This window comes from Mycobacterium sp. ITM-2016-00317, assembly GCF_002968295.1.
GTDB lineage: Bacteria > Actinomycetota > Actinomycetes > Mycobacteriales > Mycobacteriaceae > Mycobacterium.
Window position 1 is genome coordinate 3,828,312 of sequence record NZ_CP134399.1, and the last position, 57,044, is coordinate 3,885,355.

General features: G+C 68.0%; 54 protein-coding genes and 2 pseudogenes (2 of these 56 cut by a window edge). 34 read left to right on the top strand and 22 right to left on the bottom strand.

Going from position 1 to position 57,044, the window contains the following annotated elements; translation table 11 throughout:
* Positions 1-1,010, bottom strand: the 5' portion of a protein-coding gene (locus C6A87_RS18190) for a trans-acting enoyl reductase family protein (RefSeq protein WP_311113565.1). 253 nt of this gene lie to the left of the window's left edge; only the first 1,010 of its 1,263 coding nucleotides appear in the window; it begins with the start codon at positions 1,008-1,010; its stop codon lies beyond the left edge, outside the window.
* Positions 1,011-1,134: 124 nt separating this feature from the next.
* The gene (locus C6A87_RS18195) at positions 1,135-2,358 is read right to left on the bottom strand and encodes a cytochrome P450 (RefSeq protein ID WP_311113566.1); all 1,224 of its coding nucleotides are present in this window, start codon (positions 2,356-2,358) and stop codon (positions 1,135-1,137) included.
* 267 nt (positions 2,359-2,625) lie between these two features.
* Here C6A87_RS18195 and C6A87_RS18200 point away from each other — a divergent pair, with 267 nt between their 5' ends.
* Together C6A87_RS18200 and C6A87_RS18205 are read left to right on the top strand one after the other, a co-directional pair.
* Positions 2,626-3,954 (top strand): ammonium transporter, encoded by a 1,329-nt coding sequence (locus tag C6A87_RS18200; RefSeq protein ID WP_311113567.1) that lies wholly within the window; start codon positions 2,626-2,628, stop codon positions 3,952-3,954.
* Positions 3,955-4,173, top strand: coding sequence for a hypothetical protein (locus tag C6A87_RS18205; RefSeq protein WP_311113568.1), 219 nt, complete (start codon positions 3,955-3,957; stop codon positions 4,171-4,173).
* A gap of 56 nt (positions 4,174-4,229) precedes the next feature.
* Here the strand turns inward: C6A87_RS18205 and C6A87_RS18210 are convergent, their stop codons facing one another.
* Genes C6A87_RS18210 through C6A87_RS18220 form a run of 3 tightly spaced genes read right to left on the bottom strand, consistent with a single transcriptional unit; the run spans position 4,230 to position 6,696 of the window.
* Positions 4,230-5,207 (bottom strand): DUF3445 domain-containing protein, encoded by a 978-nt coding sequence (locus C6A87_RS18210; protein WP_311113569.1) that lies wholly within the window; start codon positions 5,205-5,207, stop codon positions 4,230-4,232.
* Positions 5,204-6,154: a PDR/VanB family oxidoreductase gene (locus C6A87_RS18215; protein WP_311113570.1), complete on the bottom strand. Its 951-nt coding sequence runs from the start codon at positions 6,152-6,154 to the stop codon at positions 5,204-5,206. The genes C6A87_RS18210 and C6A87_RS18215 overlap by 4 nt, the downstream gene beginning before the upstream one ends.
* The gene (locus C6A87_RS18220) at positions 6,154-6,696 is read right to left on the bottom strand and encodes a dimethylamine monooxygenase subunit DmmA family protein (protein WP_311113571.1); all 543 of its coding nucleotides are present in this window, start codon (positions 6,694-6,696) and stop codon (positions 6,154-6,156) included. Before C6A87_RS18220 ends, C6A87_RS18215 begins: the two co-directional genes overlap by 1 nt.
* A gap of 117 nt (positions 6,697-6,813) precedes the next feature.
* Between C6A87_RS18220 and C6A87_RS18225 the strand changes: the two genes are divergently transcribed.
* Positions 6,814-7,977 (top strand): FAD-dependent oxidoreductase, encoded by a 1,164-nt coding sequence (locus C6A87_RS18225; protein ID WP_311113572.1) that lies wholly within the window; start codon positions 6,814-6,816, stop codon positions 7,975-7,977.
* 6 nt (positions 7,978-7,983) lie between these two features.
* Here the strand turns inward: C6A87_RS18225 and C6A87_RS18230 are convergent, their stop codons facing one another.
* The 5 genes and pseudogenes from C6A87_RS18230 to C6A87_RS18250 all read right to left on the bottom strand — a co-directional run bounded on the left by C6A87_RS18230 (position 7,984) and on the right by C6A87_RS18250 (position 13,815).
* Positions 7,984-8,490 (bottom strand): transglycosylase family protein, encoded by a 507-nt coding sequence (locus C6A87_RS18230; protein ID WP_311113573.1) that lies wholly within the window; start codon positions 8,488-8,490, stop codon positions 7,984-7,986.
* Positions 8,491-8,758: 268 nt separating this feature from the next.
* A pseudogene (locus C6A87_RS18235) lies at positions 8,759-8,992 on the bottom strand (transglycosylase family protein); the annotation flags it as partial.
* Between the two features lie 1,083 nt (positions 8,993-10,075).
* Positions 10,076-10,678 carry a molybdenum cofactor guanylyltransferase gene (gene mobA / locus C6A87_RS18240; RefSeq protein ID WP_311113574.1) on the bottom strand — a complete coding sequence of 201 codons (603 nt, stop codon included), beginning with the start codon at positions 10,676-10,678 and terminating at the stop codon, positions 10,076-10,078.
* A 55-nt stretch (positions 10,679-10,733) separates the two neighbouring features.
* On the bottom strand, positions 10,734-11,819 hold the full coding sequence (locus C6A87_RS18245) for a 2-oxoacid:ferredoxin oxidoreductase subunit beta (RefSeq protein ID WP_311113575.1): 1,086 nt from the start codon (positions 11,817-11,819) through the stop codon (positions 10,734-10,736).
* Between the two features lie 28 nt (positions 11,820-11,847).
* Positions 11,848-13,815 (bottom strand): 2-oxoacid:acceptor oxidoreductase subunit alpha, encoded by a 1,968-nt coding sequence (locus C6A87_RS18250; protein ID WP_311113576.1) that lies wholly within the window; start codon positions 13,813-13,815, stop codon positions 11,848-11,850.
* Between the two features lie 452 nt (positions 13,816-14,267).
* Between C6A87_RS18250 and C6A87_RS18255 the strand changes: the two genes are divergently transcribed.
* The 15 genes from C6A87_RS18255 (at position 14,268) to C6A87_RS18325 (ending at position 26,778) form a co-directional block, all read left to right on the top strand.
* Positions 14,268-15,281 (top strand): LacI family DNA-binding transcriptional regulator, encoded by a 1,014-nt coding sequence (locus C6A87_RS18255; RefSeq protein WP_311113577.1) that lies wholly within the window; start codon positions 14,268-14,270, stop codon positions 15,279-15,281.
* Between the two features lie 353 nt (positions 15,282-15,634).
* On the top strand, positions 15,635-16,471 hold the full coding sequence (locus C6A87_RS18260) for a carbon-nitrogen hydrolase family protein (protein WP_311113578.1): 837 nt from the start codon (positions 15,635-15,637) through the stop codon (positions 16,469-16,471).
* Positions 16,472-16,482: 11 nt separating this feature from the next.
* Positions 16,483-16,962, top strand: coding sequence for a hypothetical protein (locus tag C6A87_RS18265; protein ID WP_311113579.1), 480 nt, complete (start codon positions 16,483-16,485; stop codon positions 16,960-16,962).
* Positions 16,959-17,531: a hypothetical protein gene (locus tag C6A87_RS18270; protein WP_311113580.1), complete on the top strand. Its 573-nt coding sequence runs from the start codon at positions 16,959-16,961 to the stop codon at positions 17,529-17,531. Before C6A87_RS18265 ends, C6A87_RS18270 begins: the two co-directional genes overlap by 4 nt.
* Positions 17,528-18,808 carry an FAD-dependent monooxygenase gene (locus C6A87_RS18275; RefSeq protein WP_311113581.1) on the top strand — a complete coding sequence of 427 codons (1,281 nt, stop codon included), beginning with the start codon at positions 17,528-17,530 and terminating at the stop codon, positions 18,806-18,808. The genes C6A87_RS18270 and C6A87_RS18275 overlap by 4 nt, the downstream gene beginning before the upstream one ends.
* Complete coding sequence (locus C6A87_RS18280) at positions 18,805-19,635, top strand: ABC transporter ATP-binding protein (protein ID WP_311113582.1); 831 nt, start codon at positions 18,805-18,807, stop codon at positions 19,633-19,635. The genes C6A87_RS18275 and C6A87_RS18280 overlap by 4 nt, the downstream gene beginning before the upstream one ends.
* A complete protein-coding gene (locus C6A87_RS18285) occupies positions 19,632-20,474 on the top strand; it encodes an ABC transporter permease subunit (protein WP_311113583.1) in 843 nt (280 codons plus the stop codon). Before C6A87_RS18280 ends, C6A87_RS18285 begins: the two co-directional genes overlap by 4 nt.
* A complete protein-coding gene (locus C6A87_RS18290) occupies positions 20,474-21,232 on the top strand; it encodes an ABC transporter permease (RefSeq protein ID WP_311113584.1) in 759 nt (252 codons plus the stop codon). The genes C6A87_RS18285 and C6A87_RS18290 overlap by 1 nt, the downstream gene beginning before the upstream one ends.
* Before the next feature lie 70 nt (positions 21,233-21,302).
* Positions 21,303-22,382: an ABC transporter substrate-binding protein gene (locus C6A87_RS18295; RefSeq protein ID WP_311113585.1), complete on the top strand. Its 1,080-nt coding sequence runs from the start codon at positions 21,303-21,305 to the stop codon at positions 22,380-22,382.
* Positions 22,383-22,445: 63 nt separating this feature from the next.
* Positions 22,446-23,852 (top strand): UbiD family decarboxylase, encoded by a 1,407-nt coding sequence (locus tag C6A87_RS18300; protein ID WP_311113586.1) that lies wholly within the window; start codon positions 22,446-22,448, stop codon positions 23,850-23,852.
* Complete coding sequence (locus C6A87_RS18305; protein ID WP_311113587.1) at positions 23,852-24,001, top strand: hypothetical protein; 150 nt, start codon at positions 23,852-23,854, stop codon at positions 23,999-24,001. Before C6A87_RS18300 ends, C6A87_RS18305 begins: the two co-directional genes overlap by 1 nt.
* Positions 23,998-24,498, top strand: coding sequence for a flavin reductase family protein (locus C6A87_RS18310; RefSeq protein WP_311113588.1), 501 nt, complete (start codon positions 23,998-24,000; stop codon positions 24,496-24,498). The genes C6A87_RS18305 and C6A87_RS18310 overlap by 4 nt, the downstream gene beginning before the upstream one ends.
* Positions 24,495-25,112 carry a UbiX family flavin prenyltransferase gene (locus C6A87_RS18315; protein WP_311113589.1) on the top strand — a complete coding sequence of 206 codons (618 nt, stop codon included), beginning with the start codon at positions 24,495-24,497 and terminating at the stop codon, positions 25,110-25,112. The genes C6A87_RS18310 and C6A87_RS18315 overlap by 4 nt, the downstream gene beginning before the upstream one ends.
* Complete coding sequence (locus C6A87_RS18320) at positions 25,109-25,738, top strand: flavin reductase family protein (protein ID WP_311113590.1); 630 nt, start codon at positions 25,109-25,111, stop codon at positions 25,736-25,738. The genes C6A87_RS18315 and C6A87_RS18320 overlap by 4 nt, the downstream gene beginning before the upstream one ends.
* Positions 25,735-26,778 (top strand): formamidase, encoded by a 1,044-nt coding sequence (locus C6A87_RS18325; RefSeq protein WP_311113591.1) that lies wholly within the window; start codon positions 25,735-25,737, stop codon positions 26,776-26,778. The genes C6A87_RS18320 and C6A87_RS18325 overlap by 4 nt, the downstream gene beginning before the upstream one ends.
* A 19-nt stretch (positions 26,779-26,797) precedes the next feature.
* On the opposite strand, the gene C6A87_RS18330 is transcribed toward C6A87_RS18325, so the two are convergent.
* On the bottom strand, positions 26,798-27,808 hold the full coding sequence (locus C6A87_RS18330; RefSeq protein WP_311113592.1) for a LacI family DNA-binding transcriptional regulator: 1,011 nt from the start codon (positions 27,806-27,808) through the stop codon (positions 26,798-26,800).
* Between the two features lie 87 nt (positions 27,809-27,895).
* On the opposite strand from C6A87_RS18330, the pseudogene C6A87_RS18335 reads away from it, so the two are divergent.
* From C6A87_RS18335 to C6A87_RS18350, 4 genes and pseudogenes are all read left to right on the top strand, one after another.
* Positions 27,896-29,061: pseudogene (locus tag C6A87_RS18335) on the top strand (phytanoyl-CoA dioxygenase family protein).
* Complete coding sequence (locus C6A87_RS18340) at positions 29,058-30,086, top strand: Gfo/Idh/MocA family oxidoreductase (protein WP_311113593.1); 1,029 nt, start codon at positions 29,058-29,060, stop codon at positions 30,084-30,086. Before C6A87_RS18335 ends, C6A87_RS18340 begins: the two are co-directional and overlap by 4 nt.
* Positions 30,083-30,955 carry a sugar phosphate isomerase/epimerase gene (locus C6A87_RS18345; protein ID WP_311113594.1) on the top strand — a complete coding sequence of 291 codons (873 nt, stop codon included), beginning with the start codon at positions 30,083-30,085 and terminating at the stop codon, positions 30,953-30,955. The genes C6A87_RS18340 and C6A87_RS18345 overlap by 4 nt, the downstream gene beginning before the upstream one ends.
* A complete protein-coding gene (locus tag C6A87_RS18350; protein WP_311113595.1) occupies positions 30,952-31,914 on the top strand; it encodes a Gfo/Idh/MocA family protein in 963 nt (320 codons plus the stop codon). The genes C6A87_RS18345 and C6A87_RS18350 overlap by 4 nt, the downstream gene beginning before the upstream one ends.
* A gap of 7 nt (positions 31,915-31,921) precedes the next feature.
* On the opposite strand, the gene C6A87_RS18355 is transcribed toward C6A87_RS18350, so the two are convergent.
* Positions 31,922-32,065, bottom strand: coding sequence for a hypothetical protein (locus C6A87_RS18355; RefSeq protein WP_311113596.1), 144 nt, complete (start codon positions 32,063-32,065; stop codon positions 31,922-31,924).
* A 135-nt stretch (positions 32,066-32,200) separates the two neighbouring features.
* Here C6A87_RS18355 and C6A87_RS18360 point away from each other — a divergent pair, with 135 nt between their 5' ends.
* Positions 32,201-33,115, top strand: coding sequence for a zinc-binding dehydrogenase (locus C6A87_RS18360; protein ID WP_311113597.1), 915 nt, complete (start codon positions 32,201-32,203; stop codon positions 33,113-33,115).
* Between the two features lie 11 nt (positions 33,116-33,126).
* Here the strand turns inward: C6A87_RS18360 and C6A87_RS18365 are convergent, their stop codons facing one another.
* The 4 genes from C6A87_RS18365 to C6A87_RS18380 form a co-directional block, all read right to left on the bottom strand.
* On the bottom strand, positions 33,127-33,951 hold the full coding sequence (locus C6A87_RS18365) for an ATP-binding cassette domain-containing protein (protein WP_311113598.1): 825 nt from the start codon (positions 33,949-33,951) through the stop codon (positions 33,127-33,129).
* A 4-nt stretch (positions 33,952-33,955) separates the two neighbouring features.
* A complete protein-coding gene (locus C6A87_RS18370) occupies positions 33,956-35,014 on the bottom strand; it encodes an ABC transporter permease (protein WP_311113599.1) in 1,059 nt (352 codons plus the stop codon).
* 61 nt (positions 35,015-35,075) lie between these two features.
* Positions 35,076-36,092, bottom strand: coding sequence for a substrate-binding domain-containing protein (locus C6A87_RS18375; protein WP_311113600.1), 1,017 nt, complete (start codon positions 36,090-36,092; stop codon positions 35,076-35,078).
* Between the two features lie 166 nt (positions 36,093-36,258).
* On the bottom strand, positions 36,259-37,251 hold the full coding sequence (locus tag C6A87_RS18380; protein ID WP_311113601.1) for a LacI family DNA-binding transcriptional regulator: 993 nt from the start codon (positions 37,249-37,251) through the stop codon (positions 36,259-36,261).
* 225 nt (positions 37,252-37,476) lie between these two features.
* On the opposite strand from C6A87_RS18380, the gene C6A87_RS18385 reads away from it, so the two are divergent.
* Complete coding sequence (locus C6A87_RS18385; protein WP_311113602.1) at positions 37,477-38,259, top strand: TIM barrel protein; 783 nt, start codon at positions 37,477-37,479, stop codon at positions 38,257-38,259.
* An 86-nt stretch (positions 38,260-38,345) separates the two neighbouring features.
* Here the strand turns inward: C6A87_RS18385 and C6A87_RS18390 are convergent, their stop codons facing one another.
* Positions 38,346-39,077 carry a GntR family transcriptional regulator gene (locus C6A87_RS18390; protein WP_311113603.1) on the bottom strand — a complete coding sequence of 244 codons (732 nt, stop codon included), beginning with the start codon at positions 39,075-39,077 and terminating at the stop codon, positions 38,346-38,348.
* A 158-nt stretch (positions 39,078-39,235) separates the two neighbouring features.
* Here C6A87_RS18390 and iolC point away from each other — a divergent pair, with 158 nt between their 5' ends.
* From iolC to C6A87_RS18420, 6 genes are all read left to right on the top strand, one after another.
* Complete coding sequence (iolC, locus tag C6A87_RS18395) at positions 39,236-40,204, top strand: 5-dehydro-2-deoxygluconokinase (protein ID WP_311113604.1); 969 nt, start codon at positions 39,236-39,238, stop codon at positions 40,202-40,204.
* Positions 40,197-41,081 (top strand): aldolase, encoded by an 885-nt coding sequence (locus C6A87_RS18400; RefSeq protein WP_311113605.1) that lies wholly within the window; start codon positions 40,197-40,199, stop codon positions 41,079-41,081. Before iolC ends, C6A87_RS18400 begins: the two co-directional genes overlap by 8 nt.
* Complete coding sequence (gene iolB / locus C6A87_RS18405) at positions 41,078-41,968, top strand: 5-deoxy-glucuronate isomerase (RefSeq protein ID WP_311113606.1); 891 nt, start codon at positions 41,078-41,080, stop codon at positions 41,966-41,968. Before C6A87_RS18400 ends, iolB begins: the two co-directional genes overlap by 4 nt.
* Before the next feature lie 2 nt (positions 41,969-41,970).
* Positions 41,971-43,920: a 3D-(3,5/4)-trihydroxycyclohexane-1,2-dione acylhydrolase (decyclizing) gene (iolD, locus tag C6A87_RS18410; RefSeq protein ID WP_311117984.1), complete on the top strand. Its 1,950-nt coding sequence runs from the start codon at positions 41,971-41,973 to the stop codon at positions 43,918-43,920.
* A 10-nt stretch (positions 43,921-43,930) separates the two neighbouring features.
* The gene (locus tag C6A87_RS18415; RefSeq protein WP_311113607.1) at positions 43,931-44,947 is read left to right on the top strand and encodes a Gfo/Idh/MocA family oxidoreductase; all 1,017 of its coding nucleotides are present in this window, start codon (positions 43,931-43,933) and stop codon (positions 44,945-44,947) included.
* Between the two features lie 166 nt (positions 44,948-45,113).
* Positions 45,114-45,914 carry a sugar phosphate isomerase/epimerase gene (locus C6A87_RS18420; protein ID WP_311113608.1) on the top strand — a complete coding sequence of 267 codons (801 nt, stop codon included), beginning with the start codon at positions 45,114-45,116 and terminating at the stop codon, positions 45,912-45,914.
* A gap of 20 nt (positions 45,915-45,934) precedes the next feature.
* Here the strand turns inward: C6A87_RS18420 and C6A87_RS18425 are convergent, their stop codons facing one another.
* Both C6A87_RS18425 and C6A87_RS18430 read right to left on the bottom strand, forming a co-directional pair.
* A complete protein-coding gene (locus C6A87_RS18425; RefSeq protein WP_311113609.1) occupies positions 45,935-47,497 on the bottom strand; it encodes a Na+/H+ antiporter in 1,563 nt (520 codons plus the stop codon).
* 58 nt (positions 47,498-47,555) lie between these two features.
* Complete coding sequence (locus C6A87_RS18430) at positions 47,556-48,491, bottom strand: LysR family transcriptional regulator (protein ID WP_311113610.1); 936 nt, start codon at positions 48,489-48,491, stop codon at positions 47,556-47,558.
* Positions 48,492-48,622: 131 nt separating this feature from the next.
* Here C6A87_RS18430 and C6A87_RS18435 point away from each other — a divergent pair, with 131 nt between their 5' ends.
* The 3 genes from C6A87_RS18435 (at position 48,623) to C6A87_RS18445 (ending at position 53,167) form a co-directional block, all read left to right on the top strand.
* Positions 48,623-50,935, top strand: coding sequence for an FdhF/YdeP family oxidoreductase (locus tag C6A87_RS18435; RefSeq protein WP_311113611.1), 2,313 nt, complete (start codon positions 48,623-48,625; stop codon positions 50,933-50,935).
* A complete protein-coding gene (fdhD, locus tag C6A87_RS18440) occupies positions 50,936-51,772 on the top strand; it encodes a formate dehydrogenase accessory sulfurtransferase FdhD (protein WP_311113612.1) in 837 nt (278 codons plus the stop codon).
* Between the two features lie 78 nt (positions 51,773-51,850).
* The gene (locus C6A87_RS18445) at positions 51,851-53,167 is read left to right on the top strand and encodes a glycosyltransferase (protein WP_311113613.1); all 1,317 of its coding nucleotides are present in this window, start codon (positions 51,851-51,853) and stop codon (positions 53,165-53,167) included.
* Positions 53,168-53,330: 163 nt separating this feature from the next.
* Here C6A87_RS18445 and clpX read toward each other — a convergent pair whose 3' ends face one another.
* Both clpX and C6A87_RS18455 read right to left on the bottom strand, forming a co-directional pair.
* Positions 53,331-54,611 carry an ATP-dependent Clp protease ATP-binding subunit ClpX gene (gene clpX / locus C6A87_RS18450; protein ID WP_311113614.1) on the bottom strand — a complete coding sequence of 427 codons (1,281 nt, stop codon included), beginning with the start codon at positions 54,609-54,611 and terminating at the stop codon, positions 53,331-53,333.
* A gap of 382 nt (positions 54,612-54,993) precedes the next feature.
* Positions 54,994-55,275 (bottom strand): hypothetical protein, encoded by a 282-nt coding sequence (locus tag C6A87_RS18455; protein WP_311113615.1) that lies wholly within the window; start codon positions 55,273-55,275, stop codon positions 54,994-54,996.
* Between the two features lie 80 nt (positions 55,276-55,355).
* Here C6A87_RS18455 and C6A87_RS18460 point away from each other — a divergent pair, with 80 nt between their 5' ends.
* On the top strand, positions 55,356-55,799 hold the full coding sequence (locus C6A87_RS18460) for a TIGR03618 family F420-dependent PPOX class oxidoreductase (RefSeq protein ID WP_311113616.1): 444 nt from the start codon (positions 55,356-55,358) through the stop codon (positions 55,797-55,799).
* 12 nt (positions 55,800-55,811) lie between these two features.
* Here the strand turns inward: C6A87_RS18460 and C6A87_RS18465 are convergent, their stop codons facing one another.
* Positions 55,812-57,044, bottom strand: partial view of a phosphatase PAP2 family protein gene (locus C6A87_RS18465; protein ID WP_311113617.1) — the 3' portion only. 147 nt of this gene lie beyond the right edge of the window; only the last 1,233 of its 1,380 coding nucleotides appear in the window; its start codon lies off the right edge, out of view; its stop codon occupies positions 55,812-55,814.

Consider the following 57,044-nt stretch of genomic DNA (forward strand, 5'->3'; position numbering starts at 1 on the left):
CCGCGTTCCCGGGTCTGCTCGCTGGGGCCGGTGCCCGGTTTGGGCAGCACTCGCTCCAGCGCCCCGCGCGGCACCCGGTTGAGGAACCGACTGCCCAGGCCCATGGTCGCGACGTTGCCGGCGGTGGCCATCGCGGCGATCAGCGGCGCGCCGATCGAGCGGCCCGTGCTCATCTGCTCGGCGTACTCGAACCGCCGGCCGTAGGCGTACTCCAGCAGCGCGTTGCTGCGCCGGACGATCCGGGTGTTGGGCAGCGCCATCGGGAACGCGCCGACCCAGTAGCCGTCGAGTTCAGGGGCGATCTCCCGGCCGCGCCGCCACCGCGCGTCGGGCTGCGCGCCGAGTTCGGGCTCGGCGGCGCGGTCCGGGCTCAGCGTGTACGGGTCGTTGAGCAGCCGCCGCGCCTCGGGGTCCAGCGAGGCCTCGCGGGCGAGTTCGGTCATCGACGCCACGGTGCCGCCGGACACCCCGCCGGCGAACGAACGCACGACGAAGTTGGTGTCCCCGAGATCGCCGGCGCCGTCGCGCTGTGCAGCGCGGTACGCCGCGAACACCGTCAGGTCCGACGGGATGGAGTCGAAGCCGCAGGCGTGCACGATCCGGGCGCCGTTGTCGGCGGCCTGCGCGTGGTACTGGTCGATGCACTGGCGCACGAACAACGTCTCGCCGGTCAGGTCGGCGTAGTCGGTGCCTGCCGCCGCGCACGCCGCGACCAGCGGCAGGCCGTACCGCAGATAGGGGCCGACCGTCGTGACCACAACCCGGGTGCCGGCCGCCACCTCGTTCAGCGTGGAGGGCTGCGACGCATCGGCGACGATCAACGGCCAGTCCTGCGCGGCCTCACCCAGCGAGTCCCGCACCGCCATCAGCCGGTCCGCGGAGCGGCCCGCCAGCGCGATGCGGGCATCCGTTCCCGTTTCGGCGAGGTACTTCGCGGTCAGCCTCCCGACGAATCCGGTGGCTCCGTACACCACGAGGTCGTGTTCTCGGTCGCGGGTGTCTGCGCTCATGGCAACCGACGCTACCCGAGGATTTCGGGCGGCTCGACGCCCTCGCCGGGCTACACCTGACCCCGGGTCTCGGCCGATCGGAAGAAGGGGATCCGATGGTTCTCCGGCGGCCGCGTCGGCAGCGTCACCGCGCCCCGATGCGCACCGGAAGGTGTACCAGGCCACGCATCAACATGCTCGACCGATACGGCAAGGGTCCGCCTTCGACCAGTTCGATGCGGTCGAACCGCGACAGCAGCCGGTCGAGGGCGATCTGGGCTTCCATCCGCGCCAGTGGCGCGCCGATGCAGTGGTGGATGCCGTGGCCGAAGGCGAGATTGCGGTTGTCGTTACGGAAGATGTCGAACTGGTCGGCATTGCGGAACTGCCGTTCGTCGTGATTGGCCCCCAGCAGCGCGATCATCACCAGTTCGCCCGCCGGTATCTGCGTACCGTCGACGGTGACCGGCGTGCTGGTGAAGCGCACGGTCGCGGTGTTGAGCGGACTCTCGCACCGCAGCGTCTCCTCCACCGCGGCGGGCAACAGTGACCTGTCGGCACGCAGGGCCGCCAGCTGGTCCGGATGGCGCAGCAGCGCCAGCACGGCATTGGCGATCAGGTTCACCGTCGTCTCGTAACCGGCGGTGATCAACAGGAACGCCGTTCCCAGCAGTTCCTTCTCGCTCAGTTGATCACCGTCGTCCCGCAGATGGACGAGGTGACCGAGCACGTCGTCGGAGTGCTGTTCGCGCTTGGCGGCGATGATCGTCTGCAGCAGTTCTGTGAGTTCCGCCTGCGCGCCGGCCTTGGCCTCGGGACTGCTGGTGTTGAACACCGGCATGACCAGCGTGGAGAACCGGGTGCTCGCGACCGCCGGGACGCCGAGCAGTTCACCGATCACGCGAATCGGCAACGGCAGCGCCAGCGACTGCATCAGATCGACGCGCCCCGGGGACTTTTCGGCCATCGAGTCCAGCAGTTCGTCCGCGATCTCCACAATGGTGGAACGCAGTCTGCGCACGGACCGCGCGGTGAACGCCGCGCTGACGAACCGACGCAACCTCGTGTGGTCCGGTGGGTCCCGAAACAGCATGTTGTCGCCCAGCACCGAACCGACGGTGGTCGCCCCCGGCGGGAAGAGACGGCTTGCGGCGGCACCGTTCTTCTTCAGCCGCGGATCATTGAGCAGACTTCGGGCCTCGGCGTAACGAGTGACCAGCCAGGCCTCGGCACCGCTCGCCATGCGTACCCGATGCACCGCGCCCTGCCGGCGCAACTGGGCGTAGGTCGCGTGCGGGTTCTGGATGAACGACTCCCCCAGCGTCACCACGGCCTGCTCGCATCGATCAACTTTCGGCTGCACGCTCATGGTCTCGATCGTGGCGGCGTCGCACCTGCCTGCCCAGGCAGACTTGTTCCTAGCACCGCCAGGGCTACTGTCGCAGGTGCCGTCGGCTGCGGCGGCTTCCGTAACACACTGCCGGACACGACTTCATGCCGAATTAACACGCCTTGACCGGGGGGACACATTCCCCGCATTAGCGTCAAGGCGTCGTACACCGTCAGTACCTCGAGAACACTGTGGTTAAACCGTGTTCCCGGGAACCCCACCCCAACAAGCTCGGCGGAGGTCCCTTTGACACCTGAAGTCGAGGACGCATTGTCGTCCATGGCCGCAGTCAACAACGAGTTCTTCTATTGGATGTCGATCGCGTTGATGATGCTGATCCACGCGGGCTTCCTGGCCTACGAGATCGGCGCTTCGCGGTCGAAGAACGTGCTCGCCACAGCGATGAAGAACCTGCTGGCGCTGGCGACCATCATCGCGTCGTTCTACTTCGTCGGCTGGTTCCTGTACAACGCCATGCCGACCGGTTTCATCGAAATGACCGATGCCGCCAAGGCTGCGTTGCCGTGGAGCGACAACATGGGTCCCAACGTCCAGGACCCCGCCAGCGGCATCTTCTGGGGCGCCTTCGCGTTGTTCGCCGCGACCACCGGTTCGATCATGTCCGGCGCTGTGCTGGAACGGATCCGGACCAGCGGCTTCCTGGTGCTGACGGTGTTCGTGGGTTCGGTGGTCTGGATCGTCGGCGCCGCCTGGGGTTGGCATGGTGCGGGCTGGATGCTCACCGAACTGGGCTTCCACGATGTCGGGGCCGCCGGGTGTGTGCACATGATCGCCGGTTTCGGCGCCCTGGGCATTTTGATCAACCTCGGTCCGCGCATCGGCCGTTTCCTGCCCGACGGCACTGCGGTCACCATCCGGCCGCACAACCTCCCGCTGACCATGCTCGGCCTGATGCTGATCTTCACCGGGTTCTTCGGCTTCCTGATGGGGTGTGTGATCTACGGCGCCAACGGTTTCGCCACCATCTACGCCAGTCCGACCACCCTGTCGGCCTTCGCCTTCAACACCCTGATGGGCCTGGCCGGCGGCATCATCGGCGCATACATGACGTCCCGAGGTGAACCGTTCTGGACCATCTCCGGCGGCCTGGCCGGGGTCATCGGCGTCGCGTCCGGCATGGACCTGTACCACCCCGCACTCGGCTTCATCATCGCCCTGGGCGCCGGCGCGCTCATTCCCTACATGGGCAAGCTGCTGGAGAAGTTCAGGATCGACGACGTGGTCGGCGCGGTGGCCGTGCACGGCGGCGTCGGGCTGTACTCGATCCTGATGGTGGGCATCTTCCTGCACGGCTACCCCAACACCGACGGCAATCCGTCCGTCTCGTTCTGGGGGCAGGCCGTCGGGGCGCTGACCTTCGCGGCACTGGGCTTCATCCCCACCTTCCTGCTGTCGCTTGGGCTCAAGAAGGTTGGGCTGCTGCGGATTCCGCCCGAGGTCGAGGAGCAGGGTCTCGACCTGAGCGAGGTCCCGGCCACGCCGTACCCCGAAGGCACACCGGTGACGGTGATGGCCAGCAACGGCAAGATTCTCGTCGTCGAGGAGGCGAAGTAGATGTTCAGTCCCATCGTTAGCTATGACGATGCCGGCGTGGTGTTCACCTTCGGCGGCTATTCACTCGGCGTGTGGATCGTGTTCCTGCTCGCCGTGGCGCTGTTCATCGGATTCTTCGTCCGGATGATCCAGCACGAGAACAACGCGTACAAGGCGATCATCGAGCACAAGCCGGTCGAGCCGGGTCCCGCTGCCGAAGGGGAGCCGACGGCCTACTGACGCGGACCCACGAAATCGCCCGGATCCGTGCAGGATCCGGGCGATTTTGTCTGAGCTCAGCCGGCGTTGCGCAGCCAGGACACCGCGCGGTCCCGGTAGGCGATGATGCCCTTGTAATCGGCCATGTCGTCGGGCAGATCGGCCAGCACCGCCGCGGTGCGCTGCCGCCACGGCGCATAGGTGGCCAGGTCGGCCAGCGGCAGCAGGTAGGTCCGGATCAGGAAGCAGATCGACCCGGATTCGGGCAGCCGGATCAGGTGCTGCACCTCGACGCGCAGGTGCACCAGGCGGCCGAACTGCTCGTCCGGGACGGTCTGGATCGTCGTCCGGTCCGGTCCCCACTCGGGGTAGCGCTCGGTCGAGACGTCCAGGCGGCGGCCGACCGTCAGCGTCCAGTTGGTACGCCGGTAGGTCTCCCCCGGCTGCAGCCGCATCAGGAACTCGCGGGCGCGGGTGATCACCCCCGTCTCGCGTAGCCGCGGCACTGGCCCGTGGATCTCCAGAAACGTCATGCCCACGTCGAACCCGAACGACCAGTCGGCGGCGAACGTCACCACGCCGGCATCACCGAACAGATCGCCGTCGCGCTGGTCGAGCAGCACGATGTCCTCCTGCACCTGGCCGGCGATGTAGGCCAGCGGTTCGGCGGGCAGGGACGCGTCGTCACCGACGACGAAGTCCTGGAGCACGTCGAGCCGGTCGTTGCGCCAGCGCCAGCCCCCGCCGTGCCGGTGCAACGACATGGTGTCCGGGTAGCTCGCGGCCATCTCCCGCATCAACGTCAGCATCGCGTCCCAGCATGCGGGCCTCATGTGCGGCAACACCGTGTACCGGCTGGGATCCGCGGCGAGAATCGTTGCGCGCTCGCCGAGTTCGTCCTCGTACTGGCTGTCGATGTCGACGACCCGCTCCCCCCAGCGTCCGGCCGGGGTGGGCACGGCTGCGCCGGCCGGTTCCACGTTGGTGCTGTACCGGTACTGGTCGGTGGCGAAGGGGAACGGAAACGTCTCGATCAGGTCGGTCGCCGAAATCACAGTGCCAACTCCAGAGTCTCGCCGTGGGCCCGCGACACGCAGGCCATCATCGAATCGCCCGAACGTTTCTCGTCGTCGGACAGGTACAAATCGCGGTGGGTGACCACGCCGCGCGCCACCGGGATCCGGCACTCGCCGCACACCCCCCGGCGGCACAGGTTGGGCACGTCGACGCCTCGGCTTTCCAGCGCGTCGAGCAACGAGACCCCGGCATCGACGGTGAACTCCTCGGCGCTGGACGACAGCCGCACGGTGAACGGCTCGCCCGGGTCGAGCGCGTCGGCCCCGAAGTGTTCGGCGTGCACTCGGCTGGCCGGCCAGCCGAGTTCTGCCGCAGCTGTCGTGACGAACTCGATGAACGAGCGCGGACCGCAGATGTAGAGGTGCGTCCCCAGCGGCTGATCGGCCAGCGCAGAGGACAATTCGGTGACGAACGCCGCGCGCCGGGTGTGGATCGAGGCGCGCGCGGCGAGCTCCCGGACGGTGTCGACGTAGGCGCCCCGTCCGGGCCGATGGATGTAGAGCAACCGGGTGTCGCGCCCCCACCGCCTGGCGCTGCGCAGATGCGACACCATCGGGGTGATGCCGATACCGGCCGCCACCAGCAGGTGTCGGCGCGCTCGCAACACCGGGGCGAACGCGCTGCGCGGTGGCGTGGCAGCCACCGTGTCCCCGACGCCGATTTCCTCGTGGATCCACCGGGAGCCGCTCGGTGCGCCGTCGGTGCCCGCGCGCAGCACCGAGATCACATAGGCGTCCGGGCTGATCCCGTCGCCGGTCAGCGAATACGCGTTGGCCGGCGCACCCCGTCCGCCGCACTCGATCACGACGTGGCTGCCGGGAGTGAACGACGGCAGCGGCGCGTCGTCCGGGTGGCGCAGTGTCAGGGTCCGGATGTCGGCGATCGTGTCGTCGACATCCGCGACCACGAGCTTCATTGTGGTCATCACACCACCTGCTTCTCGGCGTCGACCATGTACCCGAGGTGCGCGCCCTGACGTCGCGAAACGTGGTAGTGCACAAGCAGATTCCGCTGGCAGCCGGAACAGACCACAACGTCTTCCAGCTCCACCGCTGCGACGGTGACGGTCCGGCAGTGCACGCACTGCACCGCGCGCCGGGTCACGTCGGTGGAGGCCACCGTCATCTCGTCGTCGGCGACACCGGCCGCGACGGCCGCAGCCCGCAGCCGCAGGCAGGACACCGCCGGCCCGGCCATCATCAGCCGCCAGCCGACCTGGGCCGTGGCGAGATCGGCGCGCAACGCGTCGCCGGCCGGACCGTCGGCGGGCCCGTCGGGTACCTCGTGCAGCCGGACGTTGAATTCGCCTCCGGCGGCGGCGATCTCCTCGCACCACCGCTGAGCGGCCTGCTGTCCGGCGGCGCCGAACGCGATGATCGTCCAGGCGCGTCCGGTGAGATCGGCGCCCGGAAGGGTCTCGCCGGTCGCCCAGACGGGAACGCTGGTCAGTTCCAGCGCAGGTCTCATGCCACCTCCAGTAAACCGACAGTCGATAGTGTTGCCCTTCAGGAAACCAGCGGTGCGTTTCGCGGATGTGACCGTGCTGTCTCGTCCACTTGACGGCAGCGTGGTTAAGGTCGGTGCATGCCGGCGCACACCCTCGTGATCGGCGCGGGCATCGCCGGGCTGGCCACGGCGGTGGCGCTGCGCCGCAGCGGGCACGACGTGAGCGTGATCGAACAACGCACCGACATCAGTTCGGGTGCGGGGATCAGCATCTGGCCGAACGCGCTCGCCGCACTCGACCGGATCGGGCTGGGCGACGGCGTGCGGCAGGCCGGTGGGCAGGTGACCGCCGGGGCGATCCGATGGCGGGACGGCTCGTGGCTGCGGCGCCCCTACGCGGAACGCATGGTGCACGCACTCGGCGAACCGTTGGTGGTGGTGCGCCGGTCGGCGCTCACCGACATTCTTCTGGGCGCGCTCCCGCCGGGCGCCGTGCGGACCGGGACGGCGGTGACCGGCCTGTCCGTCGGCGAGGCCGCCCCGCGCGTCACGCTGTCGGACGGGACCGTCGCCGAGGCCGATGCCGTCGTCGGTGCCGACGGGGTGAACTCGTTGATCGCGCGCACCCTCAACGGGCGGCTGCCCGGCCGCTATGTCGGCTACACCGCCTGGCGCGGCATCGCGGCCTACTCGCTGGATCCGGACCTGGCAGGAGAGACCATCGCCGCGGGCACACAGGTCGGCCATGTCCCGCTCGGTCCGGACCACACCTATTGGTTCGCCACCGAACGCACGCCCGAGGGCGGCAGGGCGCCCGGTGGCGAGCACGCCTACCTGACCGCGAAGTTCTCCGGATGGGCCGACCCGATCCCCGCGTTACTGGCCGCGACGGACCCCGACGAGGTGCTGCGCAACGATCTGTACGACCGCGCTCAGCCCCGCCGCTGGTCCACCGGGCGCGCGGTCCTCGTCGGCGATGCCGCGCATCCCATGCGCCCCCACCTGGGCCAGGGTGGGTGTCAGGCGCTGGAGGACGCGGCGATCCTGGCGAGGTTCGTCGAACTGTGCCCGGATCTCGCGACCGCCTTCGACAGGTTCGGGGTGTTCCGGCGTCGGCGGGTGCGCCCGCTGGTGCGCGAGGCCGCGGCGATCGGCCGTGTGGTCAACATGCGGCCGACGGTGCTCAGCGGCGTCGCCGGCCGGGCGACCGCGGTCATCCCGGAAAAGTTGATGACCCGTCACCTGGCCTCGATCGCGGCCGGTTCCGCGTTCGTCCTGCCAACAGCTGCGAACGTGCGCTGAGGCGGTTCAGCGGGCCGAGCGCGGGGTGAACAGCGCCGTGCACATCTTGCGGAGGTCCAGCACGCCACCGAAGACCGACGTGGGCATCGTGGCGCAGCCGTTGGCCTTGCCGGGCGCCGAGACGGGGACCGCGGCCGGGGCCGTCGTGGCCGGGTTGCCCCACACCTGTGCGGCCAGGCCCTTCGCGCCGCACTTCGGCCAGGCCTTCAGGCCCTGGGTGCGCAGCACGTTCTCGGCCACGCGGATCTGCTCGTGCCGCGGCGCCCGGGCGGGGTCGCCGACGCCGCCGTTGGCCGACCAGGTGGCCGGCTTGAACTGCAGCCCGCCGGCGTGCCCGTTGCCGGTGTTGATCGCCCAGTTGCCGCCCGACTCGCACTGCGCGATCGCGTCCCAGTTGACGGTGTCGGCGTGCGCTGTCGCGGTGGCGCCTCCCAGGGCCATCGGCACGACAGCCAGGGCTCCGGAGATCGCGGCGGCCAGAAGGCCCTTGTTGACTGCGGTACGAACGTTCATCTCTGCGGTCCTTCCCCGACCGTTTGTGACGCAAGGCCCGCGGTGAACGCCGTGCTCTTCACAATGCGGTTATCTGCACTGTCGAGTGACCCGCATCACTCGTTACCGAAGAGGTGAAAGTTTTAGCAGTTGCTTATCTGACGTAAGAGGCCTCTGAGAAGAACGTGTCTATTGGGGTTCCCAGCACGACAGATCGTGACAAACCCCGGTTCACAAACGACAGGGGCGGCGCCGATTTCTCGGCACCGCCCCGGTAGGTCGTCTGCGATCAGCCGCGCTTACCGCATGTCGGCCATGCGCCGATGCCCTGCGTCTGCAGGACGTTGTTCGCGACCCGGATCTGCTCCTCACGGCTTGCATGGTGCGGGGAACCCGAACCGCCGTTGGAGCGCCAGGTGCCCATCGTGAACTGCAGGCCGCCGTAGTACCCGTTACCGGTGTTGATCGACCAGTTGCCGCCCGATTCACACGCGGCCACAGCGTCCCAGTTGACGCCGTCCGCATTCGCGGTGCCGGTCGCCAGGGCCATGGGTGCGAGCGCGAGCGCCCCGGCGAAGGTGGCCAGCCCAAACGTCTTGCGGATCTTCTTCAACTTCTGTCCTTTCGCCAAGCGCGCGCCGAAGACACCCACACGGGCACGTCGTGCCCTACGGGGTGCGATGCCTGCCATGCAGGCGGTGGATGGGCTGTGCCGTCTCGGTCTGGCACAACAGGGGAGGCCACCTCAGACCTCGCCGGATCAGAGTCCGGCGGCTCGACGACCGATCAGACCGCCGCAGCCCCACTCACACGCTGGTTCGTGGTTTTGAATTATTTGCTCTTCAAGAGCTGATTGGGACCGTACAAACCGATCCGCCCAAAGTCATATCGGCGGAAAACGCATTGCGATCAGATAACGGAATGATCACAACCCCGGATCTGCCATAGTCGCCGCAGGTCAGGGCCATAATCGACGCATCCGCTGATTCAAACCGAAAGCACGCCGAAAGTGAGCCAACTCACCACCGGATTGTGAGCTGGACCACCGGGCGCCACCGCCGGCCAGCCCGCCGCGCACGGCAAAACGGGTCGCGGGGACCGCGATCGGCGTTCAGCGCAATGCCAGTCGGTGCCATGGGTTCGCTGACCGCAGGAGGTCGGCATCTCGCTAATACCATTGGGCTGCACCGCTTTACACCGACATACCGGGTGGCCACGAAACTTCGTCGCCCGTCGCCCGCGGCGTGAACACACCAGCGGTCCAGCGTTTTTCGACAGGTGTCGACCGACGTTCACCACGCGACGGCGCTCGACCGGCGCCGGATCCTCCTCACGAGGAATGAATTCGCGTCCACTCTCCAATTCCGCCCGGAGGGTCCCGTCGAGTTGGACGGTGCCGAAAGTGCTCGAATTGCGCTCATTTCGAATACCTATTCCACGAAATCCACTGGGAACAGCGCGATCTGAGAGCCCAACAACCCGGACTTCCCCCGCACTGAATTTATCTGACAGGTGTCAAGTATTACGGAGGTAACCCGGCGAATTCAGACGCAATTAGCGGTGCAATATAAAAACAATTGCCCACGACTGATTTCAGAGCAGTTTGCTAGCCCAAACGCGGGGGTTGGATCGCGGCGAGCTCGTCGGTCGTGTTGACGTTCGCGAGCGCAGGCTGCTCGGGCAGCACGATCCGCTGGGTGTCGACCGCGTTCACCAGAGCACGCATGCTGCGCTCCCCTGCGCTCAGCAGGTCGGCGACGACGGTGTGCAGAGAGGTGCGGTAGATACCCGCGAGGTAGTGGTCGCGTCCGTCCCACGGCAGCACGACATCGGCGCCCGATCGCTCGGCGGGACCGGTGAGGGCGTCGATCACCGCGGTGGTCAGCGCGGGCATGTCCACGGCGCTGACGAAGGCGTGACCGTGGCCGGCCTCGGCCGCAGCGCGCAGTCCCCGCCCGGTGGCCAGCAGCGGCCCGACACCGAGGATCTCGTCGCGCAGTACGACCGCATCCAGGTCGGGTAACGCCTGACCTGGTGCGGCGACGACGAAAACGGGGTCACACCGCTGACAAACCACGGACACCGCGCGTTCGACCAGCGTGGTAGGGCCGGAGGGGCCGTCGACGGACAGAGTGGCCTTGTCCCGGCCCATCCGCCGTGACGCGCCACCGGCGAGGACAACGGCGGCCAGTGGCAGCGAGGACGTCACCCCGGTGACGTTAGCGCAGCTACCTACGCCGGGTCAGGAAGTCGACGCAGTCGACTCAGCCGACGGTCCAGGTGTCCTTGCCGCGCAGCAACGACTGCAGGGCTGCGGTGTCGTGAGGCTTGGCTTCCTGTGCGGCGGTCAGCTGAGCGCGGGCGGCGTCGTCGTAGGTCGGCTTGCTGACCTGTCGGAAGATGCCCATCACCATGTGGTCGAGGTTCTGCTCGCTCAACCGCGACAGCGCGAACGCGTATGCCGGATCGTCGATGGTGGCGTCGTGCACCACGATCTGGTCAGCAGGCACGTCGGCGGTCTTGGCGATCTCCAGGCCGAACCCGGACTTGACCACGGCGTACTCACCGTCGGCGCCGAACGTGATCGGCTCACCGTGGGCGATGTTGATCAGCCGGTCCTCGGCGCCTTCCTTACGCAGCGCGTCGAACGAGCCGTCGTTGAAGATCGGGCAGTCCTGCATGATCTCCACCAGCGCCGCACCGCGATGCTGTGCGGCACCGCGCAACACCTCGGTCAGGCCCTTGCGGTCGGAGTCCAGCGCACGCCCGACGAAGGTCGCCTCGGCGCCCAGCGCCAGGGAGACCGGGTTGAACGGGTAGTCCAGCGAGCCCATCGGCGTCGACTTGGTGACCTTGCCGGTCTCCGACGTCGGCGAGTACTGCCCCTTGGTCAGACCGTAGATCCGGTTGTTGAACAGCAGGATCGTGATGTTGATGTTGCGGCGCAGCGCGTGGATCAGGTGGTTGCCGCCGATCGACAGCGCGTCGCCGTCACCGGTGACGACCCACACCGAGAGGTCCTCGCGCGCCAGCGCGAGACCGGTGGCGATGGTCGGCGCACGGCCGTGGATCGAGTGGAACCCGTAGGTCTCCAGGTAGTACGGGAACCGGCTGGAGCAGCCGATGCCGCTGACGAACGCGATGTTCTCGCGCCGCAGACCCAGCTCGGGCAGGAAGTTGCGGATCGTGTTGAGGATGACGTAGTCACCGCAGCCGGGGCACCAGCGGACCTCTTGGTCGGTGGTGAAGTCCTTGGACTTCTGCGGCTGGTCGGTCGTCGGGACCAGGCCGGTCTTCGTCAGAGCCGTCAAGCCGAGGTCTCGATGGTCGCTGCCGATCAGGTCGGTCATTTCGACTCCTCACGCAAACGTTGGTAGGTCATGCGTTCGCTCCCACACCAGTCGCGTCGCCTGCCGGGGCCTCGATGGTGGCCGCGGCCAGTCGTGCGAACTTGGCCTTCTCGATTTCCTTGTCGCCGAGCGTTCCCTCGAGCGCGGCGTCGATGATGCCCTCCACCTCGTCGGCGAGGAACGCCATACCTTCCACCTTGGTCACCGACTGTACGTCCACGAGGTAGCGCCCCCGCAGCAACAGGGCCAGCTGACCGAGGTTCATCTCCGGCAGGACCACCTTGGGGTACTTGCGCAGCACCTCGCCGAGGTTGGCCGGGAACGGGTTCAGGTACTGCAGCTGTGCGTGCGCGACCTTGATGCCGTTGCGGCGCGCACGCCGGCAGGCCTCACCGATCGGGCCGTAGCTGCTGCCCCACCCGAGCATCAGCAGTTCGGCGTCCCCGGTGGGGTCGTCGACCGCGAGATCCGGTACCGCGATCCCGGCGATCTTCTCGTTGCGCAGCCGGACCATCAGGTCGTGGTTCTTGGGCTCGTAGGAGATGTTGCCCGAACCGTTGGCCGACTCCAGACCGCCGATGCGGTGCGCGAGGCCCGGGGTGCCCGGGATCGCGAACTGGCGGGCCAGCGTCTCGGGATCACGCGCGTAGGGCTGGAACGGCTCACCTTCCTTGGCGAAGGTGTGCTTGATCGGCTCATAGGTGGAGATGTCCGGGATCGCCCACGGCTCCGAGCCGTTGGCGATCGCGCCGTCGGACAGGATCATCACCGGCGTGCGGTAGTCGACAGCGATCCGGACGGCCTCCACGGCAATGTCGAAGCAGTCGGACGGGGACCGCGGCGCCAGCACCGCGACCGGCGATTCACCGTTGCGTCCGAACAGCGCCTGCAGCAGATCGGCCTGCTCGGTCTTGGTGGGCAGACCGGTCGAGGGTCCGCCGCGCTGCACGTCGATGACGATCAGCGGCAGCTCGGTCATCACGGCCAGGCCGATCGCTTCGGATTTCAGCGAGATGCCCGGACCCGACGTGCTGGTCACGCCGAGCGCGCCACCGTAGGACGCGCCGATGGCGGCACCGATGCCGGCGATCTCGTCCTCGGCCTGGAACGTCAGCACGTTGAAGTTCTTGTGCTTGGACAGTTCGTGGAGGATGTCCGACGCCGGCGTGATCGGGTAGGTGCCCAGCACCACCTGCAGGTCTGACAGGCGGCCGGCGGCCACAATGCCGTAGGCCAGCGCGGTGTTGCCCGAGATCTGGCGGTACTCGCCGGTCTTCAGCTTCGCCGGCGCGACCTCGTAGGTGGTCGCGAACGCCTCGGTGGTCTCACCGAAGTTCCAGCCCGCCTTCAGCGCCAGCACGTTGGCTTCGGCGACCTCGGGCTTGCGGGCGAACTTCTCGCGGATGAACGTCTCGCTGTGCTCGAGCTCGCGTCCGTACATCCAGGACAGCAGCCCGAGGGCGAACATGTTCTTGGCGCGCTGGCCGTCCTTCTTGGTCGCGCCGATGGATTCGACGGCGCCGAGGGTCAGCGTGGTCATCGGGACGGCCTGCACGACGTAGTCGGACAGCTCGTCGCTCTCCAGCGGATTGCTGTCGTAGCCGACCTTGGCGAGGTTGCGCTTGGTGAACTCGTCGGAGTTCGCGATGATCAGGCCGCCGTGCGGCAGATCGGAGACGTTGGCCTTGAGCGCGGCGGGGTTCATCGCCACCAGCACGTCGGGGCGGTCACCGGCGGTGAGGATGTCGTAGTCGGCGATCTGGATCTGGAACGACGACACCCCCGGCAGGGTGCCCTGTGGCGCCCGGATCTCGGCCGGGTAGTTCGGCTGGGTGGCGAGGTCGTTGCCGAACAGCGCCGCCTCGGTGGTGAAGCGATCGCCGGTCAGCTGCATGCCGTCGCCGGAGTCGCCGGCGAACCGGATGACGACCTTCTCGAGCTTCTGCCGAGGCGTTGCGGCCGCGTTGCCGTTCTCTCCCACTCGCCTGCCTTCCATGAGTTGCCCCGTGCTGCCAGGGCCGCATCTGGCGAACCCCCACCGAGTCGCAGTCGACGCGACGCGCCGTCAGTAGGTGCCCACCACAGTTTGGTGTCACTGTCGGTACCGATTATTGCACTTCTCTTAGGCGTGCCTATACCAGGCGGGGCGGCCGTGTCCCGGGGACGTCGCGGCGAACGCACTGGTCGACGCTCCGACCGCGGTCACGGTGAGACAAAATTGTGGTGTTCGTCACGTCCACGAGACACAACCGGCCGCCCCCGAATTCTTAAAAAAGGTTACCGACCGGTAGCTCAGAGCTAGCACTCCTTCCGGCCTGCGCCCACAGGCCGCCGACTCGCACTGCGAAGAGGGTGTGATGTAGCGCACTGGTTTTGGCGCGCACACGTTTGCATCGAGTGCTACCTTGGCCGTTGAGCAGCAGTACGGCAGCGGCGGGGAGGGCGTACATGCAGGCCGATCGGGTGACGCTGAAGGTGGTCGCGGAGGCCGCCGGGGTGCACCCGTCGACGGTGTCGCGAGCGCTGAGAAAAACGACCGGCAAAGGTGCCGACGACCCCAGCAGCCTGCGGATCCGAGAGATCGCCAAAAGCCTCGGATACGTGCCGAACGCCAACGCCGCGAGCCTGAAGACCCACCGCTCCACCGCATTTGGGGTGATCGTGCCCCGCCTCACCGACGTCGTGCTGTCCGGCACCTACGACGCGATCGAGCACACGGCCAACGCCGCAGGCTTCGACACCTTCGTGGCCAACTCGCATGACGATCCCGCCGAGCAGTTACGCCGGATCGAATTGCTGCTCGGACGCAACGTCGACGGCCTGATCATCGGCGACGCCCGCCTCGACAACGACAACGTGGCCGGCCTCGACCGGCGCGGGGTGAAGTTCGTGCTGGTCAATCGACGGAAGCCCGGCCAACTGTCCGTGACTTGCGACGATTACCGCGGGGGCTGGCTCATCGGTGAACACCTCGCCGACCTGGGGCACCAGCGGGTGGGGATCATCACCGGTCCGCGGTGGGCGAGCACCGCGACGGACCGCCTCTCCGGATGCGTGGACGCGCTGGAGAGCCGAGGTGTGGTGGTCCATCCCGACATGCGTCTCTACCAGGGCTTCGACGCCGCCGACGGGGCCGCGGGCGCTCGCATACTGCTCACCAGCGAGCATCGTCCGACCGCCATTTTCGCCGCCAACGACGCCAGCGCGATCGGGGTGATGGGCGTGCTCCGCGATTTCGGCATGCGGGTCCGTGACGACGTGGCGGTGATCGGCTACAACGACATCGATCTCTGCGCGTCGCTGCCTGTGCCCCTCACCACGGTGCGCAGTCCCTTCCGGGAGATGGGGACGCTTGCCAGTCAGACCCTCTTGTCCCTGGTGGAAGGGCGTTCCGTGTCCTCGGCGATGCTGCAGCCTCAGTTGATCGTGCGGGAGTCGACGAGCGCCGCACCGCCGCACTGAGCCTCCGCCCTCGTTCCGAAACCGATTGCGCTATTTCGCAGAAAGGCGCGCGGATCTCCGTTACGGTTTTCCCACCACCTGAGTTCGGGACCTCTGTCGCCCAGCCCCGCGCGGACTGGATGCGGCCGCCGGCGTGCGCCTGGCCACTCTAGCCATTCATCGGTATCACGTTGCGCCAGAGGATTATTCGCGTTGTGTTACGAACATGTGGCCGCGCGTTACCTGGACGCTAAAGCCTTGGCTACCTGTTGACGAACTCATCGCCGGATGGCAACCTCACTCGGCGAGACGCTTGCAAACGATTGCACCAATTCAGAGGACATGACACCTTGCACCCTTCGAGGCCACACCTGGTGAAAATTGGGGCGGTTCAGCTCAATGCCGTACCCGGACGTCGGGACCACAACCTCGCCCGAGCCGAGCGCGCAGTGCGTGAACTCGCGGGGCAGGGCGCGGCGTTGGTGGTGTTGCCCGAACTCTTCAGTAACGGGTACGCCTTTGAACCGGAGTTTGCCGAGCCGATCTCGGGCACCACGGTGCAGGCGTTGGTCCAGCTCGCGCGGTCGTGCCGCATCACCATCGTCACCGCGCTGCATATCCGCGACGAGGCGGGGGTTTACCGCGACCGGGCGCTGATCATCGGTCCCGACGGTCCGCTCGCCGAAGCCGACAAGTCCTATCTCTGGGGTCAGGAAGTAGGTTCGCTGGTCCCAGGCGATTGGAAGGGCGCCATCGCCGACACACCTGCGGGGGTGGTCGGTGTCGCCGTCTGCTATGAGGCCGGCTTCCCCGAGATGGTGCGCGATCTCGCGGTACGTGGCGCACAGATCATCGCGGTGCCGGCGGCCTTCGGGCGACCCCGTTTACACGCATGGGAACTGATGACGCGGTCCCGCGCTCTGGAAAACGGTTGCATCCTGGTCGCCGCCGGCCTCACCGGCGACAACGGCCGCGGCAACGAATTCGCCGGACACAGCCGTGTCGTCGGTCCGCGCGGCGAAGTGCTGTCGGGGATCGACCACGGAGAAGGCGTCGTGCTCTGCGAGGTGGACCTCGACGACATCGAGCAGGCGCGCACCGAGATCCCCTACCTGCGATCACTGGAGTTGCGCAGCACCCACGACGGCGGGGCGCGCGTCCCGCGCCCGTCCATCGACCGCACCCACGCACACGAACCGACGAGGAGCTGAGGAACACCCCCATGATCGACTTCGAAGGTGTCGACCTGATCGAGCCGTTCCGCAAGGAACTCGAGCTGTGCAAGGTGAGGGCCGGCGAGCACGTCGTGATCCTCTCCGAACCCAGCAGTCGCTCCGACTACGTGGCAGCGTCCTTCGCGGCGGCCAAATCCCTGGGTGCGCATGTGATTTCCGCCGTCGTTCCCGGCGGCTCGGCGGCACCGACCCCGTCCACCCACACCGGCGCAGGACCGGGCCTGGTGTCGGTGTTGGAGGACACCGTCGCCCAAGAACTGTTGAAGAACGCCGACCTGGTCGTCGACCTCACCAGGGAGGGATTCATCCACGCCCCCGCCCAGCAGTCGATCCTCGACTGCGGAACGCGCATCATCTTCATCTGCGACGCACCCGAGGTGCTGATCCGCAACCTCCGGCCGAGGGAGACAAGGCCAGGGCGCTCTCCGCCGTCGACGCGGCGCGAGCGGCGACCACGATGCTCGTGACATCGGCTGCGGGCACCAACCTCACCGTCGACATGGCCGACTGCCATCCCGGCTTCCAGACCGGGTTCGCCGACGACCCCGGGCGCTGGGACCACTGGCCGTCGACCATGATGCTGTGCTGGCCGCAGATCAGCGAGGGCACGATCGTGCTCACCCCCGGTGACATCCTGCTGCCGTTCAAGGAGTACATCCGCACCGAAATCCATCTCACCGTGGTGGCCGGTCACATCGAGAAGGTCTCCGGCGCAGGTGATGCCGCCATGCTCGAGCAGTACTTCATCGACTCGAACGACAAATGGGCCCGCTACCTCAGTCACATGGGCTGGGGTCTGATGAAATCCGCCGACTGGTTCGCCACCGCCATGTACTCCAAACACGAGATCATGGGGATGGACGCCCGCGCCTACGCGGGCAACTTCCTCTGGTCCACCGGCCCGCATCCCTTCCTGGGCCGTGACTCCTACGCCCACCTCGACATCGCGATGCGCGGATGCACGATCGAGCTCGACGGCCGCGCCGTCGTGGTCGACGGCCACCTCGTCGACGACGACATCGAGGTCTCCGCGTGACCCGCGCAACGGACCGCCCGATGCAGGCACTGGTCGTCGGCGCCGGTATCGGCGGCCTGAGCGCGGCCTGCACACTGCGCGCCGCGGGACTGCAGGTGACCGTGCTCGAGCAGGCACCGGAGCTCGGTGAGGTGGGAACCGGGCTGCAGATCGGGCCGAACGCGTCGCGAATCATCCTGCGGCTGGGCCTCGCCGACGCGATCAACCCGCACGTGCTCGTCACCCAAGAGTCCATCCGGCGGCGGTGGGAGGACGGCAGTCTGCTCGCCCGCACCGAGCTCGGCGACTCCGCGATCGCAGACTTCGGCGCGCCCTACTGGCATCTGCACCGGGCCGACCTGCACGCCGTGCTCCACCGCGCTGCCACCGACCCGGACCGCGCCGGCAGACCCGTCACGGTGCACACCGACTCCCGGGTGACCGAGGTCGACGACTCCGATCCCTCGCGGCCGGCGGTGATCACCGCCGACGGCCGGCGTTTCGACGCCGATGTCGTCATCGGGGCCGACGGCATCAAATCGTGCTTCCGCGACGCCGTCGACGCGCCCACCGAGATCCTCGGCAGCGGCGACATGGCCTACCGGACACTCATCCGGGGTGACCGCGTCGGCGCCGACCCGCGAACAGCCTGGCTGCTCGACCGGCCCGCCGCGAACTTCTGGCTCGGCCACGATCATCACCTCGTCGTCTACCCGATCCGCGATTTCACCGCGCTCAACATCGTCGCCGTCGTGCCGGTGACACCCGAGGTCGATGCCGCCGGCCGGACCGAGGAACCAGCCGAATCGATGCGAAGCGCCTACACCGGCTGGCACGAGACCGTCGGCGCGTTGCTCGCCAAGTCCGAGGACACCGTCATCGGCTGGGCACTGAATTACCAGACACCTCATACGAATTGGGTGAGGGGCTCGATCGCGCTGCTGGGCGACGCCTGCCATGCGATGCTCCCCTACTTCTCGCAGGGCGCCTCACAGGCCATCGAGGACGCCGCCGTGCTGGCTGAGGAACTCGGGGGCACCGACAGGGACGGGATACCCGCAGCCCTGCTGCGCTATCAGGACCGCCGCGCCGAACACGCGGGCGTGGTGCAGAAGGGCGCGTTGGGCAACCGCGATCTGTTCCACCTGCCCGACGGCCCCGACCAGCGAGCCAGAGACGAACGGTTCAAGGCCAAGCACGCCGAATCCGATGTGACCTTCGACTGGATCTACCGAGGGACGCCGTTGGCAAGTGACCCGAAATCGACCGCCCAACCCCTTGCGAAAGGCCGCTCATGACAACACAACTCGATCCCCCATTGTCCGGGGGTACCGTGAACCAGGCTGCCCGGGTCGATATCGAGCACGTCAGCCTGGCGTTCGAGACCAAACGGTCGGGACGGGTCCAGGCGCTCGAAGACTTCAGTCTGACCATCGAACCCGGAACGTTCTGCTGCATCGTCGGACCGAGCGGCTGCGGCAAGTCGACGCTTCTGCGGATCATCGACGGACTGCAGAAGCCCGACGACGGCCGGGTTTTGATCAACGACAAGGTCGTCGAGAAACCCACCCTGGACGTCGGTTTCGTCTTCCAGAAGTACAACCTGCTGCCCTGGCGCTCCGTGTTGGCCAACGTCGAGTTCGGTCTGGAGAACCTCGGTGTGCCCAAGGACAAGCGCAGGCAGATCGCCCAGCGATGGATGAAGATCGTGGGCTTGCAGGGTTTCGAGGAGCACTACCCGGCCCAACTCTCCGGGGGCATGCAGCAGCGGGTGGGGCTGATCCGGGCCCTCGCCATCGACCCCAAGATCCTGCTGATGGACGAACCCTTCGGCGCCGTCGACGACCTGACCCGGATGAAGCTGCAGGAAGAGCTGCTGAACCTCTGGGAACGCGACAACAAGACCGTCGTGTTCGTCACCCACGACATCGAGGAGGCGCTCTACCTCGCCGACCGCGTCATCGTGATGAGTGCCCGCCCGGGCCGGATCAGTGAGATCTTCGACGTCGATCTCCCGCGGCCCCGTAATCCGGAGATCCGCGCACTGCCCGAGTTCGCCAAGCTCAAGGGCGAAGTGCTCAAGTGCCTGCACATGACCGGCGCGATCGGCCAGGACGGCGAATGACCGCAACCGAGATCGCGGAGGCGCCGCAACCGCCGGGCGCGGACGGCACCGGCACCGGCCACGCGCGTGAACGTAAACCGATGTCGAAGCGACGCAAACACTTCTGGCTGCGGGTGGTGGCCTACGGAGCACTTCTGGGCGCCTGGCAGGTAACCGCCATGATCAAGGGGCCGTTCTTTCTGCCGACGATCCCGGAAGTCTTCGCGGCGATGCCCAAGCTGTTCGAACAGGGCTACATCACCACGTTGGGCATCAGCATCCAGCAGTTGGTCATCGGCTTCACGTTGTCGTTGGTGATCGCGATCCCGCTCGGCGCGTTGATGGGCGCCTCGAAGACCATAGACGCCGCTCTGACCCCGTTCGTGAACGCGCTGTACGTCACGAGCAAAGAATCGCTGCTACCGCTGCTGATCATCATCTTCGGCGCGCAGCTCGGTTACCTTGTCGCGGTAGTGGTGTTCTTCGCCGTGTTCTTCCCGATCATGAACACTGCGGCCGGGGTGCGCTACGTCGAAGGCTCCCTGTCGGAGATGGCCAACGCGTTCTGCACCAGCCGATGGCGGATGTACACGCGGATCTATCTGCCCGCCGCGGCACCGTTCGTGGTCGCCGGTGTCCGGCTGGGACTCGGGATGGCCATCAAAGGGATGGTCATCGCCGAGCTGTGGATCTCCATCGGCACCGGACATCTGCTGCGCCAGTTCGGCGCACTGCGCGAACTTGACCTGTACTTCGCGCTCGCGATCCTGGTGATCGCCGTCGCCCTGCTCGCCGACAAGGCGCTGTACCTGGTCGAAACCAGACTCATGCACGGCACGACCAAAGCGGGAGGGCTGTGATGAATTTCGACACCAAGACCGGACGGATGACGATCTCGTGCGGAGCGGTCGCCGTGGCCCTGATCGTCTGGCAGCTCGCCGGCACCTTCGGCGGCATGTTCTGGCTGCTTCCACCGTCAGAGATCCTGGCGGCCACCTGGCACGAGACCATCAACGGCGCGCTGCCACGAGCGGCGGGTCAGACCTTGCTGATCGCCTTCGTCGGCGTCGTGGTCGGTTCTGCCCTCGGCGTTTTCATCGGCGCGCTGATGGGTCACTACGAGGCCTGGAACGCCGTGCTGGACCCGCTGGTCAAGATCGGGTTCGCCGCCCCGCTGGTGATGCTGGTGCCCGTTATCTCCATCTACTTCGGTATGGGCACCGGCGCCAAGATCGCCTTCACGGTCTTGTTCTGCATCTTCATCGTCATCATCAACACCGCCGCCGGCCTGCGTGAGGTGCCCGACGAGGTCCTGGAGATGGCGCGCGCCTTCGAAGTCACACCACGAGCGATGATGGTCCGGATTCTCATCCCCTGGTCCGGCCCTTACATCCTGACCGGGATGCGGATGTCGGTGGGCCGCAGCATCCAGGGCGCACTTATCGCCGACCTGTTCCTCCGGGCCGAAGGCATGGGCCTGTACATGATCTCCGCAGGCAGCAGCTTCCAGCTGGACAACCTGTACGCCGCCGTCCTGGTCCTGACCGTGCTGGGCGCCGCGGTGATGTCGCTCGCCAAGGCCGGGGAGGTACGGCTGCTGGCCTGGAGAGCCGCTTGAGGACCGCAGGCGTACACCGGTGTCCGCCCCCGCATCGAAACTCTGCTACTACCAACCAGTTAGGAAGACCATGACCGTGTCCTCGAACCGATCTGCCCGCATCAAACCGTGGGTGGTCACCAGCGGTGCGGTGGCCCTTGCCGCCACCCTCGTCGCCTGCTCGGGCGGTGAGCCCCAGGGCCAGTCCGACGACAGCGGCAAGCTCCGCTCGGTCAAGGTGGCCTGGAGCACCTCAGGCGATGCGTATGTGCCGCAATCCCAGGGCCCCTGGCGATTCGGTGAGATGTTCGGGCTCGACCAGAAGAGGGACGACATCACCGAGCTGTCCTCCCATGCGACAGCGGTGCAGCTGCTGCTGTCCAATCGCGCCGAGGTCGTCACAGGTTCCTTCACCGCGTTCGTCAAGACCATCCAGGAAGGCCACGACATCCGGCTCTTCTGCCCCATCCAGGGCGTACTCACCGATGAGGTCGTCGGCACCGGCGACGTCACCACGATCGAGCAGGTGACCGACCCGAATGTGTCGGTGGCTGTGGACAGCCCGGGCGGACTGGTCGACCACGTCTTCAACCACGTCTTCGCCTCCAAGGGTCTCGACATCGTGGTGGCGGACCTGCCCAACGTGCAGATCCTGGAGGACGGCGGCCTGCGTCTGGCCGCGCTGGCCTCCGGCGAGGCACAGGTCGCGGTGCTCGACCCGTTCGAGCTCGCGCAGTTGCAGAAGCAGCGCGACGATGTCCACACCCTCAGCGTCGTGGCCGAGGACATGGACTCGGTCGGCTTCGTCTACGCCGCCACCAAGGAGTGGCTGGACAACAACCAGGACCGCGCGGCGGCGTTCTGCGCGTCGGTGCTGGAGGCCAACGAGGTGGCCATCGACGACATCGCCGCGTACACCGAGTGGTCCAACGAGGCGATGGATCCGGACCCCGCGGCCGAGACTCTCGAGGTGAACTGGTCGCGCGCCAAGGAATTCGGTGTCTGGCCGGTGGACATCGAGACGTTGTCGGAGCCCACGGTGGAGACCGATCTGGCGATCGCCGTCAAGGCCGGACAGCTCAATGAGTCGGCACTGGAGCTCAAGTACGAGGACATCGTCGACATCCGGCCCGCCGAGAAGGCGATCGAGCTCGTCAACGCCCAGCAGTGACCGGTCACGGTGGCCGGCCCCCTCGCCGGCCACCGTGACCCCCGAACCCCGAGGAGAAGCACCGTGGCCAAAGGCCCGAAAGATCTACGACAGTTCATCGCCCAGCTCGAGGCCGACGGCGACGGCGACCTGGTGCGGGTCACCAAGCCGGTGAGCCCCCAGAACTTCGACTGCACCGCGATATTGGAGAAGCTGGACCGTCGCGGCATACGCCCGATGGCGCTGTTCGAGTCCACCGAGGACGTCGAGGGCAGACCGTGCACGATCCCTGTCGCGATGAACGTGTTCGCCACCCGGGAACGCTGCGCGAAGGCACTCGGGTTCGACCCGAAGCAGGCGCAGATGCCGCTGTCGATGTTCTTCGCCGAGCGCAGTCGCGGCGGGATCGACCCACTGGTGATCGACCCGGCCGAGGCCCCGGTCCGCGAGGTCGTGCTGACCGGGGACGACATCGACACGCGGAAGTTGCCGATCGTCTCGCACTCCGACGGGGACTACGGCCCCTGCCTGACGATGACACTTGCGGTGCGCGACCCCGACTCCGGGGCTTACAACGTCGCCTTCATCAAGGCGTTCTACGACTTCGAGTCCAAGTCGCGCCTGCGGATCACCATCCATTCCACCGATTCGCTGCGTGCGCTCAAGATCTACGAGGACCGCGACGAACCGATGCCGATCGTCGCGATCCTGGGCCACCACCCGGCGTTCTACCTCGGCAGCATGGGGCTCACCCCGTACCGCAACGACGACTACCGCACCATCGGTGCGTTTCTCGACGAACCCCTGCGGGTCGTGCCGTCCCAGACCTGGGGTGAGGATTTCATGATCCCCGCCGACGCCGAGATCGTGATCGAAGGTGTGGTGCCACCGGGGGTCAGGATGATCTGCGACCCGTTCGGCGACATCACCCGTCAGTACCAGGCGCAGACACTGCGGCCGGTCATGGACATCACCGCGATCACCCACCGGGCAGCGCCGATCCTGCAGGACGTGTTCGCCGGACATCGCGACCACATGACGGTGGGTCAGATCCCGAAGGAAGGCTCGCTGTTCAACACGCTCACCGACCGTTTCGGCCCGATCATCAAGGCCGTGCACATGCCGTACTCGGGATGCGGACGGCTGGCGTGTTACGTCTCGATCGACAAGTCCTCTGAGGGCCAGGCCAAAGCGGTTGCGCTGGCGGCACTGCAGGAGTCGTGGACATTCCAGTTCGTCGTGATCGTCGACGCCAACATCGACGTCTTCAACGAGGAAGACGTCCTCTGGGCGGCGATGGTCTACACCGACCCGGACCGCGACATCGACATGATCAAGAACATCCCCACCGTGTTCACCACCGCGATGGGCTACCGCAAGGTGATCATCGACGCGACTCGGCCGCTGGACCGGGCCATGCCGGAACAGAACCGGGTGCCCGCCGATGCGCTGGACCGTATCCGGCTCGAAGATTATGTGGAAGGAATCTGATGGAACGGATCTTCTGGGTCAACTGCCCCACCTGTGACTGCCGGTACCCGGTGGACAGCTCACTGCGCCACCGCACCGACGTGCAGCTCGAATGCCCCTCGTGCCGAGGAAAGTTCGTGGTGACGGCGGCGGCGGCCATCTCGGAATGACCGCCGCCGGATCCGAGGCCGAGGTGCTCGACGCCATCCCGATCGCGACCGCGGTCATCACGTCGGGCACCGAGGCCGACCCGGCCGGCTTCACCGGAAGTGTGTGGGGCGAGCCGCGTAACCCCGGATGGCTGGCGGTGCCGGTGTCGGCGGGATCGTCGACGCTGCCGGTGATCGTCGCGACCGGACGGGTCGGGGTGAACGTGCTGGGCGAGCGTTGCAGGCCGTTGGTGGGCGCTTTCGCCAAACGGGTCGAGAAGTCGTCGCACCGGTTCGACGGCGTCGACTGGACGTTCCACAACGGTGTTCCGGTGCTGACCGGCGGCATCGCCTGGTTCTCGTGCACCCTCGATTCGGTGGTTCCGTTCGGCGGTTACCAGATGATGATGTGCCGGATCGAGCGCAGTGAGATATGCAGCAAGGAGCCACCTCTGGTGTGGGTGAACGGCCACGGCATCCCGGCGGGGACTGCAGCGACGACGGAGGTGGACCGATGAGCACACGAAAGCGGATCGTCGTCGGTGTGACCGGGGCCAGTGGCGCCCTCTACGGCCTGCGCACACTGGAGTTGTTGCGCGACGTCGACGACGTCGAGACCCATCTCGTGGTCTCCAAGGGCGCGCGGGCGACCATCAAATCCGAACTGGACATGAGTTCGGCCGACCTGGCCGACCATGCCGATGTGTGTCACAGCGATTCCAACCTCGGAGCGAGCATCGCGAGCGGATCGTTCCACGCCGACGGCATGCTGGTGGCCCCGTGCAGCGTCAAGACGATGTCGGGGATCGCCAACAGCTACGCGGACAACCTGATCGTGCGGGCTGCGGACGTGATGCTCAAGGAACGCAGGCGACTGGTCCTTCTGTTGCGCGAAACACCCTTGCACATCGGCCATCTGCGCCTGATGACCCAGGTCACCGAGGCCGGCGCCGTGGTGATGCCGCCGGTACCCGCGCTCTATGCGCATCCGCAGACCATCCAGGACATGGTTGACTTCACCGTCGTGCGGGCTCTCGACCTGATCGGTGTGCAGGGACCGACGATCGCCCGCTGGTCCGGCATCGAGAACGACGCGCCCGTGATGTTGACTCAGGAAGGCAGACGCGCATGACGCTGCGGTCTCTACACGGCCAGCATTTTCTGCCCGACCGAATGGAGCCCGACGCCGCCTACAAGCTGATCTCGGCGTGCGTCCAACCCCGTCCGATCGCGTGGGTGTCGACCATCTCAGCCGGTGGGGTGCGCAACCTCGCGCCGTTCAGCTTCTTCACCGTAGCCTCCCGCACTCCGGTGTCGGTGATGTTCTCGATCGGTGAGCGCCTGGGCACGATCGGCGGGATCAAGGACACCCTCGCCAACATCCGGGCCACCCGTGAGCTCGTGGTGAACATCCCGGCCGCCGGCCAGGCCGACGCGGTGGCGGGTTCGTCGGCGACCGTCGATCCCGACGTCGACGAGTTCGACCTTGCCGCCGTCCCCACCGTCCCGTCCACGCTGGTCCGACCGGATTCGGTGGACGGCGCGCTGTTCAGCCTCGAATGTGTGCTTTCCCAAGAGGTTCCGGTCGGCACCGACGTCGTGATCGTGGCCCGGGTGCTCGCGGTGACCTCACGCAGGGAGCTGCTCGACGACGCCATGCACATCGAGGAGACCGGCTTTCTGGGCCGTCTTGCCGGGCCGTATTTCACCACCGAGATGAACCGCGTTCCGCAGATGCAGCCGGGCGGTCCACGGTGAATCTGGAGGGGCTCAACGCCGGGACCGGAGAGTTGGTGCTCGGTCTGGTCCAGCAGCAGATCCCGCGAATCCGCACCCGCGCCGATGTGACCGCGGCCGCCGAGCGCACCGCATCGGCGCTGCGGGAGGCCAAGGCGTCGATGGCGTCGCTGGACCTGCTGGTCTTTCCCGAGTACGGGCTCCACGGGCTGCGCAAGGACTCGTGGTCGGACGACGCGTTGATGTGCCGCATCGACGGACCTGAGGTCGACCTCCTCAGGGCGGCATGCGCCGAGACCGGCACCTGGGCCCTGTTCAGCGTGATGGAGAGCAACGACCGAGGAGCGCCGTTCAACACCGCGCTGATCGTCGACGCCGCCGGCGAGATCGCGCTCAAGATCCGCAAACTTCATCCGTGGACCCCGAAAGAACCTTGGGAGCCGGGCGATCTCGGCGTGCCCGTGTGCGCAGGCCCCAAGGGATCTGTGCTCGGGGTGCTGATCTGCCATGACGGCATGTTCCCGGAGATGGCGCGGGAGGCCTGTTACCGCGGGGCGAACGTGCTGTTGCGGCCCGCCGGCTACAAGTTCGGACTCCGGCAGTCCTGGCGTATCACCAACGAGGCCAACGCTTTCTGCAACCTCGCCTTCACCGCATCGGTGTGCCTGGCCGGCGACGACGGCAATGGTTTCGCCTCGATGGGCGAAGCCATGGTGTGCGACGTCGACGGGACGATCCTGGTGCGCGGCGACGCCTCACCCGACCGGATCGTCACCGCCGCGATCGATCCGGCGCGTTCGGACCGGGCCCGGCGCGACTGGGGCGTGGAGAACAACATCTACCAACTTGGCCATCGAGGCTTCACCGCGGTGGCCGGTGGGGCCACGGACGCCCCTTACACCTACATCCACGATCTCGCCGCGGGCCGCTACCGGCTGCCATGGGAGGACGAGGTCCGGGTGACCGACGGCACCGGAGAGGGTTACGGACCGCCACGGCCTGCCGGCAGCACCGTCGACACCGCGCGGGCGGGCCTCAAGTCGCCGCCGCAGCCGCGTTAGTGGCCTGCGCGGTGACATCTCAGTGGTGAGCCGGGACGTTGTAGGGCGTCACCACCTGAATCGGCACCGGCCGCACCGGTTCCTCCGGTAGCGCGCCCCGCTCCTGCAGGATCATCCGCAGCGCCAGTCGGGCGTCGGCGCGCAGATCGTTGTGCAGCACCGCCGAGATCCGGCCGTCCCGCAGCAGGCGCCTGTTGTCGGCGTCGAGGTCGTGGGCGATGAAGACCCGGCAGGTCCGCCCCAGTTTGTCGAAGGCCGCGACCGTGGCCACGTTGCCGCCACCCACCGAGTACACGGCCTGCACGCCGGGGTTGTCCTCCAGCGCGTCGAGTACCAGGCGTTCGTTGGTGGCGTCGATGCCGTCGCTGTCGCTGACCTCGACGATCGCGCGCCCGGATGCCCGCAGAGCGGACCGGAACCCGACCTCGCGCTCCCCTTCACCGCGAAACACCGTTCCGCTCAAGGTGATCAATACGTCGGACGGCGCCTCGCCGAGCCACTGCTGCATCAGGTAGGCGGCTGTGACGCCGGCGCCGTGATTGTCGATGCCCACGTAGCCGCACCGCGCGCTCGACGGTACGTCGGTGGTGTAGGTGACCACCGGCACGCCGGAGTCGACCAGGCGGTCGACGGCTTCGGCCACCGCGGGGTCGTCCTGCGCCTTCAGCACCACGCCGTGACTGCCGCGGATGCCGTCCAAAGCTGCCACCATCTGCGCGGTGGAACCGGACTCCCACAGGTGGAACCGGGCGCGCAGCATCGCCGGCGCGAAAGCCGGAAGTTCGGCCTCCACGGCGGCGCGGAACGCGTCGGAGAAGCGCTGCGGGGTCTGCATCACCACGTCGATCAGGTAGCGCCGTCCGTTGAGCCGCAGCTGCGCCCGCTGCTTGTCGAGATCGGCGATCGCCTGTTGCACCTCGGCCACCGTGTTCGCGCGGACTCCGGGCCGTCGGTGCAGTACGCGGTCGACGGTCGCTTCGCTGAGTCCCGCTTGCTGCGCGATCTCGCGAACCTTGTAGCGGTGCGGCACGGGCGCTCCTTCCGCAGCCAGTTGTGAGGTGTTTTTGATGGATTTTTGCCGTTGATTGCGGTGCCGATCACAGCAAGACTAAGCGGCATGGCAGCCCCGCTCAACACCGCCACCAGCCCGTGGCTGGACGAGTCGGACTTCGACCTCGGCCGTTTCCGCCGCGAAGTCGAGCGCGACACCGAGGTCTCCGACTACCCGCACGCCGCCGGCGTGCGCGACAACGTGCTGGTGTACTCCGCGCCGGCGATGGCCGGACCGCGGACCGGCGCGCGCTGCAGGCAGAGCTGATCCACGCGCTCGCCGACGGGCCCGGCGTCGTGGTCTTCACCGAGGCGTTCGACACCGAGGTGGTGGATCGCGCCGGCGCGGCGTTCTTCGCGCTCATCGAGCAGCAGCGCGCGGCGGGACAGTCCGCGGGCGACCACTTCGGCGCGCCCGGCGCCAACGACCGGATCTGGAACGCCGCCCAGAAGCTGGCGCTGCACGATCCGCAGGTGTTCGCCGACTACTACGCCAACGACGCCCTTGCGCTCGTCTGCCAAGCCTGGCTGGGCCCCCGATACCAGGTCACCTCGCAGGTCAACGTCGTCAACCCCGGCGGCAAGTCCCAGGTTCCGCACCGTGACTACCACCTCGGCTTCGTTCCCGAGGAGCATCTGGGGCTCTACCCCGCGCACATGCACCGTGCGTCGCCCGCGCTGACCCTGCAGGGCGCGGTGGCGCACTGCGACATGCCCGTCGAGAGCGGCCCGACCATGCTGCTGCCCCACTCCCAGCGGTTCGCCGGCGGCTACCTCGCGTTCAACCGACCGGAGTTCATCGACTACTTCGCTGCGCACCACGCGCAGCTGCCCCTGGCCAAGGGTGATGCGGTGTTCTTCAATCCGGCCCTGTACCACGGTGCGGGAACGAACTTCTCCGGCGATATCCGGCGCATCGCGAACCTGATGCAGATCAGCTCGCCGTTCGGCCGGGCGATGGAGGCGATCGACCGCACCGCGATGGTGCGCGCCGTCTATCCCGCGCTGAAGGCCATGCAGGCGGCCGGCCGGCCGCACCGCGACGTGGAGAACGTCGTGGTGGCCACCGCCGAGGGTTACGCGTTTCCCACCAACCTCGACAGCGACCAGCCGATCGGCAGCCTGGCACCGCCCAGCCAGGTGGACGTCGTCCTCGACGCGCTGGCCCACAACCTCACCGACGAAGAACTCGACCTCGCGCTTCGCGCACAGAACGAACGGAGAATCCCATGACCACCCTCGGTCTCATCGGCCTCGGCCGCATCGGCGCGTTCCACGCCGAGACCCTGACCAACCTGCCGGAGGTGTCCGGGCTCGTGATCACCGACGAGCGTCCCGACGTGGTCAGTGAGGTCGCCTCGAAATACGGTGCCACCCCGGCAGATTCGGTGGAGAAGCTGCTGGCCTCCGGTGTCGACGGCGTGGTGGTCGCGGCTGCCACCCCAGCGCACGCGGAACTCACCCTGGCCGCGGTCGAGCGGGGCCTGCCGACGTTCTGCGAGAAGCCGATCGCCTCCTCCGCGGCCGAGAGCACCCGGATGGCCGAGCTCATCGCCCGCTCCGGAGTGCCGGTGCAGGTGGGTTACCAGCGTCGCTTCGACGCCGCGTTCGCAGCCGTCAAGCAGGCTGTCGACAGTGGGTCCCTCGGTGCGCTGACCACCGTCCGCAGCACGACGATGGACCCCGCTCCCCCGGCCATGGACTACATCAAGGGCTCCGGAGGCATCTTCCGTGACTGCGCGGTCCACGACTTCGACGTGATCCGCTGGATCACCGGGCAGAACGTGCTCGACGTCTACGCCACCGGCAGCGTGCAGGGCGATCCGCTGTTCACCGAGTACGGCGACGTCGACACCGCGGCGATCGTGGTGCGCTTCGACGGCGGCGCGCTGGGTGTCGTGTCCGCAGCACGCTACAACGGCCGCGGATACGACTGCCGCCTGGAGGTTCACGGTTTCGACGACACCGTCGTGGCCGGCTGGGATCAGGGCGCACCGGTGCGCAACGCCGACCCGGCCAACTCGGGTCCTTCCGGGTTCCCCTCCGGCGTACCCCACCACTTCTTCATGGACCGGTTCACCGAGGCGTTCCGCACCGAACTCGGCGCGTTCGTGAATCTTGTTCAGGGCGGACCGATTCAGGGTGCCACGGTCGCCGATGCGGTCGAGGTCGCCTGGATCGCCGAGGCCGCCACCGAGTCGCTGCGCCGGGGCGTCCCGGTCAGCATCGAGTCGGTTCGAAAGGAGGCGCAGAAGTGAAGATCGCAGGTGCGCCGATTTCGTGGGGTGTGTGCGAGGTTCCCGGCTGGGGCTACCAGCTCAGCTCCGACCGTGTGCTGACCGAGATGCGTCGGGCCGGACTGACAGCCACCGAGCTCGGTCCGGAGGGCTTCCTGCCCACCGACACCGAGGAGCTCGTGGACCTGCTCGACGGCTACGGTCTCGCGTGCGTGGGCGGGTTCGTGCCGGTGGTGCTCTACCGCGACGACCACGACCCGGCCGAGGATCTGGCCGGGCCGCTGGAATCGCTGGTCGCCGCCGGCGCCGGCGTCGTGGTGCTGGCCGCGGCCACCGGCCTGGCGGGCTACGACGTCCGCCCCACGCTCGACGAGCGCCAGTGGTCCACTCTGCTTGCCAACCTGGATCGACTGGCAGGCATTGTCGCCGACCGCGGGTTGACCGCCGTGCTGCATCCGCACGTCGGCACCATGGTCGAGACCCGTGCCGAGGTGGACCGGGTGCTGTCGGGGTCGCGGATCCCGCTGTGCCTGGACACCGGCCACCTGCTGATCGGCGGGACCGATCCGCTGGAGCTGACCCGGGAAGTGCCCGAGCGGATCAGACACGCCCATCTCAAGGACGTCGACGCCGGTCTGGCCGCCAAGGTGCGCTCCGGCGAGCTGACCTACACGCAGGCTGTCGCGGCGGGTATGTACGTCCCGCTGGGCGCCGGCGACGTCGACATCGCCGGGATCGTGAAGGCGTTGGAGGACAACGGCTTCGACGGCTGGTATGTGATGGAGCAGGACAACATTCTCGACCGTGAGCCCGAGGACGAAGGCCCGCTGGCCGATGTCCTCGCCAGTGTCGCGTACCTGCAGGGTGCGGCCGCCGGCGTGTCCTCGTGACCCTGCGGATCGGGATCCTCGGCGCCTCACGTATCGCAGCGTCGGCGATCGTCGAGCCCGCCGCCGAACTCGGGCACCGTCTGGTCGCCGTCGCCGCACGGGATCCGTTGCGCGCCCAGGTGTTCGCCGACAAGTACGGCGTGCAGCGGGTGCTGGCGTCCTACGAGGACGTGGTGACCGATCCCGAGGTCGACGTCCTCTACAACCCGCTGGCCAACGCGTTGCACGCGCCGTGGAACCTGGCCGCGGTGGCGGCCGGGAAACCGGTCCTGACGGAGAAGCCGTTCGCCCGCGACCGGACCGAGGCGGCGCAGGTCGCGGCCGCGGCCGACGCCGCGGGGGTCACGGTGATGGAGGGATTCCATTACCTGTTCCACCCGATCAACCAGCGCGCGCTGGCACTGGCCGGTGACGGCACGCTCGGTGAGTTGAGGCGTGTGGAGGTCCGGATGGGCATGCCCGAGCCGCAACCCGAGGATCCGCGCTGGTCGCTGGACCTCGCGGGCGGGGCGCTGATGGACATCGGCTGTTACGGGCTGCACGTGCTGCGCCGGTTCGGTACGCCGTCGGTGGTGTCGGCGACCGCGGTGCAGCGCACTCCGGGCGTCGACGAGCGATTCGACGCGGAACTCGTGTTCCCCTCCGGGGTGACGGGGCTCACGGCGAATTCGATGGTCGAGGACGAGTATTCGTTCACCTTGCGGCTGATCGGCACGCGCGGAGAGGCTTTCGTCCACGACTTCGTCAAGCCCCACGCCGACGACAGGTTGACCCTGCGCACCGAAGAGGGCACCACCGTCGAGCACCACGGCGCCCGCACGACGTACACCTACCAACTCGACGCATTCGCCGCCCACGTCCGGGACGGCGCCCCGCTGCCACTCGACACCGCAGACGCCGTCGCGAACATGGCTCTGATCGACGAGGCCTACCGCGCCGCGGGCATGCAGCCTCGCTGACCCGACGTCAGTCCTGCTGGTCGGCGCCGGCCGTACGCCGCTCGTGCCACCGCAGCCGCAGCAGCAGCAGTCCGCGGTGCGCGCGCCATCCCGCCGACATCGGGTCACGCCAAGCCGGCGCATGTGCCCGGGGTTCGCGATCACTGTCCATGACGCCATTGTGCCGCGTCGGCGTGTGGACGGCCCACCGAGACCGGTACCGACACCGTGTCGAGACCGTGAACGCTCGGCGCGGCTGCGGATGACGCCAGGAATAACCGGGCCGCACTGCCGGTTGGCCGCAGTTATGCGTGCTGTCGTCTATGCCCCCGGCGCCCCCGCAAACCTGGACTTCGGCGAGGTTCCCGAGCCCGACCCGGCCCCCGATCAGGTGGTCGTCGACGTGCACGCGTTCGCGTTGAACTTCGGCGAGATCCACTGGATCGAGCACGCCCGCAAGCCCGGTGAGGTGCCCGGCTGGGATGCCGCAGGCGTGGTGGCCCGGGCCGCCGCCGACGGCAGCGGGCCGCCCGTGGGCACCCGCGTCGTGACCTTCGACGCGGCCGGCGGCTGGGCGCGGCAGCGCGTCGCCGCGACGGGAAACCTCGCCGTACTGCCCGAGTCGGTCGACTTCGCCGCCGCGGCCGCGCTTCCGGTGGCCGGAGTGACGGCGCTGCAGGCGATCCGGGAACTCGGCCCGGTGGTCGGCCGACGTGTCCTGATCACCGGCGCGTCCGGTGGAGTGGGCAGATTCGCGGTGCAACTCGCGGCGCGGGCCGGTGCCCACGTCGTGGCCGCGGTCGGCAGCCCAGCACGGGGCGCCGGGCTGCGCGAACTCGGCGCCGACGAGGTGGTGGTCGGGCTCGACGACGTCACCGAACCGCTGTTCGGGGTGCTCGACAACGTCGGAGGTCCGCTGTTGGCTGAGGCGTTCAGCCTGCTCGGGGACGGCGGTTCACTGCTGTCGATCGGGATGGCCTCGGGTCAGCCGACCACCATCGACTTCGAGGCCGAGCGACGCGGGTACACCCGGAAGCAGCTGGCGCCGTTCAACGTTCGGTTTCCCCTCGACGCCGACATGCGCTATCTGGTGCAGCTGCTCGCCGACGGTGGACTGGACCCGCAGATCGGGCTGCGCGACTCCTGGGACAACGTGACCGCTGCCGCCGAGGCGCTGCTGAACCGGAAGGTCGCCGGCAAGGCGGTGCTGGACGTGCGCTGACCCGGTGTGCCTCAGGTCTTGGCTCCCCGCAGCTCATGGGACAGCGCCTCCAACTCGTCACCACCGGCCATCTGCTGCGTGAGGTGCTCCAGCGTGAGGTCGTCGTAGCTGCAGTCCAGCTTCTGACTACCGCGGTTGAGCAGGACGAAGTGGTCGCCGACCAGGTGCGCGTGATGCGGGTTGTGCGTGATGAACACGACGCCGAAGCCGGCCTCCTTGGCGGCGGTGATGTACTTCAGCACTACACCGGACTGTTTGACACCCAGCGCCGCCGTCGGCTCGTCGAGGATCAGCACCCGGGCGCCGAAGAACACCGCGCGCGCGATCGCCACGCACTGCTTCTGGCCACCCGACAGCGAGCCGATCGGCACGTCCACGTCGGGCAGGTCGATACCCATCTTGGACAGCTCCGTCAGCGTGGTCGCCCGCATCGCGTTGGCGTCCAACGACCACGGGAACGACTTCTTGCGCAGCTCCTGGCCGAGAAAGAAGTTGCGCCACACCGGCATCAACGGCACGACGGCCAGGTTCTGGTACACGGTCGCGATGCCCTTGCTCAGGGCCTCCGCGGGCGAACCGAACTTGATCGGCTCCCCGTCGACCAGAAGCTCACCGTCGGTCTGCTGGTGTAGCCCGGCGATGATCTTGATCAGCGTGGATTTCCCCGCGCCGTTGTCACCGAGAATGCCGGTGACCTCGCCGGGGTGAACACGCAGGCTGATGCCTTGAAGCGCAGTGATGTTGCCGTAGGACTTGCCGATGTCCCGCAGCTCGACCAGCGGCACCCTACCGCCGGCTTGCGCGTCGTTGCTTGGCTTTTCGACAGAGATGGTCATCGAATCACTTCTTCGCTGCGTAGTTGCGGAAGGCATTGTTCGCGATCACCGCGAAGAGCAGCATCGCGCCCAGGAAGAACTTGAACCAGTCGGGGTCCCAACCCGCGTACACGATGCCCTGGTTGGTCATGCCGAAGATGAACGCACCGATGGCCGCACCGATCGCCGTGCCGTAACCACCCGTCAGCAGGCAGCCACCGATCACCGCGGCGATGATGTAGAAGAACTCGTTGCCGATGCCCTGGCCGGACTGCACGGTGTTGAAGTTGAACAGCAGGTGCATGCCGACGAACCACGCGCAGAACCCGACGAACATGAACAACCCGATCTTGACCTTGGTGACGGGAACACCAACGGCGCGAGCACTGTCGGCGTCGCCGCCGACCGCGAAGATCCAGTTGCCGATCCGGGTCTTGAACAACACCCAGGTCGCCACGGCGGTGAACACCAGCCACCACACGACGGTGATCCGGATGCTGACCCCGAACAGGGTGAACGACGAGGCGAACACCTTCTGCGCCGAATCCCAGCCCTGCATGTCGCTGACGCTCTGCGTGGCGACCTGACCGGCGACCAGCTTGGTGACCGCCAGGTTGATGCCCGCGAGCATGAAGAACGTACTCAGCGTGATCAGGAAGCTCGGGATCTTGGTCTTCATCACGAGATAGCCGTTGAAGAACCCGACAGCCAGCGCCAGGATCAGCGCCAGCAGCGCACCCACCCACAGGTTCAGGTGCAGGTTGTAGGCGAGCATCGAGGCTGCCAGCGAGCTGAACGTCACGGCCACACCGGCCGACAGGTCGAACTCGCCGCCGATCATCAGCACTGCGACACCGCAGGCCATGATGCCGATGGTGGAGCTGGCGTAGAGCACGGTGGCCAGCGACGAGGCCTCACGGAACGGCGCCGCCACCAGCAGGAAGAACACGAAGATGCCGATCGCGCCGATGCCTGCGCCCATCTCGGGCCGGATCAGGATGCGCTGCAGCCGGTTCCGTTCCTTGACGCGTTCGTCTCGGACCACCTTGTGGGCGGAGACGTCGAGAGCTTCCCGCGTCGTCATGAGTTTCCCCTCTTCGCGCAAGCGCTCATCAGGCCTGCTCTCCTCTTCGCGCAAGCGCTCATCAGCGTGTGCCTCCCTTTGCGTATTCAGCGACGGCGTCGATGTTCGACTTGTCGATGAACGCCGGACCCGTCAGAGTCGGCTGTCCGCCGCCGATGACGTTGCCGTTGGTCAGGTAGAGCCACAGCGAGTCGACGGCGAGGTAGCCCTGCAGATAGGGCTGCTGATCGACGGCCCACTGCACGCCGCCCTTCTGAATCTCCTCCACGAGTGCGGCGTTGGTGTCGAAGGTGCCGATCTTGGCGGTGCTGCCGGCGTTACCGGCCGACTGCACCGCGGTCAGCGCGAACGGGGCGCCCAGGGTGACGATGTAGTCGATCGCCGGATCCTGTTGCAGCTTGGCGGTGATGGTGGACTCCACGGACGGCATGTCCTTGCCGTTGACGTTGAGGATCTCGGTGGCGGGGAACGTCTCCTTGACGCCGGCGCAGCGGGCCTCGAGGTCGACGTGGCCCTGCTCCTGGATCACGCAGATGGCCTTGGTGGCGTTCTCGCTGCGGAGCCGGTCACCGACGCCCTGGCCGGCGATGCGGCCGTCCTGACCGAAATACTCCTTGACGCCCATGGCCTTCCACGAGTCCATGCCCGCGTTGAAGGCGACCACCGGGATACCCTTGGCCTCAGCGGCTTTCACCGCCGCCTGCACGGCATCCGGCTTGGCCAGCGTGATCGCGATACCGTCGACACCGCTGTCGATCGCCGACTGGACCAGGTTGGCCTGGTTGGGCGCCTCCGGGTCGTTGGAGTAGCGCAGCTCGATGTTGTCCTTCTTGGCCGCCGTCTCGGCGCCCTTGCGGACCAGATCCCAGAACGAGTCACCCGGCACCTCATGGGTGATCATCGCGATCGTCTTGCGGGGCGTGTCCACGGTGCCACCGCCGCCCCCCTCACCCGATTGCTGGGGGGCTCCGCCGGTGGAGGAGCACGACGCGATGCCGAACGCGAGAACACCTGCCCCCGCGATCGCTGCGAGCCGCTTGAACGCCTGGTGTCTTCCGCTCTTCGCGCGAGCGCTCATCACAGTTCTCCTTGTCCTCGGACTGCCGCGACGCCGTCGTCATCCCGTACGGGTTGTGCCGGGCGGCACGCCTCATAGCTGATGTAATACGCCTCACACCCGAAAGTCAATAGTTTGTCCTGACATTAGGACTGCAAGTCATTTGCTTGTCGGGTATCCGCGCAGCTCAGGACCGCGGCGGGGCGGTCGAGCCGCGCACCACCAGCGTCGGCTCACACACGAGGTCCACCGCCTCGGTGCACTCCGCGACGCCGTCCAGGCAGGCCACGAGGCGCTGCACGGCGACCTCGGCGAGACGGGCGCTGTCCTGACGGACGGTCGTGAGCTGGATGTGGGCGAGCCCGGCCAGCGGACTGTCGTCGAAACCGAGAACCGAGATATCTTGCGGCACCGATAAACCCGATCGAATGACCACGTCCATCACCCCGAGCGCGCACCGATCGTTGAAGGCGAAGACGGCGTCGGGCAGCTCCCCCGACGCGATCATCGCCGCGGCCGCTGCCGCGCCGTCGCGTTCCGAGAGGCCGCCGGGGGCGACCAGTTCCGGCAGCCGCGCCGCTTTCGCCGCGCGCCGGTAGCCCCGTCGCCGCTCGGCGGCGCCGGGGGCCGTGCCGCCGTCCAGGTACAGGATCCGGCGATGTCCGAGCCCGACCAGGTGCTCCACGCCGGCCACCGCGCCTGCCACATCGTCGCTGCGCACCGCATCGACGCCGCGCACCCGCCGGGCCAGCACGACCAGCGGCAGCCTGGCAGCCAACTCGCCGAGTTCGCGGGCAGGCAGCTGCGGCCCGACGAGGAGAAGGCCCTCGCACCGGTCGTCGACCAGGGTGCGCACCGCCCGCGCCTCGTCGCGGTGCGGCGTGACGGCGCTGAGCACGACGTCGTAGCCGAGCGCTTCGGCGGTGACGTAGACGCCGTCGACCAGATCTGCGTGGAACTCCTGGCGCGCCGAGAAGGTCAGGCCGACAAGCCTGGTGCGGCGCTCCCGCAGGCGGCGGGCCTGCGGATCCGGCGCGTACCCGATCTCCTCGGCCGCACGCTTGACCCGTTCCCGGGTGCCCTCGCCGGCACCGGGGGCGTCCCGCATCACGATCGAGACCAGAGCCCGCGAGACGCCGGCGCGGGCCGCCACGTCCGCGAGCGTCGGCCTCCGTTGCATGTGCTTCAGCCTAGAACGTTCCAGTCCGACCGTTGACGGGATCCGGTTCACGACCTAGCGTTACTAGAACGTTCTAGTTCGCTCTCAGATTTGGACTCTCGATATGTCATTCCCGTTGTCGCTCGGGCTCGCCGACGACTCCACCTCCGTTGCCGCAGAACGCCTTTCCGGCCCACACCGGTACGTCGAACGGCAGGCGACGGTCGTCCTGGAAGGAGCGCTCCGGTGAGTTTCCAGCTGGCGGTCTGCGCGGAGATGATCTTCCAGGACGTGCCGATCCTGGACCGTGTCAGACGCATCGACGAACTCGGCTTCGCGGTCGAGATCTGGAGCTGGCATGACAAGGACCTGGCGGCACTGGCGGCCACCGGAGCGGTGTTCACGTCGATGACCGGATACCTGCACGGCGACCTGATCGACCCCGCGACCTGCGACGAGGTGGTGCGCACGGCCGAGTTGAGCATCAAGGCCGCCGAGACCCTCGGCGTCACGCGGCTGAACCTGCACACCGCCGAGCTCGCCGACGGTCAGGCCGCCCGGGCCCGGCAGCGCAGCACCGGGCAGATGTGGCTGACCGCCGCCCGCACACTGGAGCGCATCGGTGAGCTGGGCGCCGAAGCGGGGGTGACGTTCTGCGTCGAGAACCTGAACACGATCGTCGACCACCCGGGCGTGCCGCTGGCCCGGGCCAAGGACACGCTCGCGCTGGTCGAGGGCGTGGGGCATCCGAACGTGAAGATGATGCTCGACCTCTATCACGCGCAGATCGGCGAGGGAAACCTGATCGAGCTGGTGCGCCGCTGCGGCGATGCGATCGGCGAGATCCAGGTCGCCGACGTGCCCGGCCGCTGCGAGCCCGGCACCGGGGAGATCAACTACGCCGCGGTCGCGGAGGCGCTGCGCGAGATCGGCTACACCGGCACCGTCGGCATGGAGGCCTGGGCCGCCACGCCCGGCGCCGCCGGGAGCGAGGCCGCACTGGCCGCGTTCCGCGCCGCGTTCACCTGACCCTCGGCGCCGAAATTGCATTCCCGCAGGCCGCCACCCGGATTCGGGCGCGTGGAATGCAAGTTCGGCGAGAACTCGCAGGGGAATCAGCGGTCGACGAGCGTGGTGTCGAAGTAGTAGCGCGACGCGCGGTAGCAGTGATTGCCGAACTCGACGGCGGCACCGGAGTCGTCGAACGCGGTGCGGGTCATGGTCAGCAGCGAGGCGTTGGGCTTCTCGTCGAGCAGGTGCGCCTCGGTGCGGGTGGCGCTACGCGCGCCGATGCGCTGCCGCGCCAGCCGGATGTGCACGCCGCGGGCGCGCAGCGACTGGTAGAGGCCGTTGCTCTCCAACTCCTCTGCGTCGGGGGCGATCTCGACGGGCAGATGGTTGGTCATCAGCGCCAGCGGCTCGCCGTTGGCACACCGCAACCGCTGGATGCAGGCCACCTCCCGCCCCTCACCGAGATTCAGCTCGCGGGCGGTCTCCTCGTCGGCCGGACCGACCTCGTACTTGAGCAGTTTTGTGCTGGGCTCCTGGCCGGCCCGGGCGAGGTCGTCGAACAGGCTGGTCAGCTCGACCCGCCGGTGCACCGGATTCTGCACCACCTGGGTGCCGACACCGCGCTTGCGCACCAACAGGCCTTTGTCGACAAGCTCCTGGATGGCACGCCGGGTGGTGGGCCGCGACAGCGTCAACCGCTTCGCCAGCGCGAGCTCGTTCTCGAATCGGTCGCCCGGAGAGAGTTCGCCGTCCCGGATCGCGGCCTCGATCGCCTGAGCGAGCTGGTAGTACAGCGGAACCGGGCTTGACCTGTCGAGCTCCACAGTCAGGGGCACGTCCGCTCCGATCTCGGGTAGGGCGGGTCAGGTGTAGCTGAATACTAACACCGATTGAGATAAAGATAGAATGTCAGGACAAAGTCTTGACATGTCACCGTGACGCGGGGCACAGTCTTAGTCAGCCACCCACACCTATCCGTCGGAGTGACTCTGTGATGACCAATCAGCCATATGACGTGCTCGCCATCGGGCGCAGCGGCGTAGACGTCTACCCCCTCCAGACCGGCGTGGGCCTCGAGGATGTCGAGACGTTCGGGAAGTTTCTCGGCGGCAGCGCCGCCAACGTGGCCGTCGCCGCGGCCCGGCTGGGCAACCGCTCGGCGCTGATCTCCGGCGTGGGTGACGACCCGTTCGGCCGGTACGTGCGGGGCGAGCTCGCCCGCCTCGACGTCGACAACCGTTACGTCGCCACCCATGGTGAGTTCCCGACGCCGGTGACGTTCTGCGAGATCTTCCCGCCCGACGACTTCCCGCTGTACTTCTACCGCAAGCCCAGCGCCCCGGATCTGCAGATCAGCCCCGACGCGATCGACACCGACGCGGTGCGGTCGGCGCGACTGTACTGGTCCACGGTCACCGGACTCTCCCAAGAACCCAGCCGCAGCACGCATTTCGCGGCATGGTCGGCTCGGGACCGCGCGCCGCTGACCGTACTGGACCTCGATTACCGGCCGATGTTCTGGGCCACACCCGCTGCGGCCACCGAGCAGGTGCAGAAGGCGCTGGCCCACGTCACCGTCGCGGTCGGCAACCGCGAGGAGTGCCAGATCGCCGTCGGCGAATCCAACCCGCACAAGGCCGCCGACGCGCTGCTCGACCTCGGTGTGGAGCTCGCGATCGTCAAGCAGGGTCCGCGCGGAGTTCTGGGCAAGACCCGGCATTCCTCGGTCACCGTGCGGCCCAACGACGTCGACGTGGTCAACGGCCTCGGCGCCGGAGATGCGTTCGGCGGCAGCCTCTGTCACGGACTGCTGCACGGCTGGTCCCTGGAGAAGACGCTGCGCTACGCCAACGCCGCCGGAGCCATCGTGGCCGGCCGCCTCGAATGCTCGACCGCCATGCCCACCGTCGCCGAAGTCGCCGCACTGGCCGAACAGACCGCTGTGGAGGCCGTCAATGTCTGATACCGCCGTGTGCACCGACTACGCCTCGGTCACCGACGTCAGGGCCGGCGACCCAGGCGCGGTCGCGCGGGCATGGGCACAGCGCACCACCCGACCCACGTTGCGCGGCAACGGAAGACTGATGATCGTCGCCGCCGACCACCCGGCTCGCGGTGCGCTCTCGGTGGGTTCGCGGCCCACCGCGATGAACAGCCGCATCGATCTGCTCGACCGGCTGCGCGCCGCGCTCGCCGATCCCGGCGTCGACGGTGTGCTGGCCACTGCCGACATCCTCGACGACCTGGTCCTGCTGGGCGCGCTCGAGGACAAGGTGGTGTTCTCCTCCTTCAACCGCGGCGGCCTGGCCGGCGCGTCGTTCGAGCTCGACGACCGCATGACCGGCGCCACCGCGGCCTCGACTGCCGCGGCACGGATGAACGGCGGAAAGATGCTCTGCCGCATCGACCTCGACGACCCGGGCACCGTCGCCACGATGGCGGCCTGTGCGCAGGCCGTCGACGAGCTGGCCGCCCACGGCCTGATCGCGATGCTGGAGCCGTTCATGTCCTCCCGGGTGAACGGCAAGGTCCGCAACGACCTGTCCCCCGACGCGGTGATCAAGTCGGTGCACATCGGTCAGGGGCTGGGCGCCACCTCGGCGTACACCTGGATGAAGCTGCCCGTGGTGCCCGAGATGGACCGGGTCATGGAGTCCACCACGATGCCGACGCTGCTACTCGGCGGTGACCCCACCCATCCCGAAGAGGCGTTCGCCAGCTGGGAGAAGGCCCTGGCACTGCCGTCGGTGCGCGGCCTGATCGTCGGCCGCACCCTGCTGTATCCACCGGACGACGACGTCAGCTCGGCCGTCGCGACCGCGGTGGCGATGGTCCGATGAGGTCGAAGCTGTACATCCCCGCCGGCAGCGCCGAGGCTCCGTTCACCGTCGCGATCACACCCGAGGACGCAGGCTGGGCCGAATCCTCCTTGCACGTCGTCGATCTCGGTGACGCCGGCTCGGTGTCGCTGGCCACCGGCGACAACGAGGTGATGATTCTGCCGCTGGCCGGCGGCGGCACCGTCGAGTGCGACGGCCGGACGTTCGAGTTGTCGCCGCGCGCTTCGGTGTTCGACGGGCCCGCCGACATGGTGTACCTGGGCATCGGTCAGGACTACACGCTGTCGGGCCACGGCAGAATCGCGATCTGCGGTGCCCGCGCCGAGACCTCGTTCCCGAACCGCCGGGTGGCCGCGGCCGACGTGCCCGTCGAACTGCGCGGTGCGGGCAACTGCAGCCGTCAGGTGCACAACTTCGGCACCGCCACAGCCTTCGAGGCGGACTCGCTGATCGCGTGCGAGGTGATCACCCCGGGCGGCAACTGGTCGAGCTACCCGGCACACAAACACGACGAGAACACCGACGTCGAGACCCAGCTCGAAGAGATCTACTACTTCGAGATCGACGACAGCCCCGCCGGCACCACGGGATTCGGCTACCACCGGGTGTACGGCACCCCCGAGCGTCCGATCGAGGTGCTCGAGGAGGTCCGCTCCGGCGACGTGGTGCTGGTCCCCCACGGCTATCACGGACCGTCGATCGCAGCGCCGGGCCACCACATGTACTACCTGAACGTGATGGCCGGTTCGGGGCCCACCCGCGCGTGGCTCATCTGTGACGATCCCGCCCATACCTGGCTGCGCGGCAGCTGGGAGCACCAGGAGATCGACCCCCGCCTTCCGTTCAGGGCCCTTTCCGTGCCGGACTCTGCCCCCGAAGGAGAATGACCGTGGTTTCCACCGCGCCGAAGTCCACCGAGAAGTCCGTCGACACCGAGCCGACCGTGCGGCTCACCGTCGCCCAGGCCACCGTGCGCTTCCTGGCCAACCAGTACGTCGAGCACGACGGTGAGCGGCACAAGTTCTTCGCCGGTTGTCTGGGCATCTTCGGTCACGGCAACGTCGCCGGTATCGGCCAGGCGCTGCTGCAGGACGAGGTCGAAGCCCACGAGGCCGGCGTGGAGCCCGGTCTGAGGTACGTGCTGGGCCGCAACGAGCAGGCGATGGTGCACACCGCGGTCGGCTACGCCCGGCAGCGCGACCGCACCGAGGCCTGGGCGGTGACCGCCAGCGTCGGCCCCGGTTCGACCAACATGCTGACCGGTGCGGCGCTGGCCACCATCAACCGTCTTCCGGTCTTGCTGCTTCCCGCAGACACGTTCGCGACACGGGTGAGCTCGCCGGTGCTGCAGGAGCTGGAGCTGCCGTCGTCCGGCGACGTCACCGTCAACGACGCGTTCAAGCCGCTGTCGCGCTATTTCGACCGGGTGTGGCGGCCCGAGCAGCTGCCCGCGGCGCTGCTGGGGGCGATGCGGGTGCTGACCGATCCCGTCGAGACCGGCGCAGCGACCGTGGCCCTGCCCCAGGATGTGCAGGCCGAGGCGTTCGACTGGCCGGTGTCGCTGTTCGCCGAGCGCACCTGGCACATCGCCCGCCCGCTGCCGGAGCGCCCGGTGATCGCCAAGGCCGCCGAGGTGATCCGGTCGGCCACCAAGCCGCTGATCGTGGCCGGTGGCGGGGTGATCTACTCCGGCGCCAACGATGCGCTGGCCCGGTTCGTCGCCGAGACCGGGATCCCGGTGTGTGAGAGCCAGGCCGGCAAGGGTGCGCTGCTGCACGACGACCCCCGCTCCGTCGGGGCGGTCGGCTCCACCGGCACCACCGCCGCCAACGCGCTGGCCGCCGATGCCGACGTCGTCATCGGAATCGGCACCCGCTACAGCGATTTCACCTCCGCCTCGCGTACCGCGTTCAACAATCCCGATGTCCGGTTCGTCAACGTCAACGTCGCGTCGCTGGATGCGGTGAAGCAGGGCGGCATCAGCGTGGTCGCCGACGCCCGGGAGGCGCTGGAGGCGCTCACCGAACTGCTGCACGGTCACTCCGTCAGCGACGAGTACCGCACCCGGGTACAGGAGCTCAGGGCCGAGTGGGACGACACCGTGTCCGAGGTGTACCGCACCGAGGACGGCGCGGCGCTGAACCAGAACCAGGTGATCGGCCTGGTCAACTCGCTGTCGGACCCGCGCGACGTCGTGGTGTGCGCGGCCGGTTCGATGCCCGGCGACCTGCACAAGCTGTGGCGGATGCGCGACCGCAAGGGCTACCACGTCGAGTACGGGTTCTCCTGCATGGGTTACGAGATCGCCGGCGGTATCGGCGTGCGGATGGCCGCCCCCGACCGCGACGTGTTCATCATGGTCGGCGACGGCTCCTACCTGATGATGGCCACCGAGTTGGTGACCGCTGTCCAGGAGGGCGTCAAGGTCATCCCGGTGCTGGTGCAGAACCACGGCTTCGCCTCGATCGGCGGTCTTTCGGATTCGGTCGGCTCTCAGCGGTTCGGCACCAGCTACCGGTACCGCGGCAAGGACGGCCGGCTCGACGGCGACAGGCTGCCCGTCGATCTGGCGGCCAACGCGGCCAGCCTGGGCGCCGACGTCATCCGGGTTACCACCGCGGCCGAGTTCAGCGACGCCGTCAAGGTCGCCAAGGCCGGTGACCGCACCACGGTCATCCACGTCGAGACGGATCCGATGATCTTCGCGCCGGACAGCCAGTCGTGGTGGGACGTCCCGGTCAGTGAGGTGTCGACGCTGGAGTCGACGCAGCAGGCACACCAGCGGTACGCGGACTGGAAGAAAGTCCAACGGCCACTGGTCAATCCGTCGGATCGCTGACTGCACCCGAATGTCTGAGCTGCGTGTGGCCGTGCTCGGGGTGGGCGTGATGGGCGCCGACCACGTCGCCCGGATCACATCCCGGATCGCCGGGGCGCGGGTGTCGGTGGTCAATGACTACGTCGCCGAGAAGGCCGAGCAGATCGCATCGGGCATCGACGGCTGCCGGGCGGTCCTCGACCCGCTCGAGGCGATCTCCGACCCGGAGGTCGACGCGGTACTGCTGGCCACTCCCGGCACCACGCACGAGGAGCAGCTGCTGGCCTGCCTGGATCACGGCAAACCGGTGATGTGCGAGAAGCCGCTCACCACCGATGTCGCCACCTCGCTGCAGATCGTCCGGCGGGAGGCCGAACTCGGTCGCCGGCTGATCCAGGTCGGCTTCATGCGCCGCTTCGACGACGAGTACATGGAACTCAAGGCGCTCCTCGACGCCGGCGAACTGGGACAGCCGCTGGTGATGCACTGCGTGCACCGCAATCCGAGTGTGCCGTCGTACTTCGACAGCTCGCTGATCGTCAAGGACTCACTGGTGCACGAGGTCGACGTGACGCGGTATCTGTTCGGCGAGGAGATCGCGACCGTACAGGTCGTCAAGCCCGCGTCGAATCCTGGTGCCCCGCACGGTGTCATCGATCCGCAGATCGCGATCCTGCGGACGGTGTCCGGCCGGCACGTGGACGTCGAACTGTTCGTCACCACCGGTGTCGCCTACGAGGTCCGCACCGAGGTGGTCGGCGAGCGCGGCAGCGCGATGATCGGCCTCGACGTGGGGCTGATCCGCAAGACGAGCCGCGGCATGTGGGGCGGGACGATCACCCCGGGCTTCCGCGAGCGGTTCGGCCGCGCGTACGACACCGAGATCCAGCGCTGGGTGGACGCGGTCACGACCGGGTCGACGACCGGAAACTACACAGCAGGCCCGACCGCATGGGACGGTTACGCCGCGGCCGCGGTGTGCGATGCGGGCGTCGAATCGCTCGAAACCGGTCTGCCCGTCGACGTGCGCCTCGCAGAGCGGCCTTAGTGCGGGAACACATGGCCTGACCCCCACCACGACCCGCGAGCGTGCGTGTCAGAAGGAGACACGCCGCGTGCGGACCCAACTTCACGCACCTTCACCGAGGAGGAGATCCATGTCGATGCCTCAACTCGTCGCGACCGCGTGGACAAGCGCCGGTGATGTGTCCCCGATGGATACCCCCGCGACCAGCCCGGTGCCGGTCGCCGAGCGGGTCCGCGCGGTCGCCGAGGCCGGCTTCACAGGCCTCGGCTTGGTCGCGGACGACCTTGTCGCGATCAAGGATTCGATCGGCTTTGCCGCGTTGCGACACATGGTCGCCGATCACGGACTCAGTCATGTCGAGATCGAGCTGATCGAACGGTGGTGGATCCCGCGCGGCCGGCCCGGGCACACCCACGACGTCCGCGATCTGTTGTTCGAGGCGTCGGCCGAGATGAATCCCGCCTTCATCAAGATCGGTTCGGACCACGGCGCGGCCTGCACCGACCTGGAACCACTGGTCGCCCCCCTGCGCGAGCTGGCCGACGAGGCCGCACAGCTGGGCACATGCATCGCGATCGAGCCGATGCCGTTCTCCCGGATCGCGTCCCTGCCCGCGGGCGCCGAATTGGTCAGCGCAGCAGGGCATCCCACTGTCGGACTGATCGTCGACGCCTGGCACGTGTTCCGGGCCGGGACGTCGCTGGCCGAGCTGAACGACACTCTGCCGGGCGAGGCGGTGTTCGGCGTCGAACTCGACGACGCCCACGCGCAGGTGATCGGCACACTGTTCGAGGACACCGTCGAACGCCGCGTGCTCTGCGGCGAGGGGTCTTTCGATCTGACCGGACTGGTGGCACTGTTGCGGAGCAAGGGGTTTGACGGGCCATGGGGCGTCGAGATCCTGTCTTCCGCGTTCCGCAAGCTGCCGGTGGCGGAGGCACTCACGCTCGCCGCCGACACCGCGCGCACGGTACTCGCTGACCGCTGAGAACCGCACCGCCCGGCACGTCAGTTGCCGGTCGTGCCCCGGCTGTCGAGACGCCGCAGCACCCGGTCGACGAGCAGAGGATCGGTGCCCGAGTGGCTCCGAGCGTCCACCACCGCAGCGCGGGCCGCTTCGAGCAGTTCCTCCTTGAGTGCGTTCAACGTCTCGGCGTCGTGGTGGTCGACCGTGCCCCGGCCGTCCTCGTCCTGCGCGGTCAGCCCGAGCGAATGCCACATCCGGTCGGCGTTTTCGCGCGCCTCGTCGATGTCGCGTGAGTCCACGCCGCCACGGAAGCGCAGGTCGTCGAGTCGCCGGAGGCCGGCCTCACGCCCGCGCCGCAGCAACTCCTGCTCTTCCGCCGCCTCCTCGTCACCGGAGGCGCTGACGCCGAGGACCCGCACCAGCAACGGCAATGTCAGGCCCTGCACCAGCATCGTGCCGATGATCACGACGAATGCGATGAAGATCAGCCGTTCTCGCTCCGGGAAGTCGGGCGGCAGCGCCAGCACCGCGGCCAAGGTCACGACGCCGCGCATGCCCGCCCACGACGCCACCGTCATCTCGCGCCAGCCCACGGGTTCGGCGATGTCCCGCTTCCTGCGCATCAGCATCTCGTCGAGACCGGAGACGGTGAAGATCCAGACGAACCGGACCACGACGACGACCGCGGTGATCAGCAGGGCCTGCTCGACGAGTGTGGCCACCGAACCCGACACCTGGCCGGCGACGGCCCGCAGCTCCAGGCCGACGAACGCGAATGCCGCTCCGGTGACCAGCAATTCGATGATCTCCCAGGTGGTCCCGGACATCAGGCGGGTTTCGGACGACTCCTGGTCGGAGTAGCGGCTGAGCGCCAGCGCGATGGTCACCACCGCGAGAACCCCGCTGCCGTGCGCGGCGTCCGCGGCGACATAGGCCGCGAACGGCATCACCAGCACCAGCGCGCTACCTGCCGGGTGCGGCGGCAGTCTCCGCAGCAACCATCGGGTCACGACGGCGATGACCAGTCCCACGAGCACACCGATCAGGATGGCCGCGCCCAGCGTGCCCCCGGCGTGCCACGGGGCGAACGCACCGGCCATCGTCGACGCGACGGCAACCTCGTAGAGCACCAGCGACGTGGCGTCGTTGGACAGCCCCTCCCCTTCCAGGATCGTGCGCAGGCGGCGGGGCAGCCTCAGCTTCTGGGCCACCGCGGTGGCCGCCACCGGGTCGGGCGGAGCCACCGCGGCGCCCAGCGCCACCGCGGCGATCAGCGGTAACCCCGGGACCAACGCGTGTAGCACCGCGCCGACGGCGAATGCCGTCACCCCCACCAGCGCAATGGCCAACAACGCGATCGCCCGCCGGTTGTCCAGGAACTGCCGCCATGACGTGCGCCGGGCGGCGGCGAAGAGCAGCGGGGGCAGGACGAGCGGGAGGATGAGTTCGGGGTTCACGGCGGGCACCGCCAGCCTGGGTACGAACGCCATCGCCAGCCCGAACATGAGCATCATCACGGGATAGGGCACGTTGAGGCGCCCAGCCAGTGGTGCGAGCACCACCGTCGCTGCGGCCAGCAGGAGCAGCAGTGTCAGCCCCGCCATCGCTAGCGGCCTCTACCTGAGATCACACCGCAGTGTCCCCAGGACGCGGGTCAATCAATCACAGGGGCGACGACCGATTCGACCCGTCCCAGATCCGGTCGAGCCGGGCGCCGAGATCGAGGTCGCCGGCCACGTCGACGAGTGCGGCGGCCACGATCGACGCCGGGGCACGGTCGAGGACGACCAGCCCGATCGCCGGGCGAGGACCGTGCTGGGCCATCGGTCGCGCGGCGAACCCGTCGGGCAGCCCGAGCCGGGACAGCCACGCGGTGGAGGCGATGGTGGCCCGCCGCGACTGCGTCAGGTGCGCGAACAGTGCATCGACCGAGTCGGCCTCCACCGCGGGACGGTAGCTCACGCCCTCGGCGGCCATGTTGGCGTCGAGGATGCGCCGATTCCGCATGGTGGTGGTCAGCGCGCACAGCTGCCTGGTGGCGGCGTCCGACCAGCCCACCTCGGCGCAGTTCATCAACGGGTCGTCGGCCGGGGCCACCAACACATACCGTTCGCGGTAGAGCTCCACCGAGCGGGTACCCGGCGGCGCTTCTTCGTCGAGATAGGTCAGGCCGGCGTCGATCTCGAAATCGGCCAGCCGCCTGGCGATCTCCCGCGACGACAGCGCCTCGACCCGGACCGAGGCGGCCGGATTCCGGCTCAGGAACTCCGCGGTGATGAACGGGGTGGCCGGCACCGCCGTCGGGATCGCGCCGAGGCGGGCGGTGACGGTCAGCCGTCCCCGCATCCGCTCGAGGTCGGCGAGCATCTCGTCGCGTTCGGCGGTGATGCGCTGAGCCCAGGTCACTACCCGTCGACCTTCGTCGGTGAAGCCCTCGAAGCGCTGCCCGCGCTGCACGATGACCACGCCGAGATCGCGCTCCAGCCGACGGATCGCCACCGACAGCGTCGGCTGGCTCACGTGACAGCGGGCCGCCGCCCGCCCGAAATGACGCTCGGCGGCGAGTGCCAGCAGGTAGTCCAGGTGCTGCAACAGCACGTCGCTCCCCTTTCCGGTCCGGGCCGCCCAGCCACAGTCGATAGCCAGCGTCTATCACTGCATGTGAAATACCAAACGGCGCCGCTCCTCATCTGGGTCTGCCCGGATTTTCCGGCGGTTAGATTGGAACGATGGCCACCGCGAAGGACGTCGACGCCGACTACAGCGAGCTGGACGTGCAGGTCGGGCCCGCCAAGAGCGAGGCCGCCGGTGTGAAGGCCGTGATGGTCAGCATGCAGCGCGCACTGTCCCAGATGGGTGCCGTCCGCACAGCGGCGACGCTGGCCAAACTCAACCAGCGGCACGGCTTCGACTGCCCGGGGTGCGCCTGGCCCGAGGAGCACGGCGGCCGCAAGCTTGCCGAGTTCTGCGAGAACGGCGCCAAGGCCGTCGCCGAGGAAGCCACCAAGCGCGTGGTCACCCCGGAGTTCTTCGCGCGCCACTCCATCGCCGAACTGGACGCCAAACCCGAATACTGGCTGTCGCAGCAGGGCCGCCTGACCCACCCGATGGTGCTGCGACCGGGCGACGACCACTACCGGCCGATCGAGTGGGCGGACGCCTACCGGCTGATCGCCGACGAGCTCGGTGCGCTCGACGACCCCAACCGTGCGGTGTTCTACACCTCGGGCCGCACCAGCAACGAGGCGGCGTTCCTCTACCAGCTGTTCGTGCGCAGCTTCGGCACCAACAACCTGCCGGACTGTTCGAACATGTGCCACGAGTCCTCCGGGACCGCGCTCATCGACGCGATCGGGATCGGCAAGGGATCGGTCACGGTCGAGGACCTCGTGCAGGCCGACCTGATCCTGATCGCCGGGCAGAACCCCGGCACCAACCATCCCCGGATGCTGTCGGTCCTGGAGAAGGCGAAAGCCAACGGCGCCAAGGTGATCGCGGTCAATCCGCTGCCCGAGGCCGGCCTCATCCGATTCAAGGATCCGCAGAAGGTGCACGGCGTGGTCGGCGACGGCGTGCCGATCGCCGACGAGTTCGTCCAGATCCGCCTCGGCGGGGACATGGCACTGTTCGCCGGTCTGGGCCGGCTGCTGCTGGAGGCCCAGGACGAAGCCGGGCCGGACGTCCAGATCGTCGACCGCGACTTCGTCGACAGACACACCGCAGGTTTCGCCGAATACGAAGCACGCACCCGCGCCGTGGATCTCGATACCGTGCTGGAAGCCACCGGCATCGGACGCGATCAGCTCGACCGTGTCGCGTCGATGATGGCGACGTCGCAGCGGATCGTGGTGTGCTGGGCGATGGGACTGACCCAGCACAAGCACGCGGTGCCCTCGATCAGCGAGATCTCCAACCTGCTGTTGATGCGCGGCATGATCGGCAAGCCCGGGGCGGGCCTGTGCCCGGTGCGCGGGCACTCCAACGTGCAGGGTGACCGCACGATGGGGATCTGGGAGAAGATGCCGGAGCGGTTCCTGGCCGCCCTCGACACCCGGTTCGGCATCGCGTCCCCGCGCGACCACGGCTACGACACCGTCGACGCGATCCGCGCCATGCGCGACGGCAAGGCCACGGTGTTCATGGCGATGGGCGGCAACTTCGTCTCCGCCACCCCCGACACCCCGGTCACCGAGGCCGCGCTGCGCAACTGCTCACTGACGGTGCAGGTGTCGACGAAGCTCAACCGCAGCCACCTCGTACACGGGCGCACCGCGCTGATCCTGCCGTCGCTGGGCCGCACCGACCGCGACATCCAGGCGACCGGAAAGCAGCTGGTGTCGGTCGAGGATTCGATGTCGATGGTGCACCTGTCCCGCGGGAGCCTGCGCCCGCCCGGTGACCACGTGCGGAGCGAGGTCGCGATCGTCTGCCAGCTGGCCCGCACGGTGTTCGGCCCGGACCATCCGGTGCCGTGGGAGACGTTCAACGCGGACTACGACACGATCCGCGACGCGATCGCGGCCGTGGTCCCCGGTTGCGACGACTACAACCGCCGCGTCCGCGAGCCGGACGGGTTCCAGCTGCCGCACCCGCCGCGTGATTCGCGCGAATTCCACACCGCGACAGGAAAAGCGAACTTCGCCGCGTATCCGGTCGAATGGGTCCCGGTGCCCGAGGGCAGGCTGGTGCTGCAGACCCTGCGCAGCCACGATCAGTACAACACCACCATCTACGGTCTCGACGACCGCTACCGCGGCGTCAAGGGCGGGCGCCGGGTGGTGTTCGTCAACCCCGCCGATCTGGCGCGCTTCGGCCTGACCGACGGTGACCGCGTCGACCTGGTCTCCGAGTTCACCGATTCCGCAGGCCAGTTGCAGGAACGGTATGCGAAGGACTTCCGGGTGGTGGGCTACCCGACCCCGGAAGGCAACGCCGCGGCCTACTATCCCGAGACGAATCCCCTTGTTCCCCTGGACCACACCGCCGCGAAATCGAACACGCCGGTGTCCAAGGCGGTCGTGATCAGGCTGGAGCGCAGCTAAGTGGGCCGGGTGACGGCGCGCCGCCGGGTGCACCACGTGACGACGGCCGACGTCGTCGCGCGGCCCGAGACACTGGTGGTCGAAGAGCCGCTGGAGATCCGGGTCGACGGCAAGCCGATCACCGTCACGATGCGCACGCCGGGTTCGGATGTCGAACTCGCGCAGGGATTCCTGCTCACCGAGGGCATCGTCGGCGGCCGCGACGACATCCTGTCGGTGCGCTACTGCCGCGGCGCCACCGAGGACAGTTCCGGCTACTCGCAGAACACCTACAACGTTCTGGACGTCACTCTTGCGCCCGGGGTCCCCGCCCCGGATGTGGATCCCACCCGGAACTTCTACACGACCTCGTCGTGCGGGGTGTGCGGCAAGGCCTCACTCGACGCGGTGCGACTGATCAGCAAGCACGCCCCCGGTGACGACCCGGCGACCGTCAGCGCCGGGACCCTGGCGGGGATGCCGGGCAAGCTGCGCGGCGAACAGAAGGTGTTCGCCGCCACCGGAGGCCTGCACGGCGCGGCGCTGTTCGGCACCGACGGCACCGTGCTCGTGGTGCGTGAGGACATCGGCCGGCACAATGCCGTCGACAAGGTGGTGGGCTGGGCGCTGGAGAACCGGCGGATCCCGCTGAGCGACACCGTGCTGCTGGTCAGCGGGCGGGCCTCGTTCGAGCTGACCCAGAAGGCGGTGATGGCGGGCATCCCGGTGCTGGCCGCCGTTTCGGCGCCGTCCTCACTGGCGGTGGACCTGGCCGGCCAGTCCGGGCTCACGCTGGTCGCCTTCCTGCGCGGGGATTCGATGAACGTCTACACGCGCCCGGACCGCGTCACCAACTGACCGGTCGGCCGCAAATCTCCACGGGTTCTCCACCAAACCTTCAAGCGGGCCGACCGCCGCGGCGGCGACCATCGACGCATGCCGGAAATCCTCATCGCGTCCTGCCCCTTCGTCGGACACCTCTCGCCGCTGCTGAACGTGGCGCGCGGTCTCGTCGCCCGCGGTGACCGCGTCACGGTCCTGACCGCCGCACGTCACGCCGACCAGGTCAGAGCGGTCGGAGCCAGAGCCTGCCCGTTGCCCCGAGCCGCCGACCTCATCGATGACTCGGCGCTCGACGACGACCTGCCCGGCCGCGCGCAGACCTCCGGCCTCGGACGACTCAACTTCGACATCGAACACATCTTCGTCCGGCCGCTGCCCCATCAGTTCAGCGCGCTGCAGGAACTGTTGGCGACCAACCGCTACGACGCGGTGATCGCCGACGCGCTCTTCCTCGGCACCCTGCCGCTGCTGCTCGACGCCGGCGCCGCGCGTCCGCCGATCCTGTCCTACTCCCCGACGCCGCTGTTCCTCACCAGCCGCGACACCGCACCCGCCGGACCCGGAATCCCGCCGATGCGCGGTGTGCTCGGAAGGCTGCGCAACCGGATCCTGACCCTCGCCACGCAGAAGGTGGCGCTGCGTCCCGCCCACCAGTCGGTCGACCGGATGCTCGGCGCCATGGGCCTGCCCGAGCTGCCGGTGTTCGTCCTGGACAGTCTTTCGCTGGCCGACCGGGTGATCGTGCCGACGATCCCCGAGTTCGAGTACCGGCGCAGCGACCTGCCCTCCCACGTCCGGTTCGTCGGCGCGGTCACCCCGTCGCCGGCTGACAACTTCACCCCGCCGCTGTGGTGGGATCAGCTGAACAGCGGGCGGCCCGTCGTGCATGTCACGCAGGGCACCGTCGACAACGCCGACCTGACCCGGCTGATCGAGCCGACGGTCGAGGCGCTGGCCGGTGAGGACGTCACCGTGGTGGTGTCGACGGGTGGACGGCCGGTCTCCGAACTGCGATCCCCGCTGCCGCTCAACACCTTTGCGTGCGAATACTTCCCGCACGACGTGCTGCTGCCCCGCGTGGACGTGATGGTCACCAACGGCGGCTACGGCGCCGTACAGCGCGCGTTGGCTGCCGGGGTGCCGATGGTGGTCGCCGGCAAGACCGAGGACAAACCCGAAGTCGCCGCCCGCGTCCAGCACTTCGGCGCGGGGATCGATCTGCGCACCGGGACGCCGACGGCGGCCGAGGTGGGTCGCGCCGTGCGGGACGTGCTGGGCGACCCGGCGTACCGGGCGCAGGCCCGCCGGCTGCAGAGCGCCTACGCCGCCCGCGACGGCGTCGCCGAGATCGCCGCGCTCGTCGACGAGGTGATCGGCACCCGGGCGCCGGCTCTGCCGGAAATGCACTGAGGGCTGTCCGCTTTCACGGACAGCCCTCAGTGCATTGTCGGTTCTAGGCGGACCTGATTGCCCGACTCCTCAACGCGTCTCGTCCCTCGCCGCTTGACCGTCGTCAGGCGGACTTAATTGCCTGACTCCTCAACGCGTCTCGTCCCTCGACGCTTGACCGTCGTCAGGCGGACTTGTCGCGCCGCTCGGTGCGCGACGGCTTGCGCGGCACGATCGTCGGCAGCACGTTGTGCTCGACGGTCTCCTTGGTCACGACCACCTTGGCGACGTCGTCGCGGCTCGGGATGTCGTACATCACCGGCAGCAGGACTTCCTCCATGATCGCGCGCAGCCCGCGAGCTCCGGTGCCACGGTGGATGGCCTGATCGGCGATCGCCTCGAGCGCGTCCTCGTCGAACTCCAGCTCGACCCCGTCCATTTCGAAGAGCCGGGTGTACTGCTTGACCAGCGCGTTCTTCGGCTCGGACAGGATCTTCACCAGCGATTCCTTGTCCAGGTTCGTCACCGACGCGACGACCGGAAGGCGACCGATGAACTCCGGGATCAGACCGAACTTGATCAGATCCTCGGGCATGACCTCGGCGAAGTGGTCCTGGGTGTCGATCTCGGCCTTGGACTTCACCTCGGCACCGAAGCCGAGGCCGCGCTTGCCGACGCGGTCGGACACGATCCGCTCCAGGCCTGCGAACGCACCCGCCACGATGAACAGCACGTTGGTGGTGTCGATCTGGATGAATTCCTGGTGCGGGTGCTTGCGGCCGCCCTGCGGCGGCACCGATGCCTGCGTGCCCTCCAGGATCTTCAGCAGGGCCTGCTGCACGCCCTCGCCGCTCACGTCGCGGGTGATCGACGGGTTCTCGCTCTTGCGGGCGATCTTGTCGACCTCGTCGATGTAGATGATGCCGGTCTCGGCGCGCTTGACGTCGTAGTCGGCGGCCTGGATCAGCTTGAGCAGAATGTTCTCGACGTCCTCGCCGACGTAGCCGGCCTCGGTCAGCGCGGTGGCGTCGGCGATCGCGAACGGCACGTTCAGCATCTTGGCGAGCGTCTGCGCGAGGTAGGTCTTGCCACAGCCGGTGGGCCCGAGCATCAGGATGTTGGACTTGGCCAGCTCGACGGGCTCGGAGCGGGAGTCACGCGACTTCTCGCCGGCCTGGATCCGCTTGTAGTGGTTGTAGACGGCCACGGCGAGCGTGCGCTTGGCGGTGTCCTGGCCGATCACGTAACCCTCGAGGAAGTCCCGGATCTCGGCCGGCTTGGGGAGCTCGTCGAGCTTGACGTCGTCGGCGTCGGCCAGCTCCTCCTCGATGATCTCGTTGCACAGGTCGATGCACTCGTCGCAGATGTAGACGCCCGGTCCCGCGATGAGCTTCTTCACCTGCTTCTGGCTCTTACCGCAGAACGAGCACTTCAGCAGGTCGCCGCCATCTCCTATGCGTGCCATTGTGCTGTGGTCCTACTTCCTGTCGCCGTCGATATCCAGTCGTTTCGGTGTGCTGCACCGGGACCGCCGGGTGTATCCCCGACGCTACCCGCAGGTTCCGTCGCTGTGCGACCGATAAAGCCGAATCGCGTCGGTGGTATTCACGTGTGGTTGCGTCAACATATCGCCTGAGCCGTCCGCGATGCCGCGCAACGCACCGCCGTGTCTCTGGCGTGTCGCCGCCGTTACCCGACCGAGAGTACCTGCCCTACCGCGAGGTGGCCGGGTGACCTCGTGACCTGGGATCCGCCGCCGAACTGAACGTGCGCGGCCACGACGATGCCCGGCGATCCGTCACCGGCGCTGTGGCCGGTCCGGGTCACCGGGCATCGTCGAGTGGGCATCAGCGGGGTCCGGGCCCCAACGGCCCGGGCCCCAGCGGTCCGGGGCCGACCGGTCCCGGCCCGACGGGTCCGATGACGCCGCCCACCCCGATCGGACCGGCGGGGCCGATCACCGGGTTCGGCGGGTTCACGTACACGTTGACCGCAACGCACGTCGCCGTGACGGTGTCCCAGTACGTTCCGCCCGGGCACACCGGCTCCTGGGCCTGTGCGACCGCGGCCGTCGTGGTCTGGATCAGCACCCCGGCCAACGCCGACGCCGCCAGCGTCACTAGCGTCACGCGCGACCGATTCGCTGCGACATGGACACCCCATTACGTCACCCCCGCTACCCGACGGCGGCCGGCCGTACCCTGCGGACATGACCTCGCTTCAGGACGCGTTCGCGCTGGCCCGCGACGAGAACGGATTGGCCGTGGTGGCTACGCTGCGCGCGGACCAGACGATCCAGGCCTCACTGATCAACGCAGGCCCGCTCCCGCACCCGGCCACCGGCGAACAGGTGCTGGGTTTCGTCACCTACGGGCGGGTCAAGCTTGCGAACCTGCGCTCCCGGCCACAGATCGCGGTGACGTTCCGGCGGGGCTGGCACTGGGCCACCGTCGAGGGCACCGCCGAACTGGCCGGCCCGGACGATCCCCAGCCGTGGCTCGGGACCGACGACACCCTCCCCCGGCTGCTGCGGGACATCTTCACCGCCGCAGGTGGCACCCACGACGACTGGGACGCCTACGACCGCACGATGCGCGAGCAGCGCCGCACGGCCGTGCTCGTCACGCCGACCAGGATCTACGGCAACAGCTGAGGAACGTAGGCCTCACGCGCCCTCACCGAGTGACGGCGCGTTGTTGAAGAACTGGTGCGCCTCGCTGCCGACCGCCAACCCCAGCGGCACGCCTCCGATCTTTTGACTGGGGTTGCGCGGAATGCCGTCGAAGCGCCAGTGCACGCCGAGGTAGACCCGGCTCACCGAGTTCTCCCAGACCGGTTCCACAAAGTTCTTGAACGTGACCGGTGTGAGGGCCCGCAGCGAGCCGTCGGGGTCTGCTGCGATGCCGTCCAGTTCGTCAGAGACGAAGGTGAACGTCTCCTCGGGGACGGGAACCGAATCTCCGGTTTCGACGTCGAGCACGTCGGCGACGGTGATCGGACTCGGGTTCTTGATCAGTCCCAACCGGAGCACCTGCATCACCGCCGCGCCGAACGATGCGTGACCGGAAGGGTAGGCCGGGAACGGCGGGGTGGCGGTGGCACGCGAGCCGTTGGTCTGCGGCGCGCCCAGCGGAGCCCAGAACGGATCGCCGTGCGGTGCGGGCTCGTTGCGGATGCCGATCACCGGTCGCCACACGTTGTGGACGTACTTGTAGTACCAGGCATCGATACCCGCGTCGGCCATCGCGACGTTCAGCACAGCGAACAGCTCCGCGGTCTGACTCTGGTTCAGCGAGCGGTTCTCCAGGACCTTCCGTGCGATCTGGTTGTACAGCCTGGGCGGTACGCCGAGGTTGTTGGCGCCGTCGTACCCCCAGTAGACGCCGATGCGTTCCTGCTCGGCAGTCCGGAGCTTCCGCTGCACCGACCCGTAGTCCCGCACCTCCTCGAAGTCATCTTTGTAGTCGGGATCCAGCAGATGGTTCTCCGGGTGATTGTGGCCGGGGAACGGCGCGAGCATTTGGTGGCCGGACTCGGCGAAGCGGGTGACATTTCCCCACACCGGCCCGAGGCGCGGCTGTCTCGCCGAGTAGGGATCGGCCCGGTGCTCGCCGTAGGCGGGCGTCGGCACCTGCGGCGCTTCGATCGACACGTCCGATCCGTCGCCGGTCCGCAGCTTGATGATCTCCATCGCCACCTTCGCACCACTGCCGAAGGCGCCATTGTTGTACCGGCCCAGGGCGTCGTCGAAGAATCGCCCGTAGGCGGGATAGAGATGTTTGAGCATGGTCACCGCGGCGCCGGCGATGACGTCGTCGATCGGCCCGCTGACTCCGACGGGGGGTTGGCCCTTCTTGGTCAGATAGGCGGCGGCCGGATTCCCCGTGGGATGGAACGC

Excerpts from the sequence above, each read along its gene's own strand:
- C6A87_RS18195 (WP_311113566.1), bottom strand. The coding sequence starts at position 2,358 with ATGAGCGTGCAGCCGAAAGTTGATCGATGCGAGCAGGCCGTGGTGACG.
- C6A87_RS18205 (WP_311113568.1), top strand. The coding sequence starts at position 3,955 with ATGTTCAGTCCCATCGTTAGCTATGACGATGCCGGCGTGGTGTTCACC.
- C6A87_RS18215 (WP_311113570.1), bottom strand. The coding sequence starts at position 6,154 with ATGACCACAATGAAGCTCGTGGTCGCGGATGTCGACGACACGATCGCC.
- C6A87_RS18220 (WP_311113571.1), bottom strand. The coding sequence starts at position 6,696 with ATGAGACCTGCGCTGGAACTGACCAGCGTTCCCGTCTGGGCGACCGGC.
- C6A87_RS18225 (WP_311113572.1), top strand. The coding sequence starts at position 6,814 with ATGCCGGCGCACACCCTCGTGATCGGCGCGGGCATCGCCGGGCTGGCC.
- C6A87_RS18230 (WP_311113573.1), bottom strand. The coding sequence starts at position 8,490 with ATGAACGTTCGTACCGCAGTCAACAAGGGCCTTCTGGCCGCCGCGATC.
- C6A87_RS18245 (WP_311113575.1), bottom strand. The coding sequence starts at position 11,819 with ATGACCGACCTGATCGGCAGCGACCATCGAGACCTCGGCTTGACGGCT.
- C6A87_RS18250 (WP_311113576.1), bottom strand. The coding sequence starts at position 13,815 with ATGGAAGGCAGGCGAGTGGGAGAGAACGGCAACGCGGCCGCAACGCCT.
- C6A87_RS18255 (WP_311113577.1), top strand. The coding sequence starts at position 14,268 with ATGCAGGCCGATCGGGTGACGCTGAAGGTGGTCGCGGAGGCCGCCGGG.
- C6A87_RS18265 (WP_311113579.1), top strand. The coding sequence starts at position 16,483 with ATGATCGACTTCGAAGGTGTCGACCTGATCGAGCCGTTCCGCAAGGAA.
- C6A87_RS18280 (WP_311113582.1), top strand. The coding sequence starts at position 18,805 with ATGACAACACAACTCGATCCCCCATTGTCCGGGGGTACCGTGAACCAG.
- C6A87_RS18285 (WP_311113583.1), top strand. The coding sequence starts at position 19,632 with ATGACCGCAACCGAGATCGCGGAGGCGCCGCAACCGCCGGGCGCGGAC.
- C6A87_RS18290 (WP_311113584.1), top strand. The coding sequence starts at position 20,474 with ATGAATTTCGACACCAAGACCGGACGGATGACGATCTCGTGCGGAGCG.
- C6A87_RS18295 (WP_311113585.1), top strand. The coding sequence starts at position 21,303 with ATGACCGTGTCCTCGAACCGATCTGCCCGCATCAAACCGTGGGTGGTC.
- C6A87_RS18305 (WP_311113587.1), top strand. The coding sequence starts at position 23,852 with ATGGAACGGATCTTCTGGGTCAACTGCCCCACCTGTGACTGCCGGTAC.
- C6A87_RS18310 (WP_311113588.1), top strand. The coding sequence starts at position 23,998 with ATGACCGCCGCCGGATCCGAGGCCGAGGTGCTCGACGCCATCCCGATC.
- C6A87_RS18315 (WP_311113589.1), top strand. The coding sequence starts at position 24,495 with ATGAGCACACGAAAGCGGATCGTCGTCGGTGTGACCGGGGCCAGTGGC.
- C6A87_RS18320 (WP_311113590.1), top strand. The coding sequence starts at position 25,109 with ATGACGCTGCGGTCTCTACACGGCCAGCATTTTCTGCCCGACCGAATG.
- C6A87_RS18340 (WP_311113593.1), top strand. The coding sequence starts at position 29,058 with ATGACCACCCTCGGTCTCATCGGCCTCGGCCGCATCGGCGCGTTCCAC.
- C6A87_RS18355 (WP_311113596.1), bottom strand. The coding sequence starts at position 32,065 with ATGGACAGTGATCGCGAACCCCGGGCACATGCGCCGGCTTGGCGTGAC.
- C6A87_RS18360 (WP_311113597.1), top strand. The coding sequence starts at position 32,201 with ATGCGTGCTGTCGTCTATGCCCCCGGCGCCCCCGCAAACCTGGACTTC.
- C6A87_RS18365 (WP_311113598.1), bottom strand. The coding sequence starts at position 33,951 with ATGACCATCTCTGTCGAAAAGCCAAGCAACGACGCGCAAGCCGGCGGT.
- C6A87_RS18370 (WP_311113599.1), bottom strand. The coding sequence starts at position 35,014 with ATGACGACGCGGGAAGCTCTCGACGTCTCCGCCCACAAGGTGGTCCGA.
- C6A87_RS18375 (WP_311113600.1), bottom strand. The coding sequence starts at position 36,092 with ATGAGCGCTCGCGCGAAGAGCGGAAGACACCAGGCGTTCAAGCGGCTC.
- C6A87_RS18380 (WP_311113601.1), bottom strand. The coding sequence starts at position 37,251 with ATGCAACGGAGGCCGACGCTCGCGGACGTGGCGGCCCGCGCCGGCGTC.
- iolC (WP_311113604.1), top strand. The coding sequence starts at position 39,236 with ATGACCAATCAGCCATATGACGTGCTCGCCATCGGGCGCAGCGGCGTA.
- C6A87_RS18400 (WP_311113605.1), top strand. The coding sequence starts at position 40,197 with ATGTCTGATACCGCCGTGTGCACCGACTACGCCTCGGTCACCGACGTC.
- iolB (WP_311113606.1), top strand. The coding sequence starts at position 41,078 with ATGAGGTCGAAGCTGTACATCCCCGCCGGCAGCGCCGAGGCTCCGTTC.
- C6A87_RS18415 (WP_311113607.1), top strand. The coding sequence starts at position 43,931 with ATGTCTGAGCTGCGTGTGGCCGTGCTCGGGGTGGGCGTGATGGGCGCC.
- C6A87_RS18420 (WP_311113608.1), top strand. The coding sequence starts at position 45,114 with ATGGATACCCCCGCGACCAGCCCGGTGCCGGTCGCCGAGCGGGTCCGC.
- C6A87_RS18425 (WP_311113609.1), bottom strand. The coding sequence starts at position 47,497 with ATGGCGGGGCTGACACTGCTGCTCCTGCTGGCCGCAGCGACGGTGGTG.
- C6A87_RS18435 (WP_311113611.1), top strand. The coding sequence starts at position 48,623 with ATGGCCACCGCGAAGGACGTCGACGCCGACTACAGCGAGCTGGACGTG.
- C6A87_RS18445 (WP_311113613.1), top strand. The coding sequence starts at position 51,851 with ATGCCGGAAATCCTCATCGCGTCCTGCCCCTTCGTCGGACACCTCTCG.
- clpX (WP_311113614.1), bottom strand. The coding sequence starts at position 54,611 with ATGGCACGCATAGGAGATGGCGGCGACCTGCTGAAGTGCTCGTTCTGC.
- C6A87_RS18460 (WP_311113616.1), top strand. The coding sequence starts at position 55,356 with ATGACCTCGCTTCAGGACGCGTTCGCGCTGGCCCGCGACGAGAACGGA.